Genomic DNA, 55,517 nt, shown 5'->3' with positions numbered 1-55,517 from the left:
ACTGGCAACGGAGTTCTTTTCAAGGATGGTCATGTCGCCGGATACTTCAATACGTCGGCCGTCTCCTATGGACTGCAGGCGGGCATCCAGAAGTTTTCCTACGCCCTCTTCTTCATGGACGAACACTCCCTTCATTATCTTAACAAGAGCGGAGGATTTGAGCTTGGTGGCGCTCCATCACTGGTCGTTGCCGATGAGGGATTCACTTCTTCTATGTCCACCACCACCATGCAGAAGGGAATTTTCGCCTTCTTCTTCGGCCAGAAGGGGTTGATGGCCGGACTGGGCATTCAGGGTACAAAGATCACCCAGTTTACTCCTAGCGAGTAGTTTGGCTTAATAGGTTCTCTCTTTTGCCATTACTCATGAGCTATCATGAGAAGGGGAGAGAATGTGGGGGCGGGCGTCAGTTTGACTAATTAGAGAGGATCGGAAGCCACGGTCCAACCGTTACCATAGCCAAGCGCTGGTCCCCAAGCGTTCCAGTCGCTATCATCCATGTTGACCTGGGCATCCAAGAGCTTCGCATCGATTTTCTGCTGACTTACTTTCAGCTTGCGGTATGCCTCATATTGGGATGAATTCCCTGCCAAAAGAGTCTTACGCGCCGTATCAGCGAAGACATAAACAGTTCCTTTCTTGCCAACCAAGGGAACCACTTTCCCGGATTTCAGGGAATTGAGCTTTGCTAACTGAGCTGGAGTCGTCGCTGGAATCGTCTTGAATCCTGCAGCGGCCAAGAGGGTCCTTTTATCGCTCAGATTCGAGCAGGCCACCAGTCCGGCCATACAGAGAAGTAGGATCGCTGAGTGCTTCACGAACATTGGGTCCAAGATGGGGACTTGTAACGATTAATAGAAGCCCGGTCCCCAGAACGGTCCATCCATCCCACCCCAGCAGCCCCACTGCGAGGCATCGGCATTGAGAGCGGCGGTCGCCTCCTTGTCCTGCTGCATTTTATACTGGAGGGCATACTGCTGATAAGCGGTGTACTGTTTTTGGTTTCCGATCAAGAGGGTGTTGCGAGAGGCATCCGCAAACAGGAAAGCCGTCTTTCCGTTCTTTGTGACTGGGGTGACCTTCAGCTGGGGGAGGGTCTTGAGTTGGGCGATCTGCTTGGGAGTGGTCGGCACGACCGTGCGGAATCCGGCAGCACTCAGCAGTGTCTCCTTGTTCTGGCCTGACGAGCAGCCGGACAAGACAAGAGCCGCCAATAGGAGAGATAAGAGGGGAAGGGTGAAGAACTTCATGAGTTGTGATGTATCGTTAGTATCCGCGGGAGGCGAGAAAGAAAACAAAGCCCGAGAAGGCGATGCAGTAATAGCCGAACCATGCCCAGTGACCTTTCTCCAACCAGGAGGAGAGCAGCCGGAGAGCGAGCAGGCCCGCCACAAAGGCACCAATCATGCCGAAGAGACCTGGGCCGATCAGATGGAGAAGGTGATGTGGGGAGGCCGCCTCGGCATGGGACTTGAGCAGTCTCATGAGCTCCTTGGCCACGGCGGGTGGAGTGATGATCACCGCCAGGGCGAAGCTGAATTCCTCGACGCGTTGGCGGTTGATGCCCTGAAGCATACCCACGGAGATAGTGGTGCCTGATCGTGAGAGTCCACGGAACGGCAGGCAGAAGCCCTGCGAGATGCCGATCCAGACCGAGGAGAGAATCCCCAGTGAGCGGGTGCCCTGACTTCCGCGCAGATGTCCCGCTACCAGGATCAGCAATCCTGCGGTAAGGAGTGCTCCGCCGACTAGCGGAAGGTGCCCGAAAAGATCTTCCATCTCGCCCTTGCTACTGCCGTGCATGAAGACCTTCTCGATAAGGACCTTCAGAGCCAAACCGACGACTAGGGTCGCAACGGTAGCCACGATGACATTCACTGCCGTCTCCCGGAGACTTGCGGCGCTAGCAAAGAAGGTCCTCTTCCAGGCATTCCAGAAGTAAGCGATGACCGCGACCATGGTTCCGGTGTGAAGCATCACAAGAAGGAAGGTCATCGCTGGGCTCGAAGGATCCAATCCCATGAGCTTTTCAGCCACAATCACGTGGGCTGAGCTCGAGACCGGGAGGAGTTCGGCTGCTCCCTGTACGAGGCCGAGAAAGAGAATCTGAAGAAGGTTGGGTTCCATGGTGTGTGTTGTGTCGGTGTTGGGTAATTAAGAGATAAGGGAAGCCGTTGGCAATCGTGCGAAGCAGTACGAGAGGCTATTTCTTCCTCTCTGAGAGGGTTGTGAAGACCATGACCCAGAACGATTGAGCCACGATAAAGAACGGGATTCCGAGCGCTGCAGGCAGCGAGTAGATAATTGTGACAAGCGGAATCCAGACCATCCAGTTCGCCATCAGGACAGGGAAAATCCTTAAAGCATAGAATGCCACTGGATGATGGCCTCTGAATCCGTGAAGAGTGAAGCCGTGATCTCTCCAGAGGAAGACACAGACAGCCTGGGGAATCGCCAGAAGAGGACAATAGAGAAAGGCATCGACAAGGACCTTTCTCGTTATCACCAAGGCCGTATCCGAAGGGCCGAAAAGAGCATATTGCAGACGATAAAAAAGATCGACCTGCATGCCGATGAGTCCCCAGAAAGGAACTGCGAAGAGAAGACGTTGTCCAAGAGTGCTAGAGTTTGTGCTGGGTTTTCCCAGAAAAAGGAGTCGCAGGAATTCGGGCAGGACCGCCGACGCCGCTGAGGTGCCGACAAAGGAAAAAAGTAGTCCCCAGTGGGAGCGCAGAAGCGTCAGTTTTTCAAAGGCGGCTCTGGCGTCGGGATTCAGGAAGTAGGCTGCGGCCATGAAGGCCATGAGGAGTTGAAGGAGCAGTCCGGGGATCAGATTTTCACGGAGTGCAGTCAGGGATTCTTTCCATGCTGCACGGATCACGTGGTTCTGATGATGCTTCATGTCTCGGGAATTGTCTGCTAGGCCTGGGCTATAAAGAAGAAGAGCTTCCTTTGCAGGAAGCTCTTCTTGAAAGGTGGCACAAAAACCGTGCCAAAAGTAATGGGCGAATTAACGCTTGGAGAACTGGAAGCGCTTGCGGGCACCAGGGCGGCCTGGCTTCTTACGCTCACGCCTGCGGGAGTCGCGGGTCAGGAGGCCATCCGCTTTGAGTAGAGGACGGTTGGCTTCGTTGAATTCGTTGAGAGCGCGGGCAATCGCAAGGCTGAGTGCACCAGCCTGACCCTGAAGACCACCACCGGAGGTCTTTGCTTCGACATCATAGGATTTGATCGCATTCACGACCTCAAGAGGCTTGAGGACGGTGTTCTGCATCGAGATGGTGGTGAAGTAATCCTCGAAGTTCTTGCCGTTGACGCTGATCTTGCCGGAACCCGGAGCTATATTAATGCGGGCGACAGCCGTCTTGCGGCGTCCAGTCGTACCTGTTGTAGGTGTTTTAGCGGTGGCCATGAGATATTTAGAGATCTTTTTTTGGAAAAATGGAGTTACTTGGCAGGCTGAGGATTCTGAGCTGTGTGAGGATGTTCGGAACCCTTGTAAACCTTCAGTTTCCGGTAGACCGTGCTTCCGAGACGGTTGTGTGGGATCATTCCCTTGACTGCACGCTCGATGAGAAGTTCAGGGCGGCGCTCGCGGCGCTGGCGGAAGGTCTCGGACTTATGACCCCCGACGAATCCGGAGAAGCTCATGTAGCTCTTCTGGGTCTCTTTCTTGCCGCCGATTTGGATTTCAGCCGCATTGATCACGACGACAAAATCGCCGGTGTCCACATGGGGCGTCCAGATCGCTTTATGCTTGCCGCGGAGCAGATTGGCGGCTTGCACGGCAACATGGCCGAGGTATTGGTTCTTAGCATCGATCACCCACCACTGGCGTTTAACCTCGGGGGCTTTAGCGGAAAAAGTCTTCATACGGATTTCGGGAAAGGAGATGAAGAGTAGGGAGTGACGCGATAGGTGTCAAAGAGGAAAAAGTGTTTTTTTACTAGAGGCCCCTTTACACTCGCTTTTCAGTCACGTCGGACAACCTTCTCCAGACATGCCATCCATCAGCTTTCTCGGTACAGGTTCCGGCGTTCCTCAGGCCGACCGCTTTTTCGCCAGTTCTCTTCTGCTCCTGGAGGGGAAACATCTGCTTATCGATGCCGGCGAGCCGTGCGTCCATTCCCTGCGCGATCGTGGAACCTTGATTCGGGATCTAGACGCCGTCCTGATTACTCACGGCCATGTCGATCACATCGGAGGCCTGCCCTCCCTGCTTCAGGGGGCGATGCTCCTAGAACGAACGAAGCCTCTCGAGATCGCTCTTCCTGAGGAGATGATCGCCCCGATCCGTGCCTGGATCAGTGCCCTCTATCTCACGGAGGAGGGGATGGGATTCCCGCCTGTCTGGCTTGCATGGAAGGATCGGGAGTCGCTGATGCTGGCCGATGGGAGCATCTCCGTGACGCCGTTTTCCAATCGTCATCTCGAGCAGTGCTACCGTTCTCTTCCCGGTGCGGATGCCGCGCTCCCGTGCAACTCCTACTCACTGGAGATCATGGCTGGTGATTTCCGGGCCATCTTTAGTGGTGATCTTTCATCTGCTGACGATCTTGTGGAACTCGTGTCAACGCCTGCGAATGTCCTCGTTTGCGAACTCTCCCATGTCAGCAAGAATGAACTTGTAGGGGTTCTCCGCGAGGCCAACCTAAATGCGCTCTGCCTGATCCATCTTTCGGAGGATGTGGCAGATGATCGGGAGGAACTTCATGCGAAGATGGAGGAACTCCTGCCTCGCATCTCCGACATTTTTATTCCCGAGGATGGTGAGATTCTCGATTTTTAGCATCCTAGGATGCTAGGCCTTAGTAATTGCCCGGTGGTCGGGGGGCTTCCATCTGGAGCACGGGTACGGGGATCCTGAGCTGTATCTGATCGTCGATCAGGACCTCGACATGGTAGGTCCCGTATTTCTGGAACTGGACTCCGCCGAAGAAATGCACATTGGTGGCATGCGCGCTCAGATCGGACAGGCTAAAGGGAACCTCCGCCTGCGCAATCGCCTGATCCTCCTCTGGATCATAGATGAGGCACTTCTGAATGAAGTCGCCGCTACCGCCACACCAGCGGGTCCAGAGGCAGAGCTTGAAGAAGGCGATCGGTAGAGTGGGCGTCGGGATCGCCCCGATCACGCCGATGAGTGTCTGTTGGCCGCTAATTTCGGCCCGGACATCCTCGCAGAGGATTGCGGCCTGAAGGTCTGGAATAATCGAATCGGCGGTCATAAGAAGCCCCATGCTGTTACAGCCTAAGGACGATGGCAAGGAGAGCATCAGCGTACGATGAGGTTGTTCGGATTCGAGTAGGCGAGCTTTTGAGGCATTGCCGAGCGCATCCGATTGAGGGAATATTCATCCAATCTTTTCTTCATGATCTATCTCGATCACAACGCAACCACACCGCTCTCTCCCGAAGCCAGGAATGCCATGCTGCCCCTTCTGGGGGATCTACTGGGCAATCCCTCCGGCATCCATGCCTCTGCTAGGGTCGCCCGTGCTGCCGTCGATGAGGCGCGTGACCGGATCGCCGCACTGCTCGGGGCCAAATCCCATGAGATTATCTTCACTTCCGGCGGTACGGAGAGCTGCAATCTGGCGATCCTGGGACTGGCAAGGCACCACCGCACCTCTGCGAAAAACCACTTGGTTACCGCCTCCACCGAGCATCATGCCGTGCTTCATACCATGCGCTCCTTGGCTGAGCGGGAAGGATTCGAGCTGACCGAGGTTCCTGTCGATGTTCAAGGAGTGATCGATCCGGAGGTTTTTGCTGCTGCCCTGCGGCCCGAGACTTTGCTTGCTTCGGTGATGATCGCCAACAACGAGACGGGTGTCATCCAGCCGATTGCCGAACTCTCAGCTCTCTGCCGGGAGCGGGGTATCTTTTTTCATAGCGATGCCGTCCAGGCTTTTGGCAAGATTCCCTGCAAGCCCGTTGATCTTGGCGTCGATGCACTCTCGGCGACAGCGCACAAGTTCCATGGACCCCATGGTGCTGGATTCCTCTGGCTCCGCTCGGGGGTCTCCATCGAGGCGATCCAGCACGGGGGCTTTCATGAGAACGAACGTCGTCCTGGCACCGAGAATGTCCCGGCCATCGCCGGCATGGCCGCCGCCGCTGAAGTCGCGGTGAGAGAAGCTTTTGGTACGAAGAAACAAGCCCGCGAGTCAGAGCTTCGGGATCGTCTTTGGCAAGGCATTCGGACTATCGACCCCTCGGCATTCCGGAATGCCGCCTCGGCTCCCTCTCTTGCCAACACGCTCAATGTCAGCTTTCCCGGTTGCGATGGGGAGACTCTGCTGATGGGTCTTGATCTCGAAGGGGTTGCCGCCTCCAGCGGGTCCGCCTGCATGGTGGGATCGATCCAGGCTTCGCACGTGCTGCTAGCCATGGGGGCATCCGAGGATCTAGCCCGCGCGACAGTCCGCTTCTCACTCGGACAGGAGACGACGCCGGAGGCGATTGATGGAACTCTTGCGGCACTGAGCCGTGTTCTGAGACGTCAAGCCCGGCCGCGGCAGATATGACATCACTCGTGGGTCAGTTGAAAGGTCAACTAACAGATCAGCTGAAGCTCCTGTTCGGACACAGCGCTCCCGCATCAGTGAATCCTTTCTCCTCCCGAAAGCCCCACTCTTCGGGGAATTCCCGCAAACGCGATCCGTTCCTTGAGGAGCAGGCTCGGGCACTCCTTCATCCGATCGCTCCCAAGCTCTCGCCCCTAGTCATCGTCGGCTGGAATTCCCGGATGAGGACCACTGCCGGTGTCGCCATCACTTCACGCTGGGAGGTCTGGCTGAACCCGGCCCTGCGTGAAATCTCCGAGTCCGAAGTGGAGATGACCCTGCTCCATGAGCTGGCCCATTTGCTGGCCCAGCATCGTTATGGGCGTCGCCGTCTTGCGCCTCACGGCTTGGAGTGGCGCGAGGCCTGCTGCGATCTTGGGATTCCCGATGAGAAGCGCACCCACCAGCTTCCCTTTGTGAGTCGTCGGATGAGGCGTCGCTACCTGCTGAGTTGCCCGGGTTGCGGAGTGAGCCACTCGCGTGTCCGCAGGCCAAGGAAGAGGATCGCCTGCCTTGCCTGCTGCCGTACTCACAACAACGGTTCCTACGACGAGCGATTCCGCTTCCAGCTCATGGAGAGAGAAATCGGAGAGTGATGAAGTGTCTGTATAGGTTATCCTTTTTCTTTTTCCCGCTTTCTGATGAAAAGGAGATTCGCTCCGTAGTAAAAATTTTAACCCCTCCATAGAATGTCCCAGAACATCGAGTCCCATCTTGTTGAGAACCGCGTTTTCAAGCCCTCCGCCGAGTTTTCTAAAAAAGCCCGGATCAAGAGTATGGCCGAGTACAGGAAGCTCCATGCCGAGTCGGTGAAGAGCCCTGACAAATTCTGGGCCCGCGAGGCCAAGGAACTCCACTGGCTCAAGAAATGGACCAAGGTCCTCGACTGGAAGCTCCCCTATGCCAAATGGTTTGTCGGAGCTAAGTTGAATGCCTCCCAGAACTGCCTCGACCGCCATCTCGACACCCCGCGGGCCAACAAGGCGGCCATCATCTGGGAAGGGGAGCCCGGTGACAAAAAGGTCATCACCTACCGCCAGCTTCACCGCGAGGTTTGCAAGTTTGCCAATGTGCTCAAGCGCAACGGAGTTAAGAAGGGGGACCGCGTCCTTATCTACATGCCCTTGATCCCCGAGGCCTCCATCGCGATGCTGGCCTGCGCCCGGATCGGAGCCGTTCATTGCGTCGTCTTCGGCGGATTCAGCTCCGAGAGCATCAAGGACCGTTTGGCCGACTCCGGCGCGAAGCTCATCGTCACCGCAGACGGCGGCTACCGCCGCGGCCAGTTCGTTACACTTAAGCAGAATGTCGACCATGCGCTGGAAGGGGACACCTCGGTGAAGAAGGTCATTGTCTTCCGACGCGCCAATAGTGATATCCACATCGAGGAAGGACGCGATGTCTGGTGGCACCGCGAGATGGAGTATGTCACCGCCCATTGCCCCGCGGAGCATCTCGACAGTGAGCACCCGCTCTTCATCCTCTACACCAGCGGCTCTACGGGAAAGCCGAAGGGTATCCTCCACACGACCGGCGGCTATCTTGTCGGCACCTACGCCACCACCAAGTACGTCTTTGACCTTCGTGAGGATGATGTCTATTGGTGCACCGCTGACATCGGCTGGATCACCGGTCACAGCTACCTTGTCTACGGGCCTCTGACCAACGGAGCCACCTGCTTCATGTACGAGGGTGCGCCGAACTGGCCGGAGTCCGACCGCTTCTGGAAGCTTATCGCCGACTACGGCGTCACTATCTTCTACACCGCCCCGACGGCTATCCGTGCCTTCATGAAGTGGGGTGACGAGCATCCCGCCAAGCACGACCTTTCCTCACTGCGCTTGCTCGGTACCGTCGGCGAGCCGATCAATCCCGAGGCCTGGATGTGGTTCAATAAGCACATCGGCCACGAGAAGTGCCCGATCGTCGACACCTGGTGGCAGACCGAGACTGGAGCCCACATGATCGCACCGCTGCCCGGCGCCACGCATTGCAAGCCTGGCACAGCCACGTTGCCCTTCTTCGGCATTGACGCCGCGATCGTGGATGACGATGGCAAGGAAGTCCCCCACGGCCAGGGAGGTAAGCTCGTCATCCGCAAGCCCTGGCCTTCCATGCTGCGAGGGATCTGGGGTGACAAGACCCGCTATCGCCAGCAGTACTGGAGAGAGGTGAAGGGTGCCTACTTCACCGGAGACGGCGCTCGCCGTGATAAGCAGGGTAACTTCTGGATCGTTGGCCGCATCGACGACGTGTTGAATGTCGCCGGCCATCGTCTTGGCACTGCCGAGCTCGAGAGTGCCCTAGTCAGTCATCATGCCGTCGCCGAGGCCGCCGTGGTCGGTCGTCCCGACGAGATCAAGGGGCAGGGGATCGTTGCCTTCGTGACCCTGCGTGAGGATCACAAACCCAGCGATGCACTTAAGAACGAACTCCGCAACCATGTCGGCAAGCTCATCGGCCCGATCGCCAAGCCCGACGAGGTCCGCTTCGCCGAAATGCTGCCGAAGACCCGCTCCGGCAAGATCATGCGTCGCCTGCTCAAGCAGGTGGCCGGTGGCCAGTCGCTGACCGGAGATACGAGCACGCTTGAGGATCTCTCAGTTTTGACCAAACTCAGTAAGGCAGAGGAGTAATCCCTCAAAACTTAAAAAGGAACACCCATCTCCTTCATCGGAGATGGGTAAACCCTTCCTTCCGAACGACTCTGCAAAGATTCTGCTTTTTCTGGATATGGAGAAGGAGTAAATACCCCGTTATGGCAAAGGGTTCAAAGCAACAGGAAGACACACTGCCTCCCGAAATCCTTGCGGATAAAAGAGAGGATGTTTTGTCACCTGCTTACGGACAAGGGCCCTTCACCCGACCCCTCCCAAGACCAACCGGCTGCTGGGCGGGATGTATCCAAGATCCCTGTTGCCTCACAAACCGCCGCGACCGAAAACAGACTCCACTACAGAGTCAACCCGTCCCCAAAGACAACTGAGGCTCGGTTTGGGGGTCAAAAAGCACTTTGGTGCTAGAGCGACGGTACTTTGAGGGAAGAGTCATGCGGTCAAGGGATCTGTAGTACAGCTATTGCCTCGACGTCTCCCGACGGTCTCGCTCTCCGGGCTATGACAAGACATAGGCTAATCCATGCTTCCCAGCACTCGGCTTTGCAACCGCAGTGACCAACACCACTCAGCACCAAATGGCCTAGCTCAGGCTTTCACGCGCTCGATATGAGCCCCTAAGCTATTTAATTTCTCGTCGATAGCCTCGTAGCCGCGGTCGATGTGGTAGACGCGGTTGATCTCGGTTACTCCATCCGCCGGTAGGGCCGCCAGGACAAGGGCTGCCGAGGCGCGGAGATCGCTGGCCATGACAGGTGCGCCGCTGAGGCGCTCGACTCCGTGAATGGTCGCGCGGTGATCGGCGAGATCGATGTTCGCTCCCATGCGTTTGAGCTCCGCGATATGCATGAAGCGCTGGGGAAAGACGGTCTCGCTGACGACGCTTGTGCCCTTCATGGTGGCAAGCATGGCACAGAACTGGGCCTGCATGTCGGTAGGAAAGCCGGGGTAGGGGATGGTCTCGAGGTGGAGCGGCTTTCGTGAGCCGTTCGGCGAGATGGTGACCGTATCGCTCGTATGAGTAAGGTCAAATCCCGCCTCCTTGAGGGCATGAATCACGGCGCTGAGGTGGTTCGGTTCGCTCCGAGTAATCGTGACCCGTGATCCGGCGATGGCCCCGGCTACAAGAAACGTTCCCGCCTCGATACGATCGGGAATGACGGAGTGATTGGCTCCGTGAAGTTCGGCGACTCCCTCGATCTCGATGTGATGGGAGCCGGCTCCTGAAATTCTGGCTCCCATGGCGCTGAGAAAGCGGGCCAGATCGACCACTTCGGGTTCCTCAGCGGCTCCCTCGATGACGGTGGTTCCTTCCGCTAGGACTGCTGCCATCATGATGTTCCCGGTGCCGAGGACGGTCGGACCGTGGCGGCCTCGCAGATTGATGCGGGCTCCCTTGAGCTTCTCGGCATGGAGCAGGATGTCGCCCCCTTTAACTGTAACCTTGGCCCCGAGCGCCTCGAACCCTTTCAGATGAAGGTCGATCGGACGATCACCGATAACGCAGCCGCCGGGTAGGGAGACTTTGGCCGACTTCTCACGGCCGAGCAGGGGGCCGAGCACGCAGACGGAGGCGCGCATCTTCCGGACGATCTCGTAGGGGGCCTCCGTGATGATCTTCTCGGCGCGGATCTGGACCACGCCGCTGGCACGCTCCACCTCGGCACCCAGGCTGCTGAGAATGGTGAGCATGTAGTGGATGTCGCTCAGGTCGGGAACCCTATCGATGACGCACTTTTCCTTGGTCAGCAGGGTGGCGGCCAGGATCGGCAGGGCAGAGTTCTTGGAACCTCCGATGCGGACTTCACCCTCCAGTCTTCTGCCTCCGTGAACGAGAATCTTATCCATAATGCGTTTCTTTTTTCCTGATCAATTGCCCTTCATCGCTTCGATGAAACGCAAGATTCCTTGGTAATCGGGGAGGGCGGTAATGTCGCGATAATTATGCCCTGCGAGGCACGTCGTGACCTCGTCCGACTGATCGATTCCGATCTCCAGCAGGAGGTGTCCTCCGGGGGTAAGGCACTTGTAGGCCAGGGGTGCCAGTCTGCGAACCAGATCAAGTCCATCAGCACCACCGTCGAGCGCCAGCAGAGGGTCGTGTTGCACCTCTCGGCTGAGTGTGGAGATCTCTGCGGAGGGAATGTAGGGGAGGTTGGCTGTGATCAAATCGAAGGAGTTTTGACTCAATGTCTCAGGAATGAGATCCGCTTCGTGAAAGATAATGCGATCGACTCCGAGCAGTACTGCATTCTCTCGGGCAAGTGTCAGCGCATCGGGGGAAATGTCAGTAGCGCTGATCATAGCGTCGGGACGCTCCAGGGCCAGTGTGAGGGGAATCACGCCGCTGCCCGTGGCGACATCCAGAATAGAAGAATTCTTGGAGCCTAGATTGGTGTAGGTCAGGGCGCGCTCGACCAACTGCTCGGTCTCGGGGCGGGGGATCAGGGCTCTGGCGTCGCTCTTGAACGTACGTCCGCAGAACTCGACGGTGCCGAGGAGATGCTGGAGAGGGATGCCGGTGCCGCGCCTGCGGATAAGATCCCGCAGGGGAGCTCGCTCGGTCTCACCCAGAGGCCTATCGAACTGCAGGTAGAGATCCATGCGCTTGAGGCCTAGGACATGGGCTAGCAGATGCTCGGCGTTCAGTCGGGGTGATTCCACACCCTGCTTGCCTAGGAACTCGGAGGCTCCCTTGAGCACTTCCAGCAGGGACATCATGGCGGTCGCCATGCTACTGGGAGTCCGATGCTGCCGATGCTTCCAGACGCTGCTGGGTGTCGGCGGCCCCGATGGCGGCGATCAGGTCGGCGATCTCTCCCTCCATAAAGCGGTCGAGATTGTAGAGGGTCACTCCGATGCGGTGCTCAGTGAGTCGGTTTTGCGGGAAGTTGTAGGTACGGATCTTCTCCTCGCGTCCCCCGGAGCCGATCTGGCTCTTACGGTGGGCGGCGTATTTCTGAGCCTCCTCCTCGCGCTTCTCCTCAAGCAGTCTCGAACGCAGGATGGTGAGGGCCTTCTCCTTGTTCTTCTGCTGGCTCCGGCCATCCTGGCAGCGGACGATCTTGCCCGTGGGGATGTGCATGACCTGGACGGCCGAGTCGGTTGTATTGACCCCCTGACCTCCGGGACCGCCCGAGCGGCAGACCTCGATGCGGAGATCCTGAGGGCGAAGCTCGAAATCAACCTCCTCTGCCTCGGGAAGGACAGCGACTGTAGCCGTGGAGGTATGAATGCGGCCCTGGGCCTCGGTCGCGGGGACACGCTGGACTCTGTGCACGCCGCTCTCGTAACGGAGCCTGCGGAAGACATCATTGCCGAAGATCTGGAAGATCACTTCCTTGAAGCCGCCGGCATCGTTTGGACTGGCCTCGATCAGTTCGTAGCGGAGTCCTGCGGCCTCAGCATAGCGAGTGTACATCCGGTAAAGATCCCCGGCGAAGATAGCGGCCTCGGAACCACCGGCTCCGGCACGGATTTCGACGATGGCGTCTCGGTCGTCGTCGGGTTGGGGCGGCAGGAGTGACACGAGGACCATCTGCTCGAGCTTGGGAATCCTGGCATTGATCTCCTCGATCTCGGCCTTGGCCAGCTCCGCCATCTCGACGTCGGTCCCGGAGGCCAGCTCCTGATTCTCAATAAGCTGGGCGCGGCAGCTCTCCATCTCGTCCCAGGTGGAGATGAGTTCCTTCACCCGGGCATGCTCCTTGAGCACCTCGCGGGCTTTCTTGGCATCGTCGAAGAGGGAGGGATCGGTGATCTCCTTCTCAAGCTCCTCGAAGCGCTGACGCCTCTTGGCGATCAGCGGTTTAAAATCCAGATTCATGGCGTTTTTTCCCGATCAAGGATATCGGGAGCCGCCCGGCACCGGCCTATTCCGGTGCCAATCGTCCTCCCGACTGGTGGCCGGGAAGTAGGAAGCTAGGCCTTGGTGGCGAGCTTCGGCTTGGTCGCGCGGGTGGCGCGGACATTGCCGTAGCGGCGTGTGAACTTCTCGATACGTCCTGCCGTGTCGATGAACTTCTGCTCACCGGTGAAGTAAGGGTGGCAGGCGGAGCAGATACCGATCTTGATATTATCTCGGGTCGAGCGGGTCTGGTAAGCGGTGCCGCAGGCGCAGATGATCGTCGTCGGGTTGTAGTTGGGATGAAGACCGGCTTTCATAAGAGTCGGTTAGAATGCAGGAATGAGACCCGGGAGGCAAATAAAAAGGATGAATGATGAGAATGGGGATAAGGCAGGGAAATCATCCCGAACGAGTAACAAGGATTCAGGGGATCCCTCCTTCATACCTCACTCATACTTTCCAACCATTCCCTGTAGATGAGCGGTGAGATCTCGGAGGGCTTGATCTCGCTGCGCCCTCCCCAGAAGACATTGGTATAGAGGAGAGGGATGCCGGCTTCCTGAAGATGGCGGTCCATGGCGGCCTTGTGCTCCAGGACGCGTTCCTTGTCGGTGCCGTGGGCCACACCCATGATGTTCACGTTGTTGAATTCCGGGCCACCCTCGCGCCAGTAGCAGTGAGTCATGATATCGTGACGTCCGATCTCGGCGCCGGCCTCCGCTTCGCGACCGGGAGGTACGGCCCAGTGGAAGAGTGCATTGAATCTGGTGACGCGCACACCGGTGGCCGAGGGCTTCACATGCTCCAGGAAGGTGGAGAAGCGGCCCAGTAGCTTGCGATCCAGGAAGGAGCGGGCGACCTCATAGAACTCCTCAGGGGTGACGCCTGCTGCTTCTGCTCTCTTCAGCCAGGGAAAGGAAATGATCTCCTCGGGTGTGAACTCGCGCTTCAGCTCCAGGAGGACGCGCCATTCCAGATCCGTGAGATGGACGACAGCAGGGCTCATCATTGTGGCGGGTGCTTCGGAGCGTTCACCGGGAGGGGAGTTCTTGCGGCGAACATGTCCGACTCCCAGAGTGAATATCCCCTTGGCCTGCATGATGCGATAGGCGTCAGCACCGATTTTTTGCGCAAGCAGTTCACAATGCTCCATCAGGGAGAATCCCGCCGGGACCTTGAGGGTAGTCCAGAGACGGAAGGCCCCTCCCTCGATGCGGGCATCGGTGGAGCGCACCACGACATGGCCTGAGAAGGGATCCAACTTAAAGAGGAATTCAAACGCCGCTTCGAGCTTCTCCTCGGGAACGCGCCAGGCTATCAGAGCGCCCTCGGCGAGGTTGTTCGCAATCAGGGTCTGGCGGACTCGGCGGATGGTGCCTGCCTCGAGCATGGCCCGGATCCTTGTCAAGACGGTCTCCAGGGGTTGCCCTGACCGCTCGGCCACCAAGGCAAAAGGATCCTCATGGAATCCGGCGATCTTGTCTTCGGAGATGGTTAGGATGGCCGCGTTTACGGGGTCGTTGTGCTCGACGGGAAGCATGGGAAAAAAGGATGAAGGATGAATTATGAATGATGAAATCTAGAGAATCCGAAAAGCGGACGGAGCCGGGATTTGAAGGTAACCCTTGAAGCTTTCAAACTCTTTTTCTGTGTTCCTGATTTCCAGATTTGTCACTTTATGGCTTCCGAGAGGACGTCTAGGACGCGGTCGATCTCTTCGACGGTGTTGTAGAAGTGAGGGCTGAATCGGAGCCAGAAGCCATGGTCTCGGGTCTTCCGATAGGAGGCCGAGATGCTGGCTTGCTCCAAGGTCGCGATCAGTTCGGCAGGATCCTTGGCAGGATAACGCGTGGTAAGGATGCCGGAACGGAGGGGCTCGTGGCTTCGGGGTGAAAGAAACTCGAAGCCAAGTCCTGCAAGACCGACTTCCAGACGATCGCGCCGCTCTAGGATAAGCGCGGAGATGGCGGGGATCCCCTGCTCGCTGATGAGACTGATCGAGGCCCTCATCCCGTAGATGCCGGCCACATTCAGGACACCCGGTTCGTAGCGGCGACCTCCCTCCTCGAACTCGATCGTCCGCTGGGCCAGGAAGTCGGGAGACTTGATATTCCAGGAGCCGAGAAGCGTGGGGCGGCAGGTCTCGAAATGTTCCTTCGCCACATAGACGATGCCGGCAGCCAGAGGTCCGAGTAGCCATTTGTGGGCATCGGCCGAGAGGAAATCGACCTCACGCGCCGGGGTGGGGAAGGCGCCGAGCGTCTGGATAGCGTCGAGCGAGAAGAGGATGCCCCGCTTGCGCAGAAGAGCGCTGATGGCAGAAATATCGATCCTCCAGCCGGTCTGGAAATGACAGGAGGCGAGCGCCACGAGTCGCGTGGCCGGCGTGAGGACTGCCTCGACGCTCTCGGGAGTGATCTTGCCGAGGGATTCGGTCTTCAGCCACTTGATCACGACACCACGGCTCTGGAGGTTCAGCCAGGGATAGACATTGGCTGGATAGTCGTCGCCGTAGACGACAACTTCGTCTCCGCTCTTCCAGTCGATTCCGTTAGCAAAGAGGCTGAGTCCTAGGGATGTAGGGCCGAGTAGGGCTATCTCCTCCGCCGAGACTCCCAGAAGGTCTGCGGAGTCCGCCCGAGTACGGGCCACTTCCTTGAGCACACCTCCGAACTCCTGCTGATCCTCGCTGCTGGAGTCGATGTAGCTCTTCATCGCCTGCGCCGCGCAGGCAGGCAGGGCCGTCACTCCTGCATGGCCGAGGAAGATACGCTTCTTTGCGACCGGGAAGGATGCCAGTCGTTCTGCTTCACCGTTGAAGGGATTCATCAGACCTTGTCCACGCTTTCGCTCGATGTCTCGTGAATCATCTTCCAAAACTGGTCGGTAGTTTCCGCCTGATCTCCGTTATCCTCGGCTTCATTCATGGGGAGCTTCGAGCGGAAGAGGAAATCGCGGATGGTGTTCTTGTGCAGGACCCGGCGAATCAAGATCCCCTCGGCATGACGCTCGAAGTAGATCCGGTGATCCCGGCAGCGGAAGCGGTGGAGGGTGCGTCCGTCTCGCTGGATCGTGCTGAAACTGGCTCCATCCAGCGTGTTGAGGTCCTCGGGTAGAATCTGAAACTCAGCTAACAGGTCGAGCTGGAGGTCCTTGGGCAGGGCGCTCATTTCTGAGGCGCTCACGGGGTTGAAGATGACTTGAAACACGATCTGAGAGGATAACGGAATCAGGAAAAAAGCACAGGGATAAAGGGGATGAAAGAGATGCTGTTAGCTGTTCCCTCAATCTCCCTAGTCTCCTTAATCCCAGTGAGAGCCTCTCTCCTCAGTGCCTTGTTGAATGCGAATGAAAATCGCGGCGGGGATCGTTGCGGAAGGACTCGGCGTTGAGCGAAACGATGACCGTCGATTCGTGCTCGTAACCCAGGATGTTGATCATCCCGGTCTGAAGCACAAAATGACGGCCCTCGATGGGAGGGAGCTCCAGCCAGCGTGCTATCAGGACACGCAGGACATGACCATGGGCGAAGAGAACGACATCATCCCCGACTGCCTTGGCGCGGGCAATAACCCGGTCGCAGCGCTCGGCAACCTGCTCTGCGGAGTCACCGTTCGGCGTCGGATGGGTGAAGACGGTCCAGTTGGGATCCTTCACGCGGATTTCCTTGGTAGTGATCCCCTCGTAGTCACCGTAGTGCCACTCGGTCAGGTCCTCAGTGATCTCCGCATGCTCCAGCAGACCGGCTAGCTCGCAGGTGCGCTGTGCCCTCTTGTACGGGCTGCAGAGTACCAGTTTGAAGTCCCAGTCGGAGAGCTTCTGCTTGAGCGCAGCCGCTTGGCGCTCTCCCTCCAATGTCAGGGGGATTTCGCTGTAGGAAGTATGTCTGCCGTTTTTGCTCCACTCGGTTTCACCGTGGCGGACAAGAACGATCTGGGGACCTGAGGAGCGCATGGCAGGGAAAGGATGAGGTTTGAATTAAGAATGATGAATCGGGAAGAGGGGATAAAAGCTGAAGAAGTGGTAAAAAAATAGTAACTTCTTATTTCTTGAGTTGGCTTGCCCGGCCGGTACTTCGCATCGGTTATTGCTGAGTTCCAAACTAATTTGAATTCAGGCTACGGCGAGTTCCAGGTCGGTCTGTCCCGGGAAGATCTCGAAGAGGATCGGGACTCCGCTGAGTTCGGCAAGGAGGCGGCCGTTCCCCTCGCGGGCCGGATCCGCCACGTCGGAGGGGTGGTTGTTGAGAACAATTCCCGCGCAGGTCAGTCCGCGTGCCTTGATGGACTCGAGGGTGAGCAGGGCATGATTGAGGGTGCCCAGCTTGTTGCGGACGACAAGCAGGACGGGAAGATTCATCTCCTTGGCGAGATCGGCGGCGTCATAGGTTGACGATAGCGGCACGAGCCATCCCCCGACTCCCTCCACGAGAAGGGAACGGTGGGTACTGCGGAGATGATGGAATGCCTGCATGACCTCGGCGGGGTTGAAAGTCCTCCCCTCCAGACGGGCAGCCTCAATCGGGGCGAGGGGAGCTGAGTAGGAGAGTGGTGTGACTTCCTCGGTTGAGAGTTCGTCGTCCGCCGCCGCACGGAGCGCCTCTGTATCGCCTGGCTCCCCGCAGGAGATAGGCTTCATCGCCACGGTGTCGAATCCAGCCTTCCTAAGGCTGCGGGTGAGAAGGGCAGTGACGAAGGTTTTTCCCGCGTCGGTATCGGTGCCGGTGATGAAGAAGTTCATTGGTGAGATAGGCTGTTAGACTGAAGGCTGTTAGACTGTTAGGGAGAGGCAGGAGAACTTAAGGCTGAAAAGGCTATTAGGCTGTTAGGAGGATCCTGAAGAAGCGATGGCTGAAGGCTGAAAAGGTTGTTAGACTGAAGACTGTTAGGCTGTTAGTGGGGTGGGGGAGTTAGCTTTTACGGAGTGAGCGGATCAGTGCACTCAGCACTTTTTCTGTCTCAATAACCTTTGCTTCACAGGCAGAATATTCAAGTGCTTCGGAGTAGCCCAAGCGCATGGATAGGCCTAATTGATAGTGAAGTTCCCTTAATGAGCCAAAAGCAATTTCGAGGAATCGCAGATACTCTGTTTCACTTTCTCGAGCACATCCTTCCACGATATTCGAAGGCACAGAAACGGCTGCCCTTCTCATTTGGGAGGTCAGACCGTATATCTCTTCTTTTGGGAACTTCTGTGTAATTCGATAAACATGGAGGGTCACTTCATCAGCCAGTTCAAACGCTCTGAGTTTGGAGTGATCTCTCACGGATGGATCCTAAAAGTCTAATAGTCTAACAGTCTTCAGTCTAAACTCCCGGCGGCTTCGCCGCCTCCGTGGCCTGCAGAAAGACGGTCTCCAGATCCATCTGAGGTTGGCGGGCTGTGATAAGACGAGCTCCCCGGGACGCCGCGAGACGCGCGATCTCTTCCTGGAGATCAGGTGAGGCGTTCTCTATAATATATTCCGTCTGTCCGCTGACGCCTGTCAGGATATCGAGCGAGCCCTCCCGAACCATATGCCCCTTTGCTAAGATGCCGACGCGGTCGCAGACTTCCTGCACTTGCTCCAGTAGATGAGAGGTCAGCAGGATCGTCTTACCGCGGGCCTTAAGCTGAAGGATCAGGTTGCGGATTTGGCGAGATCCGGAGGGATCAACACCGGCGGTCGGTTCATCCAGAATCAGAAGGCGAGGGTCATGGACCATGGCCTGGGCGAGACCAATGCGCTGAAGCATACCCTTGGAATAGCTCCCGACGCGGCGATCCCCCGCCTCGGTGAGACCGACGAGGTCGAGGAGTTCGGTGGTGCGTGCCTTGAGTTTGCTTCCAGTAAGACCGCAGAGCTTCCCGTAGAAGGCGATCGTTTCCGCACCGGTGAGAAATTTATAAAAGTAGGGATTCTCGGGTAGGAAACCGACATCCACACGACTGGCGACATGTGAACTCGGCACTCCGAAGATTTCCGAGGTGCCCGAGGTGGCGGTGACCAGACCCAGCAGGATCTTCAGCGTGGTGCTCTTGCCTGATCCATTGGGGCCTAGCAGTCCGTAAACACTTCCCGGGGCAATCTCGAGGGAGAGACCGCGCAGTGCCACAACCTGACGGCGACGCAGGGGAACGGGAAAGATCTTTTCGAGATCGCGGATGCTGACAGCTGGAATATGGGAGGGAGTCGTTTCCATAGTGTTTCTTAATCAAGGATACGAAAGCCCTTGATGCCTGGATCCGGGTTCGTGGGGAGGACTGACTCACTCTCGATATGACCCGCCAAATGACTCTCGCGAATACTCTGGAGGAACTCCTCGACCTCGTCTTTCTCCCCGGTGGCCAAAAGTTCAACGCGGCTGTCGGGAAGGTTCTTCACCCAGCCGGTCACTTCAAATCCTTTTGCCAGTGAGAGCACGGAAGCACGGAAGCCGACTCCCTGGACCTTTCCCTTATAGCAGACGCTGACGGTAATCATGGAGTGAAGGTCAGCGGACCTGTCCGGATCCCCGGATGAGATACTTGTAGCTGGTTAGCTCTTCGAGGGCCATCGGGCCGCGTGCATGCAGCTTGTCCGTGCTGATCCCGATCTCGCAACCGAAGCCGAACTCCGCGCCATCGGTGAAGCGGGTGGAGGCATTCCAGTAGACCGTGGCGCTGTCGACATTCTGCAGGAATTTCTCGGCCGTCGCGGTATCGGCCGTGACGATCACGTCGCTGTGATGGGAACCGTGGGACTCGATGTGAGCGATCGCCTCATCCTCGGAACCGACGATCTTGACTGCTAGGATCAGTTCAAGGAACTCCGTGCGGAAGTCGACCTCGGTGGCCTCCTTTAGCAGGTCGGGATGAGCGGCTATCAAGGACTCAGGAATTAATCCAAGGGTCTCCTTATCGCAGCGGAGCTCGACTCCCTGATCGAGCAGGGCTTTGGCTCCCTCGCTAAGGAAAGTTGCGGCGATGTCGCGGTGCAATAGCAGGGTCTCGGCGGCGTTGCAGACGCCGGGGCGCTGGCACTTGGCATTCAGGATGATGTCGCGGGCCATCGAGAGATCGGCCGCTTGATCGACATAGACTGCGCAGATGCCGTCGTAATGCTTGATCACGGGCATGCGGGAATGACGGGAGACTGTCTCGATCAAACCTTTTCCTCCACGGGGGATCATGCAGTCGAGATACTGGTCCATCTCGCAGAGGATGCGGACGGCCTCGCGGTCTGTGACCTGCACAAGCTGGATAGCGGCGGCTGGGAGTCCTGCGTGAGCCGCCCCGGCTTGCAGGGCGGTGGCGATAGCCTTGTTCGAGTGGATCGCCTCGCTGCCTCCTCGCAGGATGACGGCATTGCCCGCCTTCAGGCAAAGCACGGCCGCATCGCTGGTCACATTGGGACGGGATTCGTAGATGATGCCGATAACGCCGATGGGGACGCTGATTTTCTGGAAGGCTAGGCCGTTTTCCTTGGTCCATTCCTTCAGCACCCGGTTGACGGGGTCGGGTAGCGACGCGGCGGTTCTGATGCCCGTAGCCATGGCTTCCAGACGCTTTTCATCCAGACGGAGGCGGTCGAGCATCGCATCGGAAAGCCCATTCTTTTTCCCGCCCTCCACGTCCTGAGCATTAGCATCGATAATGGCTGCGCTCGATTCCAGAAGCTTGCTGGCCATCGCACGCAGGGCGGCATTCTTGGCCTCTGCGGAGGTGACGGCCAGGATGCGGGCGGCAGAGCGCGCTGCGGCTCCGATCGCGTGGAGTTGTTCTGTCAGGTCATCGGCCATGAGTCTCTTTTCTAGTCGAGCCAGGGATAAACGGCAATCGCTCTCATGGTTGATCAGTAATATGGGAGTTTATAGAAATCATGGGAATTGGTAATCCTTGAATGATGGCTCTTAAAAATTCCTCTACTCAAGGATCCAACGCTAAACTCCGCTCTCTGGGTGAACGCTACATTGAGAGGACCTGTTCCGATTTTCCCCAGTGGGGGAGCGGCTTGGGATTCTCCAAATATGAGTCACTGCTCGGCGGCAGTGATCTGAAGACCAGGACTGCCCGGACCGCCTTTCTGGAAAAGCTCCTCTCAGAAACGGAAGCGCTCCCTGCCGGAGAGCTTGCCAAGGACGACTGGCTTGACCGCCGTTGCTTCCTTTCCCTGCTGCGTACGGAGCTCCTGCAGAGCCGTGATTTGGAGCGCTACCGGACGAATCCCCAGGAATGCTGCGACAGCGCGGTCGGGGCGGTCTTCGAACTGATCATCCGTCATTCTGAGAACCTGAAGAAGGCCAGACCTGCTATCGAGGCACGGCTCGCGGCCATCCCGGATTTTCTTAAGCACGGGGCCACTGCCGTCAGGAATCCTGTTCCGCTTTGGACCAAGCTGGCTGTCCAGTCGTGCAAAGGGGCAGCGGAGTTTGTGATGACCATCGGGGAGACTCTAGCGGAACTCTCTCCGGACGCTGCAAGGACGCGGAAAATTGCCGCTGCGGCAGCCAAAGCCTTCGCAAGTTATGCAAAGACGATTACTGCCAAGAAGCAGGGGAAGGCGGGTGACTTTGCCATCGGGCGCGAGCGATTCGAGTATCTCGTGCGTGAGAAGACAGGGCTGGACTGGAGCCTTCGCGAGATCGAGGCCGAAGGGCACCGACTAATTCAGAAACTCTCCGCGGAACTCGAGCTGGAAGCTAAAAAGTCAGCCCAGCGGCTTGGGGGTAAGGGAAAGAAAACTGCCAAGCAAATTCTGGAAGCAGCGAGGGATTCCTGGACGCCAGAGGCTCCGCTTCTGGAAATCTACACCCGATCCTCCGAGGAGTGGCGCCAGCGCGTCGTGAAGAGCGGCCTCTATCCGGTCCCTCCCGGCGAGTCCCTGCAGGTAAAGGCGGTGCCCGACTTCATGCGGGAGCATTTCCCCACAGCCGCCTATAGCTCACCCGGAGCCTTCGAGAAAAAACAGCAAGGTATCTTCTGGGTGAATGATCTCGGAGCGACCAAGCGCGATCCCGAGGAAAAGCTTCGCGAGGAGCGTCAGCACTTCGGCCTGGAACTCACCAGCGCCCACGAGGGGTATCCGGGTCATCATCTCCAGTTTGCGATCCAGAACCGTCATCCAAGTCATATCCGGCGACTCTGCGGCCATGCCATCTTCTACGAGGGATGGACCATGTGGTGCGAGAAACTGGCCGTGGAGAAGGGATGGGTGAGGGGGCCCCATGCGCGGCTCCAGCAACTTCACGATGCCCTCTGGCGCGCCTACCGCATCGTCATCGACTGCGGCCTACACTCAGGGAAGCTGACCCATGAGGCTGCCGCACAGATGCTGGTCAAGGGTGTCGGTTTCACGCCCGCCCGCGCCCGTGCCGATGTGAATTGGTACACGGCGGCCCCGACCGTCCCGATGAGCTATCTGCTTGGAAGGCTTGAACTCAAGAGGGTCAAGGATGCCCGGATTAACAAAGGGGGATGGTCACTGCGGAAGTTCCACGACTGGGCCCTCGGATATGGCGCGGTGCCTTGGCGCTGGATTGAGCAATCCGAACTTCAATAAGCCTTCTTGCCCTGCTTCTTGAGCAGGCGGGCTTGAACAAAGGACTGGATGCATCGAGCCACGTAGAGTCCGCAGATAAGGGCTGTGGCCATCTTCGCGATGGAGGAGTTGGTCTTGTCTCCGGCCGTCTGCTTCAGCACGGCAAGAAGCATTCCGTAAGCCGAAACGGTGGCTCCGAATCCAAGCAGGCCGACCAGGACCGCCACATGCATTACATGCATGCGAATCTTCTCGATGCGTGCCAGCAAGCCGCAGATCACCAGCAGGAGGCCGAGTCCGCAGGGAATGAGGGACGTGGGATGGGCCGCGCCGGTTCCGAAGAAACCGATAAGACCGACCACATTGAGAAGGATTCCGAAAATGATGCTGATTGCAGACATGGAGTTCATAAATCGAGGGTGCCAAATCGAGTGACTGGAGTCGAGGGTCCATAGTCGAGGGAGGTTTTTTCCACCGCTTTTAGTAAAGCGCACTTCCTGATTCAGCTTCATGAGTTCCTGATTTCCAGATTTAATCCCCTCTGGAGTTCCCATCCCCATTCCTTATCCCGCGATTCCCGATTACCCATGCTTCACATTGTCCTGATCGAACCCGAGATCCCACAGAATACCGGCAATATCGGCCGACTCTGCGTTGCCGCGGGGGCGCGGTTGCATCTGGTGGGGCCTCTCGGATTCTCGCTCGAGGAAAAGCAGATCCGCCGTTCGGGACTCGATTACTGGAACAGCTTGGATTTCAGAACATGGGATCGACTGGAGGATTTGCAGGCCGCGATGCCGGAGGCTCGTTTCTGGTATCTGAGTAGTAAGGTGGAGCGTCCCTACTGGGATGTGGAGTTCCGGGACGGGGATTGTCTGGTCTTCGGACGAGAGTCTAAGGGATTGCCGTCTTCCCTGCTGGCCGCGCATCCGGAAGAGGCAGTCACCATTCCGATGACCGCGGGAACGCGCAGTATCAATCTCTCCACCTCGACGGGAATTGTCCTGTACGAGGCGCTACGGCAACTGCACGTTTGTAAGGGGCAACTGCACCTCGGTCAGAGGCAATAGAAATGAATCCTTCCCCCATCATCGAAGTCAAAGATCTGACCAAGTCCTTCCGTACCTATAGGAAGGAGGAGGGATTGATGGGGGCGGTGCGTGGGCTCTTCCACCGGACCTACACTGAGACAAAGGCTGCTGACAGAGTGAGCTTTTCCGTCGGGGAGGGTGAATTTGTGGGCTTTCTCGGGCCGAACGGGGCTGGCAAGACAACCGTGCTCAAGATGCTCTCCGGCCTTCTCCAGCCGACTTCGGGAAGTGCCAGCGTCCTGGGATTCAATCCGGCAAAGCGTCCTGTTGAGCTGAAGCGCCAGTTTGCCCTGCTGATGGGTCAGAAGAACGCCCTCTGGTGGGATCTCCCTGCCCGCGAATCGTTGGAACTGAACCGCGCGATCTACGGGATAGACCGGAAGGAGTTCGAGGCGACGGTCGGGGAACTGATCGAGCTGCTCGATGTTCGCGACAAGATGGGTGTCATGGTGCGTGAGCTGAGTCTCGGGGAGAGGATGAAGATGGAGCTGATCGCCGCCCTGCTGCACCGTCCGAAAGTTCTCTTCCTTGATGAGCCGACAATCGGTCTGGATGTGATGAGTCAGAAAAAAGTCCGGGAGTTCCTGCGGGAGTACAACCGCCGTTACAAAGTCGTGACCCTGCTGACCAGCCACTACATGCAGGATATCGAGGAGCTGTGCGAGCGGGTTATTCTGATCGACCACGGACGACTTTTTTTTGATGGGTCGCTAGTGGAAGTGGTCTCCCGCTTTACTTCGACGAAGATCATCGAGGCGGAGTTCAGTGCACCGCTGCCGGAGGGGTTCCTCCCGCCTGGGAAGGTGCTGGCACATAATCCCCTGCAGATCAAGATAGAGGTGCCCCGCGCCGAAGTTCCCAGGGCCTGCACGGCTCTCCTCTCGGGTGGTCAGGTGATCGACCTCTCGGTGCAGGAGGTGCCGATCGAGGAGGTCATTCGAAGGGTCTTTGGGAGTCAGCAGGAGGAACATCGACTAGAGTCCTTACCATGAAGGGCATGAAGAGGTTGCTATGTCTTGTACTGGCGGGGTGTTTTCTGCCCCACATGGCTCTGTTCGCTGGCACGGGCGAGGGGGTGAATGCGTGGATCGCGACGGATGCGACGGTGCCGATACAAGCAGGCAAGCCGTTCACGGCGACGGTGGTGCTCGATTTTCAGTCCGGTTTTCACACCTACTGGCAATATCCGGGAGACTCGGGTCTTGCCCCCAAGGTCACATGGCATCTTCCCGAGGGATGGAGGGCCGGTCCCATCGAGTTCGCGATTCCGCATCAGTTCTCCGAATCGGGTGACATGATTGTGTATGGCTACGAGAAGCAGCAGCTTCTGCGAGCCGTGATCACACCACCCAAGGAGCTTCCTAGGAATCAGACCTTCGAAATCAAGGCTTCACTCACATGGCTCGCCTGCAAGGAACTCTGCGTGCCTGGTTCTGCCGATGTGGAACTCAGGGTGCTGGGCCCCACGGATAGGCCAATTGATTGGCAATCAGCTTCTGTTCCCGAAGGCGAGTGGCCTCTTTCCGGAAAGCCCCCTTTCCCCGTTTCCGTTTCCGGTAAGAACGGCACCAAGCTTGTTTCGTTCACAGGTCAGGTAGGCGCAACCTACGAATTCTATCCCGATCCTGGTGAAGGAACGACGGTCGGGCATGTGACCCGGATTTCTTCCCAAGGTGCCAAGGGCCCGGCTCTGGTCTTCTCGATTCCTTGGGAGGGGCCGGCTCCGTTCCGTGGGCTTCTTGTGGAGCAGAACGGCGGGCAAAGGAAGGGATGGTGGATGCTTAATAATGATTTTCAAGTCACTGATGAAAAAGCGGATAAAGCATCGCTCTTTGTACTCCTTGCTGCTCTTTTCTCCGGCTTTCTCGGGGGGCTGATCCTGAATCTGATGCCGTGCGTCTTGCCGGTGATCTCTCTGAAGATCTTTAGCTTCATAGCCCAGGCCGGTGAGTCCCCGAAGCGTATCTTCCGCCATGGACTCACATTCGCCGCGGGTATCTTCCTTTGGTTCCTGGGACTTGGTCTGTTGGTGATCGCCCTGAAGGCTGGCGGATCGCAAGTGACCTGGGGAGCCTTCCAATTTCAGAATCCTCTTTTTGTGGTAGGGCTGAGTGTCCTGGTTTTTCTCTTTGCCCTGAATCTCTTTGGTCTCTACGAGGTCACATTGCCGGGTAACGCCACAAACTCCCTGGACCAGGCAGCGCGCCGGGAAGGCTACGGGGGATCGTTCTTCCAAGGGTTGTTTGCCACCCTGCTTGCCACTCCCTGCACAGCTCCTTTCCTTGGAAGTGCGCTGGGGTTCGCTTTCGGACAGAGCTCCCTTGTGATCTTGGCTATGTTCGCCGCGGTGGCCCTCGGCATGTCGCTTCCCTACCTGCTGCTCTCGGCGCAACCGGGCTGGAGAAGATGGATTCCAAAGCAGGGAGTCTGGATGGAGCGCCTGAAGCAGTTCATGGGTTTTCCTCTACTCGCGACCAATCTCTGGCTGCTCTGGGTTCTTCAAAATCAGCGTGGGAATGATGCCGTTCTCAGCCTGCTGGCGCTGTTTCTGATCCTGGGATTCTGCGCTTGGCTCTTCGGGATTCTTTCTGTCGCGGGCTCGCGGGCCCGCGTGGTCTATCTCTCTCTGATTGGTCTTCTAGCACTTGCCGCCATTGCTTTCACCGCGCAACGGATCAGGGTTACACAACCCGCGACGCTCAAGACAAGCGGCGCAGTAGATGGAATTGCTTGGGTTCCTTACACGCCGGACGCCCTCGCCTCTCTCCGAGCCGAGGGAAAGCCTGTGTTTCTCGATTTCACAGCCTCTTGGTGTCTAACCTGCCAGTTCAACGAACGCACGGCGATCAATGTCCCTGCTGTCAGGCAGCTCATCAAGGAAAAGGGTATCACTGCAATGAAAGGGGACTGGACGAATGCAGACCCAGCAATCACGGCGGCGCTCAAGTCGTTCGATCGCGTCGGAGTCCCGCTGGCTGTCTATTATCCGCCGGGCAAGGGAAGTGATCCTGTCGTTCTTCCGGAATTGCTGACTGAAAAAATCGTATTTGAGGCTTTAGTGAAGTGAGTTCCCTATTAAATTTCTTTTGCATTCCATGAACTTCAAGACTCTCAAACTCGATCAACTCGACCAAAATCAGCAGATCACCAAGGAGTCTTATGCGCGCGATCTTAAGAAGTATCAACTTGGGTTGCTGAATCTCCAGCTGCGACTCAAGGAGAGCAAGCGGACGGTCATCATTGTGCTCGAGGGGCCAGATGCCGCCGGCAAGGGTGGAGCCATCAAGCGAACGCTGGAGCGACTCGATCCCCGTCTGGTGCGAGTCTACTCCACCCAGAAGCCGACAGCGGAAGAATACCGTCACCACTACATGTGGCGTTTCTGGAACAAGATCCCGCCGGCGGGAGAGTTAGCCGTCTTTGACCGCTCCTGGTACGGGCGCGTACTTGTGGAGAGAGTCGAGAAATTCGCCACAACGGCGGAGTACTCACGTGCCTACCGCGAGATCAATGAATTCGAACAGACCCTCGTCGAGGGTGGGGCTATCATGATCAAGCTCTTCTTACAGGTTTCCAAGGCGGAGCAACTCAAGCGCTTCAAGGAACGTCAGGCCGATCCCTACAAGCACTGGAAAATCAACGACGAAGACTGGCGCAACCGCCGCAAGTGGAAACCGCACAACGAGGCGGCCGAGATGATGTTCCAGAAAACCTCCACGAAGTTTGCTCCCTGGACGCTCATCGCGGGAGACTATAAGTGGTATGCTCGGGTCCAGTTTGCCAAAACCGTCTTTGAGTCGGTCGCCAAGGAATTTCCCGAAGCGAAGTTGGGAGTTTAGAGTATTGTCAAAAGTCTCGCGCAGAAGCACAGAGGCGCGGTGAAAATAAGGGGCGAGCAGCGGGATAATGATGATCGCGACAGATTGACCTGCTTCAAAATAGGCAATTTTTCCATCAATGGATTGAGGATTGAATCAAAACCTCTGCGTTCTCTGCGCCTCTGCGCGAGATAATGAATTCTATAACCCCGCGTCGGTCACGGCGCCATGGGAGGCGTCGGTGACATGGGAAGCATACTTGGCTAGGACGCCACGGCGGTAACGAGGTGCCGGCTGTTTCCATGCCTTCTTCCTCTTGGCGAGTTCGGCGGCGGTGACGTTGCTTGAGAGGGTTCGCTTGCTGGCATCGATGGTGATGATGTCCCCCTCCTTGACGAGGGCGATCGGTCCGCCGGAGATGGCTTCCGGGGTGATGTGGCCGACGACAAAGCCATGGGTGCCTCCCGAGAAGCGTCCGTCTGTGATCAGGGCGACATCCTTGCCGAGTCCAAGTCCCATCACTGCACTGGTTGGTGAGAGCATCTCGCGCATACCTGGTCCTCCCTTTGGTCCCTCGTAGCGGATCACGATGACATCACCCTTCCTGATCTTCCTGGCCAGGATGGACTGCAGGGCCTTTTCCTCTGAGTCAAATACACGGGCCTTTCCTTCAAAGCGGAGTCCCTCTTTGCCGGAGATTTTTGCGACGCCGCCGCCCGGGGCGAGGTTACCCTTGAGAATGACGAGGTGACTCTCTTTTTTGATCGGGTCGGAGATGGGGCGGATGATCTGCTGTCCCTTGGGGTAGGGCTTGAATGCGGCCAGGTTCTCCCGGAGTGTCTTTCCGGTGACGGTCATGCAGTCGCCGTGGAGGAGCCCCGCTGCCAGCAGATCCTTCATCAAGGGGACGATGCCGCCGATCTCGATGAGCTGGGACATCAGGTATTTGCCGCTCGGCTTGAGGTCGGCGAGAACGGGAACCCGTTTGCCGATCTTGGTGAAGTCATCGATGGTCAGCTTGACGCCGGCCGTGTGGGCGAGGGCGAGGAGGTGGAGGACAGCATTGGTCGATCCGCCGAGGGCGATCACGACGGTAATCGCGTTTTCGAACGCCTCACGGGTCATGATGTCGAGGGGACGGATGCCTTTCTTGAGCAAGTTTAGGACGGCGGCTCCGGCCTCTCGGCAATCCTGCACTTTATGCGAGGAGACGGCGGCTTGGGCGGAGCTGTTCGGGAGACTCATGCCCATAGCCTCGATGGCTGAGGCCATGGTGTTGGCAGTGTACATGCCGCCGCAGGAGCCGGGTCCGGGGATGGCGCACGACTCCACGGCCTGGCGCTCCTCGGCCGAGATGACGCCCGCTGCTTCCTGACCGACGGCCTCGAAGACGGAGACGACATCGATGAGTTTTCCGTTCAGGCATCCGGGAAGAATGGTGCCTCCGTAGACAAAGACCGCGGGGCGGTTCAGTCGCGCGATGGCGATCATGCACCCGGGCATGTTCTTGTCACAGCCGCCGATCGCCACAAGACCGTCGAAGCCCTGGCATCCGGCCACGGTCTCGATGGAGTCGGCGATGACCTCGCGAGAGACAAGGGAGTATTTCATCCCTTCGGTTCCCATGGAGATGCCGTCGGAGATGGTGATGGTGTTAAAGATGATCGCCTTGCCGCCCGCCTTGTCGATGCCGAGAGCGGATTCGCGGGCGAGGGCGTCGATGTGCATGTTGCACGGGGTGACCATGCTCCAGGTCGAGGCAACCCCAACAATCGACTTGCTGAAGTCTTTGTCGCTGAATCCCACGGGATAGAGCATTGCACGGCTGGCAGCGCGGCTCGGTCCGTCGAGAAGGAGCGAGGAATGGACGCGCTCTAGCGAGGCTGTCTTTTTGGCAGGCTTGGCAGATTTACTGGAAGCGGCAGAGGATTTTTTGCGGGAGCTGGAACTCATCATGAAAAGCTAGCAGAGGCGGTCAATAGGGATAAAGAAAACATCGAGCCCTCTGAGATTCTTCGGAGAGAGGTCAGTTTTTCGAAGGAATACCTTCATCCGGCATCAAGTGATCGATGAGGTGATCGAGCAGTGCGCGTTGCTCCTGGTTGAGTTCCGGTTGGGAGACGGCTTCCTGAAAGGAACGCAATGCATTAGCCCGATCTCCGTCTCGTGCATAAGCCTGTCCGAGATAGGTGAGACTGGCGCCGAGTTGCTGGTGTTGTGTCCGGGCCATACTGACGAGCGAGCGTAGAGCCACGATCTCTTCAGCTTTCGAGTTGGAGGCGTATGCGGCCCGGGCGAGAAGGAAGAGGGTTTCCTGGTTCTTGGTCTGTTCCGTGAGTTGTCGGGCTACTTCCAGAGCTTCGTTTGGGTGGCCGCACTCGGTGAGGGCGCGGATCAGGATCTCTGTTGCCGCCATGTTTCTGGGATCCGAATGGTGAGCCTCCCTTGCCGAGGTCAGTGCTTCGTTCCAGCGTCCTTGGGCGGCGGCCAGCGAGGCTTGCACGGCAAGCAGAGCAGTATGGCATTTTCCGCTCGAGGCTGCGGATCTGAGGAGAGTATCCGCAAGCTGCATACGCCTGATGGCAATGAGATTCTCGGCGGTCGCTATCTGCCATTCGGTTCTCTGGGCTGCATCCGGATATTCCCGTGTCAGCGTTTCCATGGTCGGGGGACTCCAAGATGCCTTGGCCGATGTACTGGGCAGATTGGGAGAGAGAATGTAGCCCCAGGGGGAAACATCGCTCAGGAGCCAGAGTGGGGAATCGATCAACTCGCGGACCATCGTTGCTGAGGATGGGAGTGTCCCCAGGATGAGAAGCGAGAAATGCCTTTTTCTGTTGAGTCTGTAAAAATCAGATGTGTCAGCTGTTGCGGTAACGGCTTCCGCTTGTGTCGGAAGAGACTTCAGATCCTGCGCAGGAACGATGGGGTAGTATTCGGGCGAAAGAAAGACGCTCTGATGTTGACCTAGTGCCTTCTCGAGAAGGGAGATCTGTTTCACCGGGGCCGATGATCGCAGATCGGGAGGATTTCCCTTTTGGAGGATGGAGAATCCAAGCGCCGCGATCAGAGGAATCGTTACGCAACTGGAAAGGATGAGGAGGAGAATCCGAGTATTGTTTGTCATGAGGCCGGAAAGGTCCAAACGCTTGCTCTCAATGCCGATGATGCTATCCCTTGGCTATGAAGCAAACGTTTCTTCTTCTACTCACCATGAATCTTTTTTCACTCTTCGCTCGTGCCGAACCTCTGGCCGTCGGAACACCAGCTCCCAAGATCACCGCGAAAAATCAGGATGCACAGGATGTGATCTTTGGTGAGGTCTACTCGAAGGGGATCACACTCGTTTATTTCTACCCCAAGGCAGAGACTCCGGGTTGTACGAAGGAGGCCTGCTCGCTGCGTGATTCCTACGCGACGCTCAACGGCAACGGGCTTCAGATCCTAGGGGTCAGCTGTGACACACCGGCGGCCCAAAAGAAGTTCAAGGAGCACCAGAATCTGCCCTTCACTCTGATTGCCGATACCGACGGCAAGGTCGCTGAGGCCTTCCATGTGCCGATGATCCCCTTCGTCGGTATCCCGATGAGACAGTCCTTTATCATCAAGGATGGAAAGGTCGCATGGTCTTCGTTGAGCGCCCAGACCTCGGGAGCAGCCAAAGAAGTTCAGAGCGCTCTCGATTCTTTGGGAAAATAAGGGTCAGCATCCCCGTTGCGGGCGGGGGATTCAACGTGAAATCAAGCGGGAGAGGAATTGTGACAAAATCGTCATGGAAATTCTGTAGATATCCCAAAAGGGGCTTGGAAAAAATCCCTGATGGTTTCAAGCCAAGCATGCGCCTCTCCAAGAACAAGAATAGCTCAATTAGCAACCGGTGAGCGGCCGAAGGCCGCCAGAATGAACGGCATGGGAATAAGTGGTACGCAGATTGGCACCGGGACAGATCGTTGATGGGGCGTCGTCCTGTTCGGGGTTGTTTCCTACTTCTAAGGTTTGGTTGGGTAATCATCTCGGGCATGATCGCCCTGGCTTGCTTCCTGCGCTCAGGAAAGCTTGGAGAGACTGCTGCGGGGAGTGCCTGGATGCAGTGGATGAGTAGCCGCTTCCTCGCAGTGCTGCATTGCCATGTCACGGTTTCGGGAGAGATTCCCTTGGGAGGACTGATCGCCTGCAACCATCTGGGGTATGTCGATATCCTGGTGCTCGGCTCCGTTTGCTCGGCCATCTTCGTGGCCAAGAGCGATGTTCTTGATTGGCCTGTCTTCGGATGGCTGGCTTCGCGGGCCGACACCATCTATTGAGTAAGACATCCTTTCAGGCCCGGCTCTCCTTCGGGCAGACACGAATGCCACTGTCTGATCGGAAACAGGAAGCTCGGTTCCTGCATGCCGAGGTCGCTGGATTACTGGAGAGGATCGTATGATTTCGCAGGTCGCTTTGTTGATCTGTTTTTGAAATTGCAGAACGTCTGGGGGAAATTGGGTTCATAGGGCGGAGCCATTAGCGGATACCATCTAAGATGGAAATTTTCCTATACGATCAGAAATCATCAGAGAGACTCGGGAATGCATCGTCCCCCGACACCTCCCCTGAAGCCGATCGCAGTCATAGCCGGAATGGCTGGCAATATGATGGAGTGGTATGATTTCGCCCTCTACGGAGTCATGGCCCCGACGCTTGGAAAACTCTTTTTTCCTCAGAGTAATCACCTCATATCCATTCTATCGGTTTTCGGCGTCTTTGCCGCTGGTTATATCATGCGGCTCGGCGGAGGAGCTTTCTTTGGACATATCGCCGACCATTACGGTAGGCGCATTGCTCTGCTTATCTCAGCAACCCTCATGGCCATCACGACTTCACTTGTTGGCTTCCTGCCGACCTATGCCATTATTGGAATAGGTGCCCCGCTTCTGCTTGTGGTTCTGCGTCTTATCCAAGGACTCTCCACGGGTGGGGAATTCATCACCTCTATCACTTATCTAGTTGAGAACGCGCCCCCTCAAAGAAGAGGTCTTATAGGAACCCTGGCGGGATCTTCGGCATGCGTGGGACTTCTACTCGGTTCCGCTGCGGCCACCATCCTTTTTTCGATCTTCAGTCATGAGCAGGTTATCAACTGGGCTTGGCGCATTCCTTTTCTGGCATCCATCCCACTTGGACTCTCGATTGCTGTCCTTCGCACAAGCCTGCCACAGGAAGAGAAGCCGGATCAGCATGTGGGATCGCGACACAGGCGATCCAGTGTCCTCCATGTTCTTATCGAGCATCCCTGGGCCATGATCAGAGGTGCTCTCGGGGGATGGGCCTTCCAGACAGGTTTCTACACCATTGCTATTTTCATGTCCTCGTATCTTGTCACCGGAAAGATTTTTTTGGAGTCCACGGCGCTGGGACTTCAATCTGCCTGCCTCGGGGCGGCTCTTTTCATGGCTCCTCTAGCGGGCTATCTTTCCGACCGTTTTGGACGCAAACCGATCGCTATCATCTCATTGATCGGGATACTTCTCGGGGCGTACCCCCTGCTTCACCTTGTGAATATGGGCAATAATGCCGTCGCGCTAGCCGCCATGGTGATCTTTATGCTTTTCGTCACCTTGGGATCAGCTACCTACCAGGTATGGCTTGCCGAAATCTTTCCAAGGACACTTCGGGCTACAGGATTGGGAATTTCCTACAATGTCTCGGCAGGCATTCTCGGGGGAACCACCCCCCTGATCTGCGTCTCGCTTATTGCGATCACTCACAACCGAATGGTTCCGGCGCTTTTCCTTATCGTCGCCTCAGCGGTTAGCCTTCTGATGGTTCTCGGGACTAGAGAGACAGGGAAAAAGCCGTTGAAATAGACTGCCTGACAGAGAAAAAAGGCATGAGCATCGTTCTTAGGAGTGAGGGAGAAAGCTCACAGGGATGAAGCGGATAAAAGGGTTTAAGTGGGAATGGAAATCTGGAGAAAATCTCAAGACGTCCTGACGATTGATTGAGCCACCGGCGTTGGGCTGGATCACATTTGCACTGGCAATTCCGCCTGCAGGGTGGAGATTGGCCGTATGAGACCCTTCTTTCCGGCAATGCTGCTTTCCCTCTTTGCTTCCAGCCTGTTTTCTCCACTCATGAACGCCAACGCCACTCCGTCGCCGACTCCCACCTCTTCAGTAAAGACCGCGATGTTCGGGGGAGGTTGTTTCTGGTGTATCGATGCCGTGTTCCAGAATCTACCCGGAGTCATCAAGATCACTTCCGGATTTGCGGGTGGTGCCAAAGCAGACCCGACCTATGATCAGGTCTGCAGTGGGCGCACCGGTCATGCCGAGGTGATCCAGATAACTTATGACCCAGCGAAGGTGAGTTACAACCAGCTGCTCGATCTCTTCTGGAAGGCACATGATCCGACGACGCTGAACCGTCAGGGGGCTGACTCTGGCACCCAGTACCGCTCCATCATTCTGACCGCCACACCGGAGGAGGCTGCTGAGGCCCAGGCATCGAAGAAGAAAGCACAGGCTCAGTTTGACGATCCGATTGTGACCGAGATTGCTCCTCTCAAAACCTTCTACCCAGCCGAGTCGTATCACCAGAACTACTACCAGAATAACAAGGATCGGAATCCGTACTGTCAGGTGGTGATCGCGCCGAAGCTCAAGAAGCTCGGGCTGCCCCAGTAACTTTCCAGCTTCTTTCTATTCTCAATAACTGAGCAGCCAAGGTCATGGGGCCAGGAGTGAGGAAAATGCACTTCCCCTGAATGGGGAATCTTGCATAATAGACTGCTGATTGTTTCTTAGCCCGAATAGACCGGGAGGCCGGATGGCCGGGCCGAAACATTCTTCCTCTGGGTTGATAGCTCAATGGTAGAGCAGTACCCTTTTAAGGTATTGGTTCTGGGTTCGAGTCCCAGTCAACCCACTCTTTTCGCAAATCGGCGTGCAACAAAGCACGTGGTGCTGTATCCCACAGGTTCATGAAAATCGTTGTCGCCTACTCTGGGGGTCTGGATACCTCCGTCATTCTGAACTGGATCAAAGAGACCTACTCCGCAGAGGTCATCGCTTTTTGCGCGGACATCGGTCAAGAAGAGGAACTGAAGGGGCTGAAGCCGAAGGCGCTCCGCACGGGAGCCTCCAAGTGCTATGTCGATGATCTGCAGGAAGAGTTCGCGCGCGATTTCATCTTCCCCATGATGCAGGCCGGTTCTCTCTACGAGGGTGAGTATTTTCTCGGAACTAGCATTGCCCGTCCACTGATCGCGCAACGCATGGTCGAGATCGCGACTGCCGAGGGTGCCGATGCGGTGGCTCATGGTGCCACAGGAAAGGGGAACGATCAGGTCAGGTTCGAGTTGGCTGCTGCCGCTCTCTCCCCGGATCTCCAGGTGATCGCCCCATGGCGCGAGGAGAGATTCCGCTCCGAATTCCCGGGTCGCGCCGAGATGATCGCCTACTGCGAGCGCCACAAGGTGCCGGTCGAGGCCAGTGCCAAGAAGCCCTACTCGATGGATCGCAATCTGCTCCATATCAGCTATGAGAGCGGAATCCTGGAGGATCCTTGGTTCGACGCTTTTGCCCCTGCAAATAGGGGGATGTTCAAGCTCTCGGCCAGTCCCGAAGAGGCACCTGACAAGTCCGAGATGGTCACGCTCGATTTCATCCAGGGAAACTGCGTGGCCGTGAATGGTAAGCCACTCGATCCGCTGGCCGTCATGAAGACGTTGAACAAGATCGGCGGCCGTCATGGCGTCGGGCGCGTCGACATGGTCGAAAATCGCTTTGTAGGAATGAAGAGCCGCGGTGTCTATGAGACCCCCGGCGGCTCGATCCTGCACTTCGCCCACCGCCAGATGGAGTCCCTCACGATGGACCGTGAGGTGATGCACCTGCGTGATGGCCTGATCCCGAAATACAGCACGCTGGTATATAACGGATTCTGGTTTGCACCCGAGCGTCTGGCACTCCAGGCGCTGATCACGGAATCCCAGCAGAATGTGACCGGCACTGTCCGCCTACGTCTCTACAAGGGGAATATCATGGCCGCTGGCCGTAAGAGCCCGGTCAGCCTCTACCGTCCCGATATCGCCACAATGGAGGCCGACCCGACCCAGGCCTACGATCAGGGTGATGCCACCGGCTTCATCAGACTAAATGCCCTCAGGCTAAAAGTCGCTTCTAAGGTCGCGGCAAAAGTTGCCGCCGGCGGGAAGAAGCCTGTGAGTAAGAGGACGACTGCCAAGAAGCGGAAATAAGAAAGTCTCCCGCAGAGGCCAAGGGATCCAGCTTCAATCTGGAACTCATGAACTCAGGAAGAAACTGCAGGGGATGTTTTTACTATGGCCGTAGGTGCCTAGAGTAATTGGGTAATCTCTCCGTTACGCCTTCCTAATAGTCCAACAGCCTAAAAGGCTAATAGTCTTAGATTCACCGAATGAAGCCCCACCGCTCGGAGAAGGGCCAGTAGACGAAGTAGCCGCGACCGATGACGTTCCGCTCCGGAACGATGCCCCAGTAGCGGCTGTCGCTGGAGTTGTAGCTGTTATCGCCCATGGCGAAGAATGCGTTGGAGGGCACCGTGAAGGTCTCCTCCGGTGTCGTCAGGTATTGCGCGGCGCTGGGATTGGAGTATCCCCGATAGCCGTTCTCGCAGCTCATGACGCGTTGGAAGGGAGTTTGTGTGGCGAGTGAACCGTTCAGGAAGAGCTTTGGGGCATCTATTCGCAGGGTGTCTCCCGGGACGCCGGCGAGTCGCTTGATGTAGAACTGGGAACCCAGGGCAGGGTCGAGATTCATCTCGATGCGGCGGATTCCCGTGGTCTTGAAGACAAAGACATCTGAACGCGATGGGTTCCTGAACTGGTAGGTCATGCGGTCGACAAAGACCTGGTCGCCCGCCTGGACATAGCCGTGGACGATCGTTTCCCCTAGCTCATAGACTCTGCCTGGTCTCACTCCGAAATCCCGCGCCACGACATCGCGAGGTGCAAAGATCGAGAACTTTCCCTCCGTGGTGACTACTTCTGTGAAGGTGAAGAAGTTGAGCTTGGTGTGCTCGTTAAGTCCCAGGACTTCCTCTTTTACTGCGGCCTTGAGGTCAAGGTGGGTGCGCCCGAGGCGGATGAAATCCATGGCACGGATGATCGGTCCCGGAAGGGAATCTTCCGAAGGATGTCCCAGCATCCCGTAGAGAGTCGGCTGCATTGATCCGGTAGGGATCTTGAATGGCTTCAGAAAGTAGGCTTGGAATCCAACGGCCAGGGCGATGGCGACCACGATGGCCTCGATGTTCTCCGCCCAGACGGGGTGGGGTCTGGCAGGAATGACGGAGGCAAAACCGGTTTCCAGCATTCGGGTTGTTTGATCGATCTCCTGCTCTTTCTTTCCGCGGATCGCGTGATTCAGTGAGGAAATGAGTTCCTGAAGGCTGGCGATCTGTCCCTCTCCCAGCAGGTCACGATGGTGGTGAAGGGTCTTGGAGGCCCCCTCGGAGAGGATACGGGCTTCCTTGATGAATCGGGGGGTGAAGAATCCCATAGCTTGAAAAGTCGGAAAAGAGAGCGAAGCAGGATCACAGAGTCTTGGCAATCACCGCCCGTCATCGGGCCCTTGATGCCCCTCACTATCGAATTTACCGATTTCCTGCTTTCCGAGACAGCTCGTTTTTGATCTCTTACATCTCTTCATGCATACTCATGCAGCTCCTTCCACCGGTCCCAAACAGGCTGAATTGATTCCTGCGGACCTCCTTTCCAAGATCGACGAGGCGGTGACTCACTACCCCGTCTCCAAGAGGAGTGCGTCCCTTCCTCTCCTCCATCTCTGGCAAAACCACTTCGGTTTCGTCGATGACAGCGGCGTGGATTGGATCGCGAACCGTCTGGAGCTTCAGCCTATCAATATCCTGGAACTGGTTACCTTCTATCCATGGTTCCGTCAGCAGGCTGCCGGCAAGGTTTGCATCCGCGTCTGCCGCACTCTCTCATGCGCCTTGGCCGGAAGCTACGAGGTCCGGGATGCCTTCTGCAAGGCTGCCGGAATCGATCCTAAGGCCCCAACGCACGGGCACACTCCTCCTGTCAGCGCGGATGGAAAATTCAGTGTCGAGTTCGTGGAGTGTCTCGCGAGCTGCGGTTCGGCTCCCGTGGCCCTAGTCAATGATGATCTCCTCGAGGACATTACCCCGGAAGGCACCGCCGTTATCCTGAGCCAGTACAACTGATCGATTCCACTAGATTCCACTAGGTACCAACAAGGCCCACGACCATGAAATCACTTCTTCTTCCTCCACATCCCAAAGAGCGCCGCATTGTCTTCAAGAACGCCTGGACCCAGGGCTATACCCCTGACATCGACTGCTACGTGAAGAACGGGGGCTATGAAGAACTGAAGAAGGCTCTCGGTATGAAGCCGGAGGAGATCATTGATGAGGTCAAGAAGGCGAACCTGCGTGGTCGCGGCGGTGCGGGATTCCCATGCGGTGTGAAGTGGGGTTTCATCAAGCGTGACGACGGTAAGCCTCACTACATTACCTGCAATGCTGACGAGTCGGAGCCCGGTACCTTCAAGGATCGGTATATTCTACATAACGACCCCCATCAGTTGATCGAGGGAATGGCGATCGCTGCCTTCGCTCTGAATGTCAATCTTGCCTATATCTACATCCGTTGCGAGTTCCCGAAGGCTGCTGGGATTGTTACTAAGGCTATCGAAGAAGCCCGTGCCAAGGGATTCCTTGGAAAAAACATCATGGGTAGCGGCTTCGACATCGATATGTATGTTCACCAGGGAGCCGGTGCCTATATTTGCGGTGAGGAGACCAGCCTGATCGAGTCGTTGGAGGGTAAGCGTCCTTATCCCCGCATCAAGCCTCCCTACTTCCCCGCGGTCCTCGGTCTCTACATGTCTCCGACTATCGTCAACAATGTGGAGACATTCTGCCACGTGAAGCAGATCTTCAAGATCGGCAGCGGCGAGTACGCAAAGATGGGCACTGCCGGAGACGGTGGTACCCGAGTGATGTGTGTCTCGGGTGATGTCATGCGTCCCGGTCCTTACGAGATTCCTGCCGGCGGAGTGACGCTTGGTGAATTGATCAATGATGTCTGCGGCGGCATGAAGCCCGGTCGTAAGCTCAAGGCGATCATTCCCGGTGGCAGTTCCTCCAAGATCCTGCGTGCCGGGGAGACCTTCAAGATGAAGGAGAAGGGCCCGGACGGAGAAATGATTGAGAAAGAAGTTCCCCTTCTCGACCTTGTGATGGATGCGGCCAGCCTTGCCGCAGCCGGCACAATGATCGGAAGCGGCGGAGTAATCGTGATGGATGACTCGCGCAACATGCTCTGGGCTCTTAATAACCTGAATACATTCTACGCCCACGAGAGCTGCGGTCAGTGCACCCCCTGCCGCGAGGGTGTGCTCTGGATCGACAAGATGACTACCCGCATGGTGAACGGAGAGGGGATCTCCCAGGATCCAGCGACTCTCAAGAACGTGGCCGACAATATTGCCGGCCGCACGGTCTGCGCCTTCGGTGAGGCGGCCTCATGGCCTGTCCAGAGCTTTCTCCAGAAGTTCCCCGAGGAGTTCGAGATCGCGGCCAAGTAATTCCTTCCTTCATGTCCCGTCGAGCCGCACTCCCAGGGCTCTTTGTGGCAGGTTTGACTGGTTTTCTGGGGATCGGGCTTGGAGCCTTCGGTGCCCATGCCCTGAAGGGTTTGCTTGAGGCGCATCATGCTCGTGAGATTTGGAATACGGCGGTGCTTTACCAACTCGTTCATGCACCCGTCCTTCTCTTGTTGGCCCGTGAGCAGTCCGTTCCAAGAATCCCATTTCTCTGCTTTGCGTTCGGAATTCTGATTTTCTCGGGAAGTCTCTATCTGCTGGCAGTGACAGGGATTACCTGGCTCGGAGCCGTCACCCCCATCGGGGGACTTCTGCTGATGGTCGGTTGGGCCTGGATTGCATGGATTGGGTTGCGCCCGGAATCCCGAGCCTCCTGATCCTCAGATGATCATTCTGATCTTACGATGATCGCGCTCACCGAGAGTTTTATTATCCCTACTCGAGGGAAGGGGACCTATGAGATCACAGACCAAGTCGCAACCTTGCTTGCCCGCAGCGGAATCAAAACGGGACTCGCCACCGTCTTGGTCCATCATACCAGCGCGAGTCTGGTGATCTATGAGAATGCTGATCCGACGGCGAGAGCCGATCTCCACCGCTTTTTCGAGGATCTTGTCCCGGAGGATCATCCCAACCTCATCCATACGGCCGAGGGGGCGGATGATTCCACCAGTCATCTTCGCATGGCGCTGACTCGCACAAGCGAATCCATTCCAATCGCCGCGGGAAGCCTCCAACTCGGCACCTGGCAGGGGATTTATCTGTTTGAGCACCGCAGCGCTCCCCATCGTCGAACCATTGTGGTGAGTCTGATCGGGATCTAAAGAATACTCGTGATCTTCGCGGATAGCGTCGTTGGTCTCCGCTCGCAGTAGTTCACCACAGCTTCGCTTACCCGCCTAGCTATCCTGTAACGGTCGAGCCTATCATGTCACCTTCTCAATGACATCGGATCGTCCATCTCCTTCATCCCCTTTATCCCTGTAAATATTACCTGAAGACCAATCGGCAGATCACCAGCGATGCCGCGACGCCAGCAGCGTCAGCAAGTAGACCAGCGGCCAGGGCATGGCGTCCCTTGCGGATCGCTACGGAGCCGAAGTAGACGGCCAGCACATAAAGTGTGGTCTCTGTGCCCCCGAGGATCGTTCCTGCTAGATGGGCTGCGTAGCTGTCAGGTCCGCAGGCCTTGACGATCTCGGCAAAGAGCCCTGTGGCGGCACTTCCGCTCATTGGCCGGACAAGGACTAGTGGCAATACTTGAGGAGGTAAGCCAATCAGATCCAGAACGGGAGAAAGAAGACGGGTCAGGATATCGATCCCCCCAGCAGCCCGAAAGATCCCGACAGCGACAAGGATCGCCACGAGGTAGGGGAAGATGCGCAGGGCGACCTGAATGCCCTCCTTGGCACCCTCGATGAACTCTTCGTAGACGGCCACTCCCCGCAGGGCTGCGTAGAGGGGGAAGAATCCGATCAGGAAGGGAATCGCCACGAGAGAGATGCTCTGGATGATGGCAATCGCCAAGGAGTGCTGTCCCTCGACTCCTGACAAAGCCAAGCGACCGATCGTGATGACAAAGAGGGCCATGTAGCCACCAAGCAGGATCTTCTTCCAAAGCGGAAATTCCGTGAGAGGTTCCACAGGAGATGGGAGGGATGCCTCACTGGCATCACTCGCCATGACGGGAGGCATCGGAGGAATGGCAAACATGGGGAGTCGTTGCAACAGTTTTACCGAGACGATGCCCGTCACGAAGGAGCAGGTCGAGGCGACAAGAGCCGTCCCGATGATGGCGGTCGGGTGGATCGATCCGGCGGCAGCCAGAAGCCCCACGGCGGTTGCGGGTATGAGCTGGACGGAACTCGTATTGATGGCCAGGAAGGTGCACATGGCATTCGTGGCAGTACCCGGGCGGGGATTCAGTGATTCGAGTCCCTGCATGGCGCGCAGACCGAGAGGGGTGGCGGCATTACCGAGTCCCAGCATATTGGCGGCAATATTCATCACCATGGCCCCCATGGCAGGATGATCTGCCGGGACGTCGGGGAAGAGACGGGTGAGTAGCGGTTTGAGGAATGACGAGAGTCGTTCCACGGCACCCGATTTCTCGGCAAGCCTCATGATGCCCAGCCAGAGAGCCATAACAGCCCCAAGGGGGAGAGCGATGGTCATCAGTGATGCCTTGGCTGCATCGAACGTGGCGGCTGTCACGGCCTCAGTTTTGCCGGTCAAGACACCCAAGACCACGCCGCAGAGAATCAGGCCCAGCCAGAGATAATTCAGCATAAGGGAAGTTTTACGAAAGACTTAACGCCGCTACCAAAGAAAAACGCCGAACCGAGAAAATATGGAACTCAGGAAGCCAATCAATGTTGATCCAACTCTCTACTCATGAACATAGGAGATTTCATGGTTTCAATAGTTGGTTCTATGACTTTTACCATCTTCAGTTCTTGAATTCATGAGTTCCATATTCATTTTCTTCCTTTTGAAGATTTTACGATGACGGCCAATCGGGGATCCGCTTAAATCGCACTATGTCTGTCTGCTCTGATCGCTGGATTCGCAAAAAGTCGCTGGAACAAGGAATGATCGAACCGTTCATCGATGGTCAGATTCGTGCCTCCGAAGATGGGGGGCGCGTAATCAGCTATGGTCTCTCAAGCTATGGTTACGACCTCCGTGTCGCGGATGAGTTCAAGGTCTTCACCAATGTCTTCAGCGCCATGGTCGATCCGAAGGAATTTGATGAGAAATCCTTTGTCGATTTGAAGACCGATGTCTGTGTGGTTCCGCCCAATTCCTTTGCTCTCGCACGTAGTGTGGAATACTTCCGCATTCCACGTGAGGTCCTGACGATTTGCGTGGGCAAGTCCACCTACGCCCGGTGCGGCATCATTGTGAACGTCACTCCCTTCGAACCTGAATGGGAGGGGCATGTGACCTTGGAGATCTCCAACACAACCCCGCTACCGGCTAAAATCTATGCCAACGAGGGTTTGGCTCAGGTCGTCTTCTTCGAGGCGACAGAACCATGTGAGACGAGCTATGCCGATCGCGCCGGCAAGTACATGAAGCAGCGAGGCATCACGGTGCCAAGGATGTGAGCCGAAAGGATGAAGTCAGAATGATGAAAGATGAAAAAGTGAGGCTGTCTGTGGCCTCTGCTGCATTTTTGGCCGGGTTTCATACTTCATAATTCAACCTTCATCCTTCTCTTCCTCCATCATCTTCCTGAGGACTTCGGACATGTCTTCCACTTCATTCCAGACTTCGCCAGTGGCATAGATGGGAGCTTTCTGCTGAGCGGCCATCGCAAGGCAGTCGCTTGGGCGAGCATCCAACTCCAGCACCTTGCGCTGCTGAAGTTCATTCTCGGCGGTCACGATCATCCGTCCGTAGTAGGTAGCCCCCTTGAGATCATTGATGATCACTCTCTCCACTTTCGCACCGAAGCCCGCAAGCATCATTCCCATCAGATCATGGGTGAGGGGGCGTTCGTTCTTTGTTTCCCGGATCATCATGCTGATGGCGTTGCCTACCAAGGGATCGACATAGATGACGAATACCTTCTGATCGTTGCCTAGAAACACAGCGCTCCCGCTGGTCGTAGGAATGACTGCCTTGATATCAATCTGGACGACCTCTTTAGGGCTCATGTGACTCATGGTTCCACTATGTTCCAGAATGAGCCGTTACGCATCTAAGCAATTACGCTTATTGATCGTCCGTGCTTCTGGCTGAAAAGTCGGGGTGGACGATTCCTCGGCGTTTGTATTCTGCGGAAACGATTAAATAATGATCCGCCCAGGAGCCTAGGCCCTGCTGTTCCTCGCTACTCAGTGTACGAACGATCCTGGCAGGCGATCCCACCACCATGGATCCAGACGGGATAACGGTATTCATGAGTACTGTGGCATGGGCGCCGATGAGGCACCTTTCGCCAATGATAGCACCGTCCAGGATGATCGCTCCCATGCCGATCAGTGACTCGTCACCAATCGTGCAGGCATGGACGATAGCACCATGCCCGATAGTGACTCGTCGCCCCACTGAGACGCCAAGCCCCGTGGCAACATGGATCACGGCATTGTCCTGCACGTTGCTCTCTTCGCCGATCTCGATCGGGGCGATGTCTCCACGTAGCGAGGCAGAGGGCCAGACGCTGGCCCGAGCGCCCAACCGCACCGCTCCGGCAAGGAATGCACCAGGTGCAACATAGGCATCGGAATGGACCAGGGGCCTGAGGTCCAGGTGCTCGGTCACGATCTTTTTGAAGTAGTCAAGGTGTTCCGGATGAGAAAGGTCGGTCCTAGGGTCGTCTGCGGGATGAGTGTTCATGAGGTTTGAATAAGGTTTTTTTACGATTTTCTCACAATGGGTGTTGACAGCAAGAGGAGGTTTTTTTTGGATCAGTAGTGTCATACGACACAACCAACCAAATAACCCAACCCAACAATCCATGAGCAGCAAAGTCCACCTCGTTGAATCCGTCCAGAAGGCACTCGGTAAAGACACCTCCAAGGCCCACGCCGAAAAGGTCGTCGCTTCCGTTATCGAAAGCATCAAAGCCCTCGTCAAGAAGCACAAGAGCCTTCAGTTGATCGGCTTCGGTACTTTCAAGGTTGTCAACCGTAAGGCCCGTAAGGGAATCAACCCTAAGACCGGCAAGGCTATCCAGATCAAGGCTTCCAAGAGCGTTCGCCTGACACCTGGTAAGGCTTTCAAGCAGTCTCTCTAAGTTTTAAAGGGTTTCCCCCCCGCCCGAGAAAACCCGTTATGCCGTTTGGCATAACGGGTTTTCTCATTTCTCTGCAGTATCGATTCGGTTATTGTCGTTGTTCCATGAAATCACCACTCGTTGTCTCCGTCACCGGCGCTGCCGGACAAATCGGCTACTCACTCCTTACCCGCATCGCCTCCGGGCAAGTCTTTGGCTATGACCAGCCTGTCGCCCTCCGCCTCATCGAGATCGAACCCGGCATGAAAGCCCTGGCCGGTGTGGTCATGGAACTCAACGACTGCGCCTTCCCTCTCCTTGAGTCGATCGAGGCGACTGCCGATCTTGATCACGGTTTCAGCGGAACCAACTGGGCGCTGCTCGTCGGAAGCGTTCCCCGCAAGGCCGGTATGGAGCGCAAAGATCTCCTCGGCATCAATGGCAAGATCTTCATCGGGCAGGGGCAGGCCATCGAGCGGAACGCCGCCGCAGACGTCAATGTCCTTGTGGTCGGCAATCCCTGCAACACGAACTGCCTGATCGCCATGAAGAACGCCCCCTCCATTCCTGAGGATCGCTGGCATGCCATGACTCGTCTTGATGAGAATCGTGCCAAGAGTGCCCTCGCCGAGAAGGGCGGTTGCCATAACCGGGACATCACCAAGCTCGCTATCTGGGGTAATCACTCCAGCACGCTCTATCCCGATTTCGAGAATGCCCTGATCAACGGCGAGCCTGTCAGCAAATACATTCCCGACCGCGCCTGGCTAGAGAGTGATTTCATCAAGGATGTCCAGCAGCGTGGAGCCGCCATCATCGCGGCACGGGGGCTTTCTTCCGCTGCTTCTGCAGCCCATGCCGCCATTGAGACCGTTCAGTCCCTCCGTGAGGTGACATCAATGGATGACTGGCACAGTGTCGCTATCGCCTCTGATGGATCCTATGGCGTCGAGAAAGGTCTTATCTGCTCCTTCCCTATCCGTTCCAACGGCACCACCGCCTCCATTGTGCAGGGGGTCGATCTCGGTGAGTTCGGGAAGGCCAAGTTCCAGTTGAGCGTCAACGAACTGCTTGAGGAGAAGGCGATGGTTTCCGACCTTCTGCCAAAATGAGCGGCCACGAGATTCCGACCGCCGATCCGGCGACTCACCGATCGGAGACTGACAGCATGGGGGCGATTCCCGTCCCCCATGACCGCTATTATGGCGCCCAGACCGCGAGGTCACTGATCCATTTCGATATCGGAAACGACACGAAGCCCCCCGAACTCATCATGGCCCTTGGCCAGCTCAAGAAGGCATGTGCCTTGGCCAATAGGGATCTCGGCAAGCTTCCCCAGGAAAAATGCGATCTCATCGTCCGTGCGGCTGACGAAGTGATCTCAGGCAAGCTCAATGGCCACTTCCCTCTCCGTATCTGGCAGACCGGAAGCGGTACTCAGAGCAACATGAACGCCAACGAGGTCATCTCTAACCGCGCCATCGAGATGGCTGGGGGTGAGATGGGCTCGAAGAAGCCCATTCATCCCAATGACGACGTGAATATGTCGCAGTCGTCGAACGATACCTTCCCCACCGCGATGAATATCGCGGCCGTGACGGTCGTTCTTGAGCGCCTACTGCCTGCGGTGAAAGCACTGCGAGGAGCCTTGCATACCAAGGCTCTTGAGTTTGCAGATGTTATCAAGATCGGTCGTACCCATCTCCAAGATGCCACTCCGATCACCTTGGGCCAGGAATTCTCGGGTTATGTTGCGATGCTCGACGCGGATCTGGCTCGTCTTGCCGAGAGCCTTCCCGGTCTTGAGTCTCTGGCCATTGGCGGAACGGCTGTCGGTACCGGGCTGAATTCCCACCCGAAGTTTGGTGAGACAGCCGCTTCCCACATCGCTCAGATCACCGGCTATCCGTTTGTCTCTGCTGAGAATAAATTCATGGCCCTCTCTTCGCATGGCGAGTTTGTCTTTGCCAGTGGTGCGCTCAAATCCCTGGCCACATCGCTCATGAAGATTGCCAACGACATCCGCTGGCTCGCCTCGGGGCCGCGTTGCGGATTGGGTGAGCTCTCCCTACCTGAGAATGAACCGGGCTCATCCATCATGCCCGGCAAGGTGAATCCCACGCAGTGTGAGGCCGTTACCATGGTAGCCGTCCAAGTCATTGGTAACGATACGGCAATCGGCATCGCTGCTTCCCAGGGGAACTTCGAGTTGAATGTCTTCAAGCCTGTTATCATTCACAACTTTCTCCATTCCGTCCGACTCCTTTCCGATGCCTGCCGATCCTTCATGGAGCACTGCGTTACGGGGATTGAGCCAAACCGCGAGGTGATTGCAGGATATGTCCAGAATTCTCTGATGCTAGTCACTGCCTTGAATCCGCATATCGGCTATGATAAGTCAGCTCAGATCGCCAAGAAGGCTCACAAGGATCATTCCAGCCTCAAGGAGGCAGCCATTGAACTCGGTTATTTGAGTCCGGAGCAATTTGATGAGTGGGTGGTGGCCGCCAATATGACCCACCCCTAGGGACCCCCTTGGGAACCGTGCTTAATCCCTCACGAAATCACGACGGACTGCTTATCTTCCGATTGCGAGCTTTGCCATCAGGTCAGTCGTCATTGATTCGAGCTCAATGGAGACCACTTCGACACGGCGTGTGAAGTAGTTATAGGCAACTAGGTTGGGAACAGCGACACCAAGGCCGACAATCGTACAGTTCAGGGCTTCGGAGATACCGTTGGCGACCAACTGCGGATCTCCACTCGCTCCGATATTACCAAAGATACCAACAAGGCCCGAAAGGGTTCCGAGCAATCCGAGCAGGGGAGAAATGCCAGTTGTAATCTCCAGGAAGACAAGACCCGATTCGAGTCGGGAAACTTCATGCCTCGCACGGGTCTGTACGGCGTCGAGGATCTCGGCGCGTGTCCAGTCTCTGTGCTGAAGAACGCTCAGCAGAACCCGTGACAATGGAGAAGGTTCCTGGAGAAGAAATTTCTGAAGATTCTCGATTTGGGATCCGCCTTTGAATCGATCGAGAGCGCGAATCACATCGGGCGGTAGCGCACGATCCATCTTGATGATGAGCGCCCTTTGAAGAATCACGGCCAGGGAGAAAACCGAAAGGATGAGAAGAACGGCCATGAAGAAGCCGCCTTTAACGAAGAACTCGACAAAGCCGGGCATCGCGGCAAGGAAGGGGTGCAGGTACATGGAGTGAAGCTTAGTAAACGGTGAAGCTGTAGTCGATTTCCAAGACCCCGTTCTGGAGTGTTCTGGCAACGTCGGGAGGAATCGGCGGAAGCTTGGCATCCATGATCGAGCGAAGACTACAATCAGTCAAAGACTCATTCCCATTGCTGGAGACGACATGGAGTCCGCTAACCTTGCCGCTGGCGGTGACCTTGAAGCTGACGTCCACTGTCCCGATGCTCAGAACCCCCATCCGCTCATCCACATAGTAGTACCACCTCGAACCGATGGCATCGGAGACGCCTTTGCGATAGCGGCCCAGCGGCGTGGCCTCGGCGGCAACAGAGGAGCGACCACGGTTGGAGATATTTCCATGGATCACGGTTTGACGAGTCTCAGGTTGGTATCCCTTGGTGATTCCCTGGGATCCTGGAACGGAAGCCTGGCGTGGCGGGGATGTAGAGGCCGGCGATGCCTTGTCGGCCGTCTGCGCTGTTTGTTTAGAGCTCTCGACTGGGGATTTAGGCGGTTCGAGAAGCTTGATATTGTTGGGAGGTGGAGGGGGGGGCGTTGGTTGAGGATTGGGGGTAGTGTTGGGTGTTGCCGCAGGGGTGGTAGACTGTGAGGGTTTTTGCTGCGATGGGGATTGTCTGGCAGAAGTGGATGGGGGCGTCGGAGGCTGTGCTGGGAGTGGGTTGCCAGCCTGAGAGGCCGGTTTTTCACCTGGGGTATGGCGCTGGTTCTGAAGTTCCAGCGCTGCTTGCTCAATGCCCTGCTGCGAGGGGAGAGGCAGTTGTCCTTCAGGGGTTTGTTCGCTGGCTGCTTTGCTGTTCTGATCCGATTGGAAAGGGGAATTCTCGGGTGCTTTTTCAGAGACTTCCTTTGCCTCGATGAAGGGACGTTCGTTTTTGGAAGGAGGGATGATTTCGAGAGTTACCTCGGGTGGAGGAGGGGATTTATGAATCTCTTTTTTCAGCAGATTTCTGGCGAAGAGAATTGCCAGGAAGATGATCAATGCTCCATGGATCAGGCATGAGAGGATGACGAAGAAGGGAAAGCTCTTCTTCCTGCGACTTCGCCTGGAAGTTCGTTGATCCGTGGTAGTTGTCATGGCACGGAGGTGAGTTGCGGAGAGGAGGTTTGTTGAGAAAGTTTGGTAGTCGCTCTCTTCTGAGGTCTCTGAATTGGATGAGAAACTTTCAGCTTTCCTGTACGTGCCTGATGAAAGAGGTATTGCTGGATATACCCGGCGTAAGGTCCCATGACCTTTTCTCCATAATTCTCTAACTCGACCGGAGTCAGTTTCTTTGCCCGAGAAGAACGGAAGGAGTTCAGGATCCTGCCGATCCAGACATCCACGGGAACCGCCTCGAGTCTGCCATAGGAAAAGAGAAGAATGCAGTTGGCAACCTTCCTTCCGATACCTGGCAATGTGCAGAGGGCTTCGCGTGCTTCGCGGGTGCTCATGCCGACCAGTGCTTCGGGGTTGAATTTCCCCTCGGTGACCAGTCGGGCCGTGCCGAGAAGGCCCTTTGCACGGAAACCAAGGGCACAGCAACGTAGCTCCGCTTCTGTCGCGGAGGCTAGGGCGGTTGGCTCTGGAAAGGCGGGGACGGGGGTATTCACCAGTTTTTTCCCATAGGCATGCCTCAAGGCCATGCTCATCTGGCGGATATGGGAGACCTGCTTCATCGGCGAAAGAATGAAGGAGGCCAGACATTCCCAATGCGGTTGCCTCATGATGCGCAGACCGCGACAGGCCAGTGATGCCTCGAAAGAGGCGGCATGAGAGACGCAAGATTTACGGATCGCCTCAAGATCATGATCAAAGGTCAGATAATGCTCTAGGGATTTGGAATCAATACCCTGGTAATGAAGGATTTCACCCTCCTGTCTAAGAATGACCCCTCTCTCGCCGATACATCCTGCATAGGCGCCCTCGAATTCCATCCAATGAAAGGTCTGACCACTCTCCAAGGTCATTCGGAGATCGAATTCAGGGCATGCGATACTGCCGTCTGCTTGTTTAAAGAGTTCACCCCGACTCATCGTGCAAAGTAGCTGAGGTTCTCCAATTCGATAGCGAGGTTGACATTATTCACGGCAACCGTCTCGGGAAGATGTAGCACTGCAGGAGAAAAATTCAGGATCGCCTGGATTCCAGCCTCGGTAAGCTGTTCGGCCACGCTTTGTGCGGCAGAACCAGGCACGCACAGGATCGCCATCCTTATCTCCCGACGCCGGACGAGTCCTCTCATCGATCCCATTCCCCGGACTCCTAATCTTCCCTCTTTTGGCTTTTGAGCTTTGAGATCAAAGGCCGCCACAATCTCGAACCCCTCGCGGGCGAATCCCTTATAGCTCAGAAGAGCCTGGCCCAGGTTTCCCACACCCACAAGGATGACGGGCTGAAGGCTCGCGCGACCCAGGATCTCCTCAAGCCTATTTCTTAGGATCACGACTTCGTAGCCTGTTCCGCGTTTGCCAAGGGGACCGCAGTAGGCAAGATCCCTGCGGAGTTGTGCTGACTGGACTCCGGCCACGCATGCCAGAGCAGTCGAGGAGACGATGCTCTCCCTTTTTGCGACCATGAGACCCAGGCAACGGAGGTACAAGGAGAGGCGGTAAACGGTTTTTTTGGGAATGTCGGATGATATTCGGACTGACGCTTCCACCTTCCCAGGACTTTTACTCATGAAGGCAGGGAGATTCCGTCGTGAATGGCTGGGTCGCCGTAGAGGGTTGAGCTGCTGGCAGAGGTCACGGAAACATCGAAGATTTCCCCGTGAAAACGGCTTCCTCCTTCAAAGATGAGGATCTTGTTGGTCCTCGTGCGTCCGGTAAGTCGGGTGGGATCATTACGGCTAGTGCCCTCGCAGAGGATTTCCTGGCGTGTGCCAATGCACGCTTCGAGCTTTCTGGAAGCTGATGCATTCACTACGGAGAGAAGATCCTGGTTGCGTGCCTCTTTCTCAGCCTCGCTTAGCTGTTCCTCCATCAGGGCTGCCGGGGTGTCCCCGCGTTTAGAGTAACGGAAAATAAAGGCCCCGTCGAATTCCAGTTCCTCGGCCAGATCCCGGGATGCTTTGTAATCACTTTCTGTCTCTCCCGGAAAGCCGACAATAATGTCTGTAGTGATCGCAATACCGGGACGGCTTGAGCGTAGGTCGGCGACAAGCTTCCGGTACGATGCCGCCGTGTAGGGACGGTGCATGGCCTTCAGGATCTTGTCGGACCCTGACTGAAGGGGAAGATGGACATGTTCCATGAGCTTCGGAAGTCGACCGAAGCATTCCACAAGGTCCTTACGGAAACCCATCGGGTGGGGCGAGGTGAAGCGGATACGCTCGAGTCCATCGACCTCGTGGAGAGCCTCGATGAGCTGCACAAAAGGGCTTTTGTCCCCTATCTTGGGAAACTCGTGCCGGCCGTAGAGATTCACGATCTGTCCGAGGAGGGTAACTTCACGAATCCCTTTCTCCACAAGATTGCGTGCCTCCTCAACAATCTCGCTGATAGGCCTGCCTCGTTCCTCGCCCCGAGTTGTGGGGACAATGCAGAAGGTGCAGTGCATGTTGCATCCCTGCATGATGGAGATGAAGGCTGTGGCCTCTTTCTTTTTCTCCGGGAGGTGATCCCGAATGGAGTTCTGGGAACCCTGTTCAGTCGCGGTGTCGATGATCGGTCGGATGGACGTACCGAGATCCCGCACATCTTCCTGAATGAAAGCCTCCTCGCGTTTTTTAAATGCCTCTTCTACGTAGTCCGCAACTCGGTGGAATTTCTGGGTGCCGATTACGAGATCGACATGTGGGGAGCTTTTTTGGAGGTCTTGACCCAGTCTTTGAGCCATGCACCCCATGTATCCCAACACGAGTTTTGGTTTCTCCCTGCGGAGCTTCCGCAGCATGCCCATCTTGCCAATGGCCTTCTGTTCCGCCATCTCTCGGACACTACAGGTATTCAGCAGGATCACGTCGGCATCCCTCTCGTGAGAGACAAGTTTATGGCCGCGGTTCTGAAGGTCACGCGCCACCTGCTCGGAGTCGCGTTCGTTCATCTGGCAACCGTAGGTCTTGATGAAGACGTTGGGCATGGGGGCGTTATCCTACAATCTGAATCCCTGGCTTTCCAGCACGACTCTCGTGATCCAAGAAGGATCGGGTTATCCTTGAAACGATCAGGATTGAGGGGATACCGGGGTTTCTATGCTCTCACCTGATGATTCAGACACTTCCCCTTCATCCTTTCGGGTTTCACTGAATGCATTTCTTTTCCGCGGATCGACCCTATTGAGTCCTATCCGCTGGCCGCTTGCCTCCACCAGTTCGACAACCCGTTTCTTCAAACGATACCCTCGAGTCCAAATGACAAACATGGCCGCCCCGTACAGGCCAAGGGGGAGAATCATCGAATGTCCTGACGCCGCTAGATAGATCAGCAGGCTGATCATGAGAAAATTTGCCAGGAACGTGGTTGCCACCATCCGGGTGGCGAGGCCTACGCGAGTCAGGCATTTAGGGCCTCCATGGTATTCTGTAACGCTTCTCATGGTGACTCCCCACCAGAAACTTCCATAAATCTGGACATCCCAATCCTTCCAACCTGTGTCGGTGGAGTAGCTCCAGCCTTCGTTTTCCAAAGCCTCGATGACCGAAGTGATCAGAAGTTCGCGCCCCTTTCCCTCCTCATTCCACAAAACAAGCCTCGAGAGCCCACTGATCTTGCTGGGTTTGAAGTCTTTTTCCTTGGCGGCGATGACGGATTCCGGCGTGCGCTTGAACTTGAGCCAGGTGAAGTATCGGGCCCATCCCCTAACCAGAGGCTGGGAAAGGGCAAGAAATGCCACTAGCAGACGTGCCCTGATCGTATCGAAACGTGGCTCCAGCTTGGCATGAATCATGTAGGAAAGAGCGACTAGGAAGGTGCCTCCGAACATCAGATAAGCCACGATCCGCAGGACGGGGAAAGGAATGGCCAACAGGAAGAGAAAGGCGGTAAGGGTCACCCATTCGATGCTGCTCAGATAGGCAGCCAGTTCCGACTGTGGGGTGGGGTAGATGCACTGGAAGAGTCCTTCACCAAAGACGCCATGATAAATCACGGGTTGGTTGATCAGCCAAGTGAAGCGCGGTGCTCCATAGACCTGTCCTTTCCATTTGGCTGTACCGGTCGGGCCAAAGAAAACCAGGTGCTTAAAGCGAAGGAGGGATTCGGCCTCTCCATAACCTTCCTGCTGCTTCCGGAAAGCCTTCAGGGTGAAGCGGCGATAGTGCCACACGATGGCCGAAGGGCTGAAGGCAATCACCTCTCCTTCCTGTTGCAGGCGCCAGCAAAAGTCCACGTCGTCACCAGCTTTTCGGTATTCCGGATCGAAGCCTCCGATCTTTTCAAAGGCCCAGCGGTAAAAGGCCATATTGCACCCGGGGATATGTTCCGCGACGACATCCGTGAGAAGTACATGACTCGGGCCTCCCGGTGCGGCGGCAACACATGCCTGATGCCAATTCTGAGCGGGAGGGGAGATATTCGGTCCCCCGACGCCGGCATAGTTGCCCGAGAGGAGGGTTCCTACAAGATAGTAGAGCCAGTCAGGATCTGCCATGCAGTCGCTGTCGGTGTAGGCAATAATCTCGCCTGTGGCCGCCGACGCACCGACATTCCTCGCAACGCTTAGGCCGTGATTCGTCTGGTAAATGGCATTTACCCAGGGGTGATGGGAGAGAATCTCCTTTGTCTGGTCCGTCGAACCGTCATCGACAACGACAACTTCGTAATCGGAATAATCGATTTTTTTGAGCGAGCGAAGACATGCTTCCAAGGTCTGGCCCCCATTGTAGCTGCAGACGATCACCGAGACTTTGGGGACACGGGGTAGGGGCGCGTGATGCGTGATGGATTGGCGATTGTCAAAAAACTCCCTGACCGTCGAAAGTGCCTTTTTGGGTGTGCGGTCGCGTTTCACAAGACCGAAGGCCCAGTCTAGGATTTCCATGCCCCCGCGATGCCACTCATCCGTCCAGGCGTAGAGAATGGTTCCTGCAAGCCCTCCCCTTACGACAGCATCCAGATGCCAACCTATCATCTCTGCCTGTTCCTCTTCGGTGTGCCGGATCGTATCCATTCCGAATTCACCCATCATGAGAGGCTTGTCTTCGGCCAGATTCTGAAGGCGGGCCAGATAGCGCTCAAAATCTTCCCTGCGGTGCAGGTAGACATTGAATGTCAGGAAGTCGACGTTTTGCGGAAGCAGGTACTCCGTGGGAGGATAGCTTGCATAGGAGTAGAGTGCCCGCGGATCCTCGTGACGGGCGATGTTGACCAGATGCTCCAGGAATTCGGTTACCCTCTTTGCTCCCAGCCAGCGCACCATGGAGGAGGGGATCTCGTTTCCCAGCAGGTAACCGAAGATCGCATGATGGCCTTTGTGCTCCCTCACAGCATCGAGAACGGCTTTCTCCACGGAGGCTCTTACCTTCGCATCATTCAGGAACTCGACATGCTCCATCCAGGCAATGCTGAAGAGAACTCGCAGGCCATTCTCTAGGCAGAGATCTAGAAACCAACGCGGAGGAGTGGTGTAGATGCGGATCAGGTTGGCACCTGTTTCTCGAATGACGGCCAGATCACGGGCAACCTGCTCTTTCGGGCCAAACTGGAATCCTTCCGAATCAGGGGCGAATGGTGCATAGGTGACTCCTTTAACAAAGAATTTCTTCTCCCCCTCGAAGAAGAACTTTGATCGGACAATTACACGCTCAGTCACTGGAAGATGTTTATGGAGGGAGTTCTCCAAGTCGAGTCAGAAGAGCTTTTCTCCTCTGGTCGTTGGGGGAGGCTCGGAGGATCCTTAGACAATTCTTAGAGTCCCTTGATCCCCCCAAGAAGGAGTTCTGCGTTACTCTTGGTGGTTTCCATGTTCAGGCAGAGGATCTGCATTGCTTCGGCGGCCGGGATTTCCATGAGTTGCTTCCGTAACTTCAGGATTCGCTCGTATTCGTCCGGATGATAAAGAAGTTCCTCCCGACGGGTTCCCGACTTGGTGATGTGGATGGCCGGGAAGACACGCTGCTCCATGATGGAACGATCCAGGTAGATTTCCATATTTCCCGTCCCCTTATATTCCTCGAAGATCAAGTCATCCATGCGGCTATGCGTTTCCACCAGAGCGGTGGCGAGAATGGTGAGGCTACCCCCCTCCTCAACATTGCGAGCCGAGCCGAAGAATTTCTTGGGACGAGCCAAGGCAGCCGAGTCCACGCCGCCGCTCATGGTGCGGCCTTTGCCCTGGATGTTGTTATTATAGCCGCGCGAAAGACGTGTGATGCTATCCACAAGGATCACTACATCCTTTTTCAGTTCCACAAGTCGCTTGGAGCGTTCCGAGACCATCTCTGAAACCTGTACATGGCGTGCAGTGGGTTCATCGAAGGTGGAGCTGAAAATATCGCAGTCCAGAGCCCTTCGTAGGTCGGTGACTTCCTCAGGTCGCTCATCCACCAGGAGGAGCATGAGATGGACATCGGGATGATTGGCCCGGATCGCGAGGGCCAGGCTCTTAAGCATCATGGTCTTTCCTACACGCGGGGGAGCCACGATCAATCCACGCTGTCCCATGCCCAGTGGGGCGATCAGATCAACGGCCCGAGCCGTAGGATTGTTTTTGCCCGACTGCTCCAGATAGATCCTCCTGTTGGGGAACATGGCCGTGAGTTTGTCAAACTCCGTTGGGCTTTTCCAAGACTCCGCCGGTATCCCTTCTATTTCCGTGAGTGTGTGGAGCGCAAGCTTCCGTTCGGATTGTAACGCGACCGTTCCCTTGATTCTCAGACCGGGGCGCAACTCGTACTGGCGAAGCAGGGGAATGGGAAGGTTGAGATCGCAGGGAGTAGGCTGGAAATTAAATTGAGGCCAGCGGATCATGGGTGCGTCGGGAGCGAACTCCAGGATCCCCTCTGCAGTGAGAGTGCCACCCCTCTTCAGCTGATCCCTCGCCAGATCGAGTGCTAGATGATGTCTTGAGGAATCCCGGTGCAGGGGAAGGTTTCTGGATGCAATCAACTTCAAGAGGTTCTCATGACTTGAGGTGTGAAGTATCTTCATGTCGAGAGGAGGGGGAATCTCAACAGGCAAATCATTCGAGGGGTTAGGAGGCACCCCATCAGTCAAGGGGAGTTCCGCATCGGCTTCATGAGAGATGGGACCGGAGTTCATAGGTTTTTCAAAAGCGGTATGAGATGATGGATCTGGAGTTCCAGAGCGGAAGTCGAGGAGTCATTCCAAAGAAGGTGATCCGAAAGGAGGACTTTTTGCTCCTGAGCAGTTTGGTTTTTTAACCAAGCCGAAGTTTCGGTGTGAGAGAGTCGGCGATTCAGCTTCAGTCTTTCTTTCCTAACTGAGTCTGAGCAGGCAACCAGAATGACCCTATCGAAGAAGTTTTCCAAACCTTTCTCATAAAGAAGAGGGATTTCTGCGATGAAAAAATCACCTTTGGTTCCCTTGGATGCGAGAGCAAGCGGTTTCCAGACTTTCTCTAATCGCGGATGGAGAATT

58 protein-coding genes and 1 tRNA gene (2 of these 59 running past the window's edge) are annotated in these 55,517 nt (G+C 56.4%); 24 read left to right on the top strand and 35 right to left on the bottom strand.

All coding sequences use genetic code 11. The features are described 5' to 3' along the window. Positions 1 to 330 carry the 3' portion of a lipid-binding SYLF domain-containing protein gene (locus tag K8R57_04195; GenBank protein ID MCE9587497.1) on the top strand. The gene continues 228 nt to the left of window position 1, outside the view, so the window shows 330 of its 558 coding nt (coding positions 229-558); its start codon lies off the left edge, out of view; the stop codon is at positions 328 to 330. Positions 331 to 419: 89 nt separating this feature from the next. Here K8R57_04195 and K8R57_04190 read toward each other — a convergent pair whose 3' ends face one another. The 6 genes from K8R57_04190 to rplM form a co-directional block, all read right to left on the bottom strand. Then, on the bottom strand, positions 420 to 818 hold the full coding sequence (locus tag K8R57_04190; GenBank protein ID MCE9587496.1) for a hypothetical protein: 399 nt from the start codon (positions 816 to 818) through the stop codon (positions 420 to 422). A gap of 33 nt (positions 819 to 851) precedes the next feature. After that, positions 852 to 1,250: a hypothetical protein gene (locus tag K8R57_04185; protein ID MCE9587495.1), complete on the bottom strand. Its 399-nt coding sequence runs from the start codon at positions 1,248 to 1,250 to the stop codon at positions 852 to 854. A 16-nt stretch (positions 1,251 to 1,266) separates the two neighbouring features. Further along, positions 1,267 to 2,127, bottom strand: a complete 861-nt coding sequence (locus K8R57_04180; protein ID MCE9587494.1) for an undecaprenyl-diphosphate phosphatase — start codon at positions 2,125 to 2,127, stop codon at positions 1,267 to 1,269. Between the two features lie 76 nt (positions 2,128 to 2,203). Continuing rightward, complete coding sequence (locus tag K8R57_04175; protein ID MCE9587493.1) at positions 2,204 to 2,902, bottom strand: hypothetical protein; 699 nt, start codon at positions 2,900 to 2,902, stop codon at positions 2,204 to 2,206. Positions 2,903 to 3,010: 108 nt separating this feature from the next. Continuing rightward, positions 3,011 to 3,412, bottom strand: coding sequence for a 30S ribosomal protein S9 (gene rpsI / locus K8R57_04170; GenBank protein ID MCE9587492.1), 402 nt, complete (start codon positions 3,410 to 3,412; stop codon positions 3,011 to 3,013). A gap of 35 nt (positions 3,413 to 3,447) precedes the next feature. Then, entirely contained in the window at positions 3,448 to 3,873 is a 426-nt protein-coding gene (gene rplM / locus K8R57_04165) for a 50S ribosomal protein L13 (protein ID MCE9587491.1), read from the bottom strand. Between the two features lie 127 nt (positions 3,874 to 4,000). Between rplM and K8R57_04160 the strand changes: the two genes are divergently transcribed. Beyond that, positions 4,001 to 4,789 (top strand): MBL fold metallo-hydrolase, encoded by a 789-nt coding sequence (locus K8R57_04160; protein MCE9587490.1) that lies wholly within the window; start codon positions 4,001 to 4,003, stop codon positions 4,787 to 4,789. A 19-nt stretch (positions 4,790 to 4,808) separates the two neighbouring features. Here the strand turns inward: K8R57_04160 and K8R57_04155 are convergent, their stop codons facing one another. Next, positions 4,809 to 5,228 (bottom strand): hypothetical protein, encoded by a 420-nt coding sequence (locus K8R57_04155; protein ID MCE9587489.1) that lies wholly within the window; start codon positions 5,226 to 5,228, stop codon positions 4,809 to 4,811. A gap of 144 nt (positions 5,229 to 5,372) precedes the next feature. Here K8R57_04155 and K8R57_04150 point away from each other — a divergent pair, with 144 nt between their 5' ends. From K8R57_04150 to acs, 3 genes are all read left to right on the top strand, one after another. Next, positions 5,373 to 6,530: a cysteine desulfurase gene (locus K8R57_04150; protein MCE9587488.1), complete on the top strand. Its 1,158-nt coding sequence runs from the start codon at positions 5,373 to 5,375 to the stop codon at positions 6,528 to 6,530. Beyond that, positions 6,527 to 7,165 (top strand): SprT-like domain-containing protein, encoded by a 639-nt coding sequence (locus K8R57_04145; GenBank protein ID MCE9587487.1) that lies wholly within the window; start codon positions 6,527 to 6,529, stop codon positions 7,163 to 7,165. The genes K8R57_04150 and K8R57_04145 overlap by 4 nt, the downstream gene beginning before the upstream one ends. A gap of 93 nt (positions 7,166 to 7,258) precedes the next feature. Beyond that, a complete protein-coding gene (gene acs, locus K8R57_04140) occupies positions 7,259 to 9,205 on the top strand; it encodes an acetate--CoA ligase (protein ID MCE9587486.1) in 1,947 nt (648 codons plus the stop codon). Between the two features lie 567 nt (positions 9,206 to 9,772). On the opposite strand, the gene murA is transcribed toward acs, so the two are convergent. The 13 genes from murA to K8R57_04075 form a co-directional block, all read right to left on the bottom strand. After that, positions 9,773 to 11,032 carry a UDP-N-acetylglucosamine 1-carboxyvinyltransferase gene (murA, locus tag K8R57_04135; GenBank protein MCE9587485.1) on the bottom strand — a complete coding sequence of 420 codons (1,260 nt, stop codon included), beginning with the start codon at positions 11,030 to 11,032 and terminating at the stop codon, positions 9,773 to 9,775. A 21-nt stretch (positions 11,033 to 11,053) separates the two neighbouring features. Then, positions 11,054 to 11,905, bottom strand: a complete 852-nt coding sequence (gene prmC / locus K8R57_04130) for a peptide chain release factor N(5)-glutamine methyltransferase (protein MCE9587484.1) — start codon at positions 11,903 to 11,905, stop codon at positions 11,054 to 11,056. A gap of 13 nt (positions 11,906 to 11,918) precedes the next feature. Further along, complete coding sequence (gene prfA, locus K8R57_04125) at positions 11,919 to 13,004, bottom strand: peptide chain release factor 1 (protein MCE9587483.1); 1,086 nt, start codon at positions 13,002 to 13,004, stop codon at positions 11,919 to 11,921. A 101-nt stretch (positions 13,005 to 13,105) separates the two neighbouring features. Beyond that, positions 13,106 to 13,348, bottom strand: a complete 243-nt coding sequence (gene rpmE, locus K8R57_04120) for a 50S ribosomal protein L31 (GenBank protein ID MCE9587482.1) — start codon at positions 13,346 to 13,348, stop codon at positions 13,106 to 13,108. 122 nt (positions 13,349 to 13,470) lie between these two features. Then, on the bottom strand, positions 13,471 to 14,571 hold the full coding sequence (locus tag K8R57_04115) for an Lrp/AsnC family transcriptional regulator (protein MCE9587481.1): 1,101 nt from the start codon (positions 14,569 to 14,571) through the stop codon (positions 13,471 to 13,473). Between the two features lie 131 nt (positions 14,572 to 14,702). Continuing rightward, positions 14,703 to 15,860 carry an aminotransferase class V-fold PLP-dependent enzyme gene (locus K8R57_04110; protein ID MCE9587480.1) on the bottom strand — a complete coding sequence of 386 codons (1,158 nt, stop codon included), beginning with the start codon at positions 15,858 to 15,860 and terminating at the stop codon, positions 14,703 to 14,705. Continuing rightward, a complete protein-coding gene (locus K8R57_04105; protein ID MCE9587479.1) occupies positions 15,860 to 16,201 on the bottom strand; it encodes a hypothetical protein in 342 nt (113 codons plus the stop codon). Before K8R57_04105 ends, K8R57_04110 begins: the two co-directional genes overlap by 1 nt. Before the next feature lie 157 nt (positions 16,202 to 16,358). Beyond that, positions 16,359 to 16,985 (bottom strand): histidine phosphatase family protein, encoded by a 627-nt coding sequence (locus tag K8R57_04100; GenBank protein ID MCE9587478.1) that lies wholly within the window; start codon positions 16,983 to 16,985, stop codon positions 16,359 to 16,361. A 159-nt stretch (positions 16,986 to 17,144) separates the two neighbouring features. Continuing rightward, on the bottom strand, positions 17,145 to 17,771 hold the full coding sequence (gene bioD / locus K8R57_04095) for a dethiobiotin synthase (GenBank protein MCE9587477.1): 627 nt from the start codon (positions 17,769 to 17,771) through the stop codon (positions 17,145 to 17,147). A gap of 169 nt (positions 17,772 to 17,940) precedes the next feature. Further along, positions 17,941 to 18,297: a four helix bundle protein gene (locus tag K8R57_04090; GenBank protein ID MCE9587476.1), complete on the bottom strand. Its 357-nt coding sequence runs from the start codon at positions 18,295 to 18,297 to the stop codon at positions 17,941 to 17,943. Positions 18,298 to 18,337: 40 nt separating this feature from the next. After that, positions 18,338 to 19,213 (bottom strand): ABC transporter ATP-binding protein, encoded by an 876-nt coding sequence (locus tag K8R57_04085; GenBank protein MCE9587475.1) that lies wholly within the window; start codon positions 19,211 to 19,213, stop codon positions 18,338 to 18,340. A gap of 8 nt (positions 19,214 to 19,221) precedes the next feature. Next, the gene (locus K8R57_04080) at positions 19,222 to 19,494 is read right to left on the bottom strand and encodes an acylphosphatase (protein MCE9587474.1); all 273 of its coding nucleotides are present in this window, start codon (positions 19,492 to 19,494) and stop codon (positions 19,222 to 19,224) included. Between the two features lie 10 nt (positions 19,495 to 19,504). Further along, entirely contained in the window at positions 19,505 to 20,791 is a 1,287-nt protein-coding gene (locus K8R57_04075; GenBank protein MCE9587473.1) for a glutamate-5-semialdehyde dehydrogenase, read from the bottom strand. 101 nt (positions 20,792 to 20,892) lie between these two features. Here K8R57_04075 and K8R57_04070 point away from each other — a divergent pair, with 101 nt between their 5' ends. After that, positions 20,893 to 22,551 carry a DUF885 domain-containing protein gene (locus tag K8R57_04070; GenBank protein ID MCE9587472.1) on the top strand — a complete coding sequence of 553 codons (1,659 nt, stop codon included), beginning with the start codon at positions 20,893 to 20,895 and terminating at the stop codon, positions 22,549 to 22,551. On the opposite strand, the gene K8R57_04065 is transcribed toward K8R57_04070, so the two are convergent. Beyond that, positions 22,545 to 22,931 (bottom strand): hypothetical protein, encoded by a 387-nt coding sequence (locus tag K8R57_04065; protein ID MCE9587471.1) that lies wholly within the window; start codon positions 22,929 to 22,931, stop codon positions 22,545 to 22,547. The genes K8R57_04070 and K8R57_04065 overlap by 7 nt on opposite strands. A gap of 186 nt (positions 22,932 to 23,117) precedes the next feature. Here K8R57_04065 and K8R57_04060 point away from each other — a divergent pair, with 186 nt between their 5' ends. From K8R57_04060 to K8R57_04045, 4 genes are read left to right on the top strand one after another with little or no spacing between them, the layout of a single operon-like run. Next, positions 23,118 to 23,600, top strand: coding sequence for a tRNA (cytidine(34)-2'-O)-methyltransferase (locus tag K8R57_04060; protein MCE9587470.1), 483 nt, complete (start codon positions 23,118 to 23,120; stop codon positions 23,598 to 23,600). Between the two features lie 17 nt (positions 23,601 to 23,617). Then, entirely contained in the window at positions 23,618 to 24,613 is a 996-nt protein-coding gene (locus K8R57_04055; GenBank protein MCE9587469.1) for an ATP-binding cassette domain-containing protein, read from the top strand. A 53-nt stretch (positions 24,614 to 24,666) separates the two neighbouring features. Continuing rightward, on the top strand, positions 24,667 to 26,688 hold the full coding sequence (locus K8R57_04050; GenBank protein MCE9587468.1) for a thioredoxin family protein: 2,022 nt from the start codon (positions 24,667 to 24,669) through the stop codon (positions 26,686 to 26,688). Between the two features lie 28 nt (positions 26,689 to 26,716). Then, positions 26,717 to 27,460 carry a UDP-galactose-lipid carrier transferase gene (locus tag K8R57_04045; protein ID MCE9587467.1) on the top strand — a complete coding sequence of 248 codons (744 nt, stop codon included), beginning with the start codon at positions 26,717 to 26,719 and terminating at the stop codon, positions 27,458 to 27,460. Positions 27,461 to 27,640: 180 nt separating this feature from the next. Here the strand turns inward: K8R57_04045 and ilvD are convergent, their stop codons facing one another. Beyond that, positions 27,641 to 29,392 (bottom strand): dihydroxy-acid dehydratase, encoded by a 1,752-nt coding sequence (gene ilvD, locus K8R57_04040; protein ID MCE9587466.1) that lies wholly within the window; start codon positions 29,390 to 29,392, stop codon positions 27,641 to 27,643. 73 nt (positions 29,393 to 29,465) lie between these two features. Next, the gene (locus K8R57_04035) at positions 29,466 to 30,566 is read right to left on the bottom strand and encodes a hypothetical protein (GenBank protein ID MCE9587465.1); all 1,101 of its coding nucleotides are present in this window, start codon (positions 30,564 to 30,566) and stop codon (positions 29,466 to 29,468) included. A gap of 56 nt (positions 30,567 to 30,622) precedes the next feature. Between K8R57_04035 and K8R57_04030 the strand changes: the two genes are divergently transcribed. The 6 genes from K8R57_04030 (at position 30,623) to K8R57_04005 (ending at position 35,678) form a co-directional block, all read left to right on the top strand. Then, positions 30,623 to 31,138, top strand: coding sequence for a peroxiredoxin (locus K8R57_04030; protein MCE9587464.1), 516 nt, complete (start codon positions 30,623 to 30,625; stop codon positions 31,136 to 31,138). A 320-nt stretch (positions 31,139 to 31,458) separates the two neighbouring features. Then, a complete protein-coding gene (locus K8R57_04025) occupies positions 31,459 to 31,743 on the top strand; it encodes a 1-acyl-sn-glycerol-3-phosphate acyltransferase (GenBank protein ID MCE9587463.1) in 285 nt (94 codons plus the stop codon). Positions 31,744 to 32,007: 264 nt separating this feature from the next. After that, positions 32,008 to 33,285 (top strand): MFS transporter, encoded by a 1,278-nt coding sequence (locus K8R57_04020; GenBank protein MCE9587462.1) that lies wholly within the window; start codon positions 32,008 to 32,010, stop codon positions 33,283 to 33,285. A gap of 204 nt (positions 33,286 to 33,489) precedes the next feature. After that, a complete protein-coding gene (gene msrA / locus K8R57_04015) occupies positions 33,490 to 34,104 on the top strand; it encodes a peptide-methionine (S)-S-oxide reductase MsrA (GenBank protein MCE9587461.1) in 615 nt (204 codons plus the stop codon). A 169-nt stretch (positions 34,105 to 34,273) separates the two neighbouring features. Beyond that, positions 34,274 to 34,345, top strand: a tRNA-Lys gene (locus K8R57_04010). Positions 34,346 to 34,400: 55 nt separating this feature from the next. Then, positions 34,401 to 35,678, top strand: coding sequence for an argininosuccinate synthase (locus tag K8R57_04005; GenBank protein MCE9587460.1), 1,278 nt, complete (start codon positions 34,401 to 34,403; stop codon positions 35,676 to 35,678). 172 nt (positions 35,679 to 35,850) lie between these two features. Here K8R57_04005 and lepB read toward each other — a convergent pair whose 3' ends face one another. Further along, the gene (gene lepB, locus K8R57_04000; protein ID MCE9587459.1) at positions 35,851 to 36,960 is read right to left on the bottom strand and encodes a signal peptidase I; all 1,110 of its coding nucleotides are present in this window, start codon (positions 36,958 to 36,960) and stop codon (positions 35,851 to 35,853) included. 148 nt (positions 36,961 to 37,108) lie between these two features. On the opposite strand from lepB, the gene K8R57_03995 reads away from it, so the two are divergent. The 4 genes from K8R57_03995 to K8R57_03980 are packed head-to-tail and all read left to right on the top strand — an operon-like array spanning position 37,109 to position 39,872. Beyond that, on the top strand, positions 37,109 to 37,645 hold the full coding sequence (locus tag K8R57_03995) for an NAD(P)H-dependent oxidoreductase subunit E (GenBank protein MCE9587458.1): 537 nt from the start codon (positions 37,109 to 37,111) through the stop codon (positions 37,643 to 37,645). 44 nt (positions 37,646 to 37,689) lie between these two features. After that, positions 37,690 to 39,030 carry an NADH-quinone oxidoreductase subunit NuoF gene (gene nuoF / locus K8R57_03990; protein ID MCE9587457.1) on the top strand — a complete coding sequence of 447 codons (1,341 nt, stop codon included), beginning with the start codon at positions 37,690 to 37,692 and terminating at the stop codon, positions 39,028 to 39,030. An 11-nt stretch (positions 39,031 to 39,041) separates the two neighbouring features. Beyond that, positions 39,042 to 39,425: a DUF423 domain-containing protein gene (locus K8R57_03985; protein ID MCE9587456.1), complete on the top strand. Its 384-nt coding sequence runs from the start codon at positions 39,042 to 39,044 to the stop codon at positions 39,423 to 39,425. 27 nt (positions 39,426 to 39,452) lie between these two features. Then, positions 39,453 to 39,872, top strand: coding sequence for a secondary thiamine-phosphate synthase enzyme YjbQ (locus K8R57_03980; GenBank protein MCE9587455.1), 420 nt, complete (start codon positions 39,453 to 39,455; stop codon positions 39,870 to 39,872). Positions 39,873 to 40,038: 166 nt separating this feature from the next. Here the strand turns inward: K8R57_03980 and K8R57_03975 are convergent, their stop codons facing one another. After that, positions 40,039 to 41,337 carry a nucleoside recognition protein gene (locus K8R57_03975; GenBank protein MCE9587454.1) on the bottom strand — a complete coding sequence of 433 codons (1,299 nt, stop codon included), beginning with the start codon at positions 41,335 to 41,337 and terminating at the stop codon, positions 40,039 to 40,041. A 251-nt stretch (positions 41,338 to 41,588) separates the two neighbouring features. Here K8R57_03975 and dcd point away from each other — a divergent pair, with 251 nt between their 5' ends. Further along, on the top strand, positions 41,589 to 42,158 hold the full coding sequence (dcd, locus tag K8R57_03970) for a dCTP deaminase (GenBank protein MCE9587453.1): 570 nt from the start codon (positions 41,589 to 41,591) through the stop codon (positions 42,156 to 42,158). Positions 42,159 to 42,251: 93 nt separating this feature from the next. On the opposite strand, the gene K8R57_03965 is transcribed toward dcd, so the two are convergent. Both K8R57_03965 and K8R57_03960 read right to left on the bottom strand, forming a co-directional pair. Then, positions 42,252 to 42,710, bottom strand: a complete 459-nt coding sequence (locus tag K8R57_03965; GenBank protein ID MCE9587452.1) for a bifunctional nuclease family protein — start codon at positions 42,708 to 42,710, stop codon at positions 42,252 to 42,254. 58 nt (positions 42,711 to 42,768) lie between these two features. Then, positions 42,769 to 43,392, bottom strand: coding sequence for a gamma carbonic anhydrase family protein (locus K8R57_03960; GenBank protein ID MCE9587451.1), 624 nt, complete (start codon positions 43,390 to 43,392; stop codon positions 42,769 to 42,771). Between the two features lie 121 nt (positions 43,393 to 43,513). Between K8R57_03960 and K8R57_03955 the strand changes: the two genes are divergently transcribed. The 3 genes from K8R57_03955 to fumC all read left to right on the top strand — a co-directional run bounded on the left by K8R57_03955 (position 43,514) and on the right by fumC (position 46,298). Beyond that, positions 43,514 to 43,792 carry an HU family DNA-binding protein gene (locus tag K8R57_03955; GenBank protein MCE9587450.1) on the top strand — a complete coding sequence of 93 codons (279 nt, stop codon included), beginning with the start codon at positions 43,514 to 43,516 and terminating at the stop codon, positions 43,790 to 43,792. A gap of 104 nt (positions 43,793 to 43,896) precedes the next feature. After that, the gene (locus tag K8R57_03950) at positions 43,897 to 44,883 is read left to right on the top strand and encodes a malate dehydrogenase (protein ID MCE9587449.1); all 987 of its coding nucleotides are present in this window, start codon (positions 43,897 to 43,899) and stop codon (positions 44,881 to 44,883) included. After that, a complete protein-coding gene (gene fumC / locus K8R57_03945) occupies positions 44,880 to 46,298 on the top strand; it encodes a class II fumarate hydratase (protein MCE9587448.1) in 1,419 nt (472 codons plus the stop codon). Before K8R57_03950 ends, fumC begins: the two co-directional genes overlap by 4 nt. Before the next feature lie 51 nt (positions 46,299 to 46,349). Here fumC and K8R57_03940 read toward each other — a convergent pair whose 3' ends face one another. The 8 genes from K8R57_03940 to coaE all read right to left on the bottom strand — a co-directional run. Continuing rightward, complete coding sequence (locus K8R57_03940; GenBank protein MCE9587447.1) at positions 46,350 to 46,985, bottom strand: MotA/TolQ/ExbB proton channel family protein; 636 nt, start codon at positions 46,983 to 46,985, stop codon at positions 46,350 to 46,352. A 10-nt stretch (positions 46,986 to 46,995) separates the two neighbouring features. Then, positions 46,996 to 48,075: an energy transducer TonB gene (locus K8R57_03935; protein MCE9587446.1), complete on the bottom strand. Its 1,080-nt coding sequence runs from the start codon at positions 48,073 to 48,075 to the stop codon at positions 46,996 to 46,998. Further along, complete coding sequence (locus K8R57_03930; GenBank protein MCE9587445.1) at positions 48,072 to 49,013, bottom strand: hypothetical protein; 942 nt, start codon at positions 49,011 to 49,013, stop codon at positions 48,072 to 48,074. The genes K8R57_03935 and K8R57_03930 overlap by 4 nt, the downstream gene beginning before the upstream one ends. Then, positions 49,010 to 49,660, bottom strand: a complete 651-nt coding sequence (locus K8R57_03925; GenBank protein MCE9587444.1) for a redox-sensing transcriptional repressor Rex — start codon at positions 49,658 to 49,660, stop codon at positions 49,010 to 49,012. Before K8R57_03925 ends, K8R57_03930 begins: the two co-directional genes overlap by 4 nt. After that, entirely contained in the window at positions 49,657 to 51,060 is a 1,404-nt protein-coding gene (miaB, locus tag K8R57_03920; GenBank protein ID MCE9587443.1) for a tRNA (N6-isopentenyl adenosine(37)-C2)-methylthiotransferase MiaB, read from the bottom strand. The genes K8R57_03925 and miaB overlap by 4 nt, the downstream gene beginning before the upstream one ends. Positions 51,061 to 51,144: 84 nt before the next feature. Then, a complete protein-coding gene (locus K8R57_03915) occupies positions 51,145 to 53,730 on the bottom strand; it encodes a glycosyltransferase (GenBank protein MCE9587442.1) in 2,586 nt (861 codons plus the stop codon). 95 nt (positions 53,731 to 53,825) lie between these two features. Continuing rightward, positions 53,826 to 55,067 carry a transcription termination factor Rho gene (rho, locus tag K8R57_03910; protein MCE9587441.1) on the bottom strand — a complete coding sequence of 414 codons (1,242 nt, stop codon included), beginning with the start codon at positions 55,065 to 55,067 and terminating at the stop codon, positions 53,826 to 53,828. A 107-nt stretch (positions 55,068 to 55,174) separates the two neighbouring features. Then, a protein-coding gene (coaE, locus tag K8R57_03905) for a dephospho-CoA kinase (GenBank protein MCE9587440.1) crosses the window boundary here: on the bottom strand, positions 55,175 to 55,517 show its 3' portion. The gene runs 257 nt beyond the window's last position; the window shows 343 of its 600 coding nt (coding positions 258-600); the start codon falls outside the window, past its right edge — the gene reads right to left on this strand; the stop codon is at positions 55,175 to 55,177.

Source organism: Verrucomicrobiota bacterium (assembly GCA_021413925.1).
Taxonomy (GTDB): domain Bacteria; phylum Verrucomicrobiota; class Verrucomicrobiia; order Chthoniobacterales; family UBA6821; genus UBA6821.
The sequence above is the reverse complement of the archived record's forward strand: the minus strand, read 5'-3'. Positions and strand labels throughout refer to the sequence as shown.

Bases quoted from the DNA above. Each gene is read 5' to 3' on its own strand.
- K8R57_04185 (MCE9587495.1), bottom strand. From the start codon at position 1,250: ATGAAGTTCTTCACCCTTCCCCTCTTATCTCTCCTATTGGCGGCTCTT.
- K8R57_04180 (MCE9587494.1), bottom strand. From the start codon at position 2,127: ATGGAACCCAACCTTCTTCAGATTCTCTTTCTCGGCCTCGTACAGGGA.
- K8R57_04175 (MCE9587493.1), bottom strand. From the start codon at position 2,902: ATGAAGCATCATCAGAACCACGTGATCCGTGCAGCATGGAAAGAATCC.
- rpsI (MCE9587492.1), bottom strand. From the start codon at position 3,412: ATGGCCACCGCTAAAACACCTACAACAGGTACGACTGGACGCCGCAAG.
- rplM (MCE9587491.1), bottom strand. From the start codon at position 3,873: ATGAAGACTTTTTCCGCTAAAGCCCCCGAGGTTAAACGCCAGTGGTGG.
- K8R57_04160 (MCE9587490.1), top strand. From the start codon at position 4,001: ATGCCATCCATCAGCTTTCTCGGTACAGGTTCCGGCGTTCCTCAGGCC.
- K8R57_04155 (MCE9587489.1), bottom strand. From the start codon at position 5,228: ATGACCGCCGATTCGATTATTCCAGACCTTCAGGCCGCAATCCTCTGC.
- K8R57_04150 (MCE9587488.1), top strand. From the start codon at position 5,373: ATGATCTATCTCGATCACAACGCAACCACACCGCTCTCTCCCGAAGCC.
- K8R57_04145 (MCE9587487.1), top strand. From the start codon at position 6,527: ATGACATCACTCGTGGGTCAGTTGAAAGGTCAACTAACAGATCAGCTG.
- acs (MCE9587486.1), top strand. From the start codon at position 7,259: ATGTCCCAGAACATCGAGTCCCATCTTGTTGAGAACCGCGTTTTCAAG.
- murA (MCE9587485.1), bottom strand. From the start codon at position 11,032: ATGGATAAGATTCTCGTTCACGGAGGCAGAAGACTGGAGGGTGAAGTC.
- prmC (MCE9587484.1), bottom strand. From the start codon at position 11,905: ATGATGTCCCTGCTGGAAGTGCTCAAGGGAGCCTCCGAGTTCCTAGGC.
- rpmE (MCE9587482.1), bottom strand. From the start codon at position 13,348: ATGAAAGCCGGTCTTCATCCCAACTACAACCCGACGACGATCATCTGC.
- K8R57_04115 (MCE9587481.1), bottom strand. From the start codon at position 14,571: ATGCTTCCCGTCGAGCACAACGACCCCGTAAACGCGGCCATCCTAACC.
- K8R57_04110 (MCE9587480.1), bottom strand. From the start codon at position 15,860: ATGAATCCCTTCAACGGTGAAGCAGAACGACTGGCATCCTTCCCGGTC.
- K8R57_04105 (MCE9587479.1), bottom strand. From the start codon at position 16,201: ATGAGCGCCCTGCCCAAGGACCTCCAGCTCGACCTGTTAGCTGAGTTT.
- K8R57_04100 (MCE9587478.1), bottom strand. From the start codon at position 16,985: ATGCGCTCCTCAGGTCCCCAGATCGTTCTTGTCCGCCACGGTGAAACC.
- bioD (MCE9587477.1), bottom strand. From the start codon at position 17,771: ATGAACTTCTTCATCACCGGCACCGATACCGACGCGGGAAAAACCTTC.
- K8R57_04085 (MCE9587475.1), bottom strand. From the start codon at position 19,213: ATGGAAACGACTCCCTCCCATATTCCAGCTGTCAGCATCCGCGATCTC.
- K8R57_04080 (MCE9587474.1), bottom strand. From the start codon at position 19,494: ATGATTACCGTCAGCGTCTGCTATAAGGGAAAGGTCCAGGGAGTCGGC.
- K8R57_04075 (MCE9587473.1), bottom strand. From the start codon at position 20,791: ATGGCCGATGACCTGACAGAACAACTCCACGCGATCGGAGCCGCAGCG.
- K8R57_04070 (MCE9587472.1), top strand. From the start codon at position 20,893: ATGATGGCTCTTAAAAATTCCTCTACTCAAGGATCCAACGCTAAACTC.
- K8R57_04065 (MCE9587471.1), bottom strand. From the start codon at position 22,931: ATGTCTGCAATCAGCATCATTTTCGGAATCCTTCTCAATGTGGTCGGT.
- K8R57_04060 (MCE9587470.1), top strand. From the start codon at position 23,118: ATGCTTCACATTGTCCTGATCGAACCCGAGATCCCACAGAATACCGGC.
- K8R57_04050 (MCE9587468.1), top strand. From the start codon at position 24,667: ATGGCTCTGTTCGCTGGCACGGGCGAGGGGGTGAATGCGTGGATCGCG.
- K8R57_04045 (MCE9587467.1), top strand. From the start codon at position 26,717: ATGAACTTCAAGACTCTCAAACTCGATCAACTCGACCAAAATCAGCAG.
- ilvD (MCE9587466.1), bottom strand. From the start codon at position 29,392: ATGAGTTCCAGCTCCCGCAAAAAATCCTCTGCCGCTTCCAGTAAATCT.
- K8R57_04035 (MCE9587465.1), bottom strand. From the start codon at position 30,566: ATGACAAACAATACTCGGATTCTCCTCCTCATCCTTTCCAGTTGCGTA.
- K8R57_04030 (MCE9587464.1), top strand. From the start codon at position 30,623: ATGAAGCAAACGTTTCTTCTTCTACTCACCATGAATCTTTTTTCACTC.
- K8R57_04025 (MCE9587463.1), top strand. From the start codon at position 31,459: ATGATCGCCCTGGCTTGCTTCCTGCGCTCAGGAAAGCTTGGAGAGACT.
- K8R57_04020 (MCE9587462.1), top strand. From the start codon at position 32,008: ATGCATCGTCCCCCGACACCTCCCCTGAAGCCGATCGCAGTCATAGCC.
- msrA (MCE9587461.1), top strand. From the start codon at position 33,490: ATGAGACCCTTCTTTCCGGCAATGCTGCTTTCCCTCTTTGCTTCCAGC.
- K8R57_04005 (MCE9587460.1), top strand. From the start codon at position 34,401: ATGAAAATCGTTGTCGCCTACTCTGGGGGTCTGGATACCTCCGTCATT.
- lepB (MCE9587459.1), bottom strand. From the start codon at position 36,960: ATGGGATTCTTCACCCCCCGATTCATCAAGGAAGCCCGTATCCTCTCC.
- K8R57_03995 (MCE9587458.1), top strand. From the start codon at position 37,109: ATGCATACTCATGCAGCTCCTTCCACCGGTCCCAAACAGGCTGAATTG.
- nuoF (MCE9587457.1), top strand. From the start codon at position 37,690: ATGAAATCACTTCTTCTTCCTCCACATCCCAAAGAGCGCCGCATTGTC.
- K8R57_03985 (MCE9587456.1), top strand. From the start codon at position 39,042: ATGTCCCGTCGAGCCGCACTCCCAGGGCTCTTTGTGGCAGGTTTGACT.
- K8R57_03980 (MCE9587455.1), top strand. From the start codon at position 39,453: ATGATCGCGCTCACCGAGAGTTTTATTATCCCTACTCGAGGGAAGGGG.
- K8R57_03975 (MCE9587454.1), bottom strand. From the start codon at position 41,337: ATGCTGAATTATCTCTGGCTGGGCCTGATTCTCTGCGGCGTGGTCTTG.
- dcd (MCE9587453.1), top strand. From the start codon at position 41,589: ATGTCTGTCTGCTCTGATCGCTGGATTCGCAAAAAGTCGCTGGAACAA.
- K8R57_03965 (MCE9587452.1), bottom strand. From the start codon at position 42,710: ATGAGCCCTAAAGAGGTCGTCCAGATTGATATCAAGGCAGTCATTCCT.
- K8R57_03960 (MCE9587451.1), bottom strand. From the start codon at position 43,392: ATGAACACTCATCCCGCAGACGACCCTAGGACCGACCTTTCTCATCCG.
- K8R57_03955 (MCE9587450.1), top strand. From the start codon at position 43,514: ATGAGCAGCAAAGTCCACCTCGTTGAATCCGTCCAGAAGGCACTCGGT.
- K8R57_03950 (MCE9587449.1), top strand. From the start codon at position 43,897: ATGAAATCACCACTCGTTGTCTCCGTCACCGGCGCTGCCGGACAAATC.
- fumC (MCE9587448.1), top strand. From the start codon at position 44,880: ATGAGCGGCCACGAGATTCCGACCGCCGATCCGGCGACTCACCGATCG.
- K8R57_03940 (MCE9587447.1), bottom strand. From the start codon at position 46,985: ATGTACCTGCACCCCTTCCTTGCCGCGATGCCCGGCTTTGTCGAGTTC.
- K8R57_03935 (MCE9587446.1), bottom strand. From the start codon at position 48,075: ATGACAACTACCACGGATCAACGAACTTCCAGGCGAAGTCGCAGGAAG.
- K8R57_03930 (MCE9587445.1), bottom strand. From the start codon at position 49,013: ATGAGTCGGGGTGAACTCTTTAAACAAGCAGACGGCAGTATCGCATGC.
- K8R57_03925 (MCE9587444.1), bottom strand. From the start codon at position 49,660: ATGAGTAAAAGTCCTGGGAAGGTGGAAGCGTCAGTCCGAATATCATCC.
- miaB (MCE9587443.1), bottom strand. From the start codon at position 51,060: ATGCCCAACGTCTTCATCAAGACCTACGGTTGCCAGATGAACGAACGC.
- rho (MCE9587441.1), bottom strand. From the start codon at position 55,067: ATGAAGATACTTCACACCTCAAGTCATGAGAACCTCTTGAAGTTGATT.